We start from the raw sequence: 56823 nt of genomic DNA, 5'->3' as shown, positions 1-56823 counted from the left end.
GGCTGGTCAACCGCTAATATGGACGCGGCGCGCTTTGCGCCGCCTTCCTCCACTCCATCCCGACTTGCTGCCATGCCACGCTTTGCCGCCAATCTTTCGATGATGTACAACGAGCACGCGTTCCTGGACCGTTTTGCCGCGGCCGCGAACGATGGCTTCCGCGCCGTCGAGTATCTGTTTCCTTACGACTTTCCGGCGGCCGAGCTGAAGTCGCGGCTCGATGCCAATGGCCTGCAGCAGGCGCTGTTCAATGCGCCGCCGGGCGACTGGGCCGGCGGCGAACGCGGCATCGCGTCGCTGCCCGGACGGGAAGACGAATTCCGGCGCAGCATCGATACGGCGCTCGACTACGCGCGCGTGCTAGGCAATGACAAGCTGCACGTGATGGCGGGCCTTGCGGCGCCGGGCGTGTCGCGCGAGCAGCAGCGCGCCGTCTATCTGCGCAACCTCGAGTACGCCGCCCGCACCGCGCAGGCCGACGGCATCACCGTGGTGATCGAGCCGATCAACACGCGCGATATCCCGGGTTTCTTCCTGAACCGCCAGGACGATGCGCAAGCGATCTGCCGCGAGATCGGCGCGCCGAACCTGAAGGTGCAGTTCGACTGCTATCACTGCCAGATCGTCGAAGGCGATGTGGCGACCAAGCTCAGGCGCGACATCGCCGGCATCGGACATATCCAGATCGCGGGCGTGCCGGAACGGCACGAGCCGGATATCGGCGAACTGAACTATCCCTACCTGTTCGAGCTGATCGACGCGCTTGGCTACCAGGGCTGGATCGGCTGCGAATATCGCCCCAAGGCGGGTACCACCGAAGGGCTTGGCTGGCTGCGCCCCTGGCTGCAGCGGTAATCATTCCGGGCGGCCGGCACATTCACGGCCGGCTGCCCGCCGATCTCGCGATTCAACAAGGCAACGCATCATGAAAGTACTGATCACCGGCGGCGCCGGATTTCTCGGCCAGCGTCTGGCCAAACAGCTGCTGTCGCGCGGCGAGCTGACCGGTCCCGACGGCAAGCCGGCTCCCATCACGGAACTGGTGCTGGTCGATGTCGTGCAAGGCAACGATCTGGGCGACCAGCGCGTGACCGCGCTGGTCGGCGATATCGCCGATCCGGCGCTGCTCGAACGCGCGATCGACCGCGATACCGCGGTGGTGTTCCATCTGGCCGCCATCGTCAGCGGCCAGGCCGAGGCCGATTTCGACCTGGGCATGCGCATCAACCTCGATGCCTCGCGCGCGCTGCTGGAAGTATGCCGGGCCCGCGGCCATCGCCCGCGCGTGGTGTTCACCAGCTCGGTGGCCGTCTATGGCGGCTTGCTGCCCGAGGTGGTGCGCGACGATACCGCGCTCAATCCGCAATCGTCGTACGGCACGCAGAAGGCGATCGCCGAACTGATGCTGTCCGATTACAGCCGGCGCGGCTTTGTCGACGGCGTCGTGCTGCGGCTGCCGACCATCAGCGTGCGTCCGGGCCGGCCCAATGCCGCCGCATCGTCGTTTGCCAGCGGCATCATCCGCGAACCGCTCAATGGCGAGGAGGCGATCTGCCCGGTGCCGGGCGACACGCGGCTGTGGCTGCTGTCGCCACGCCGGGCCATCGAGGCGCTGATTGCCGGCAGCGAGCTGCCGGGCGAACGGTTGGGCCATCGGCGCATCGTCAATCTGCCGGGCGTTTCCGTGACGGTGGATGAGATGATCGCCGCGCTGCGGGAAGTGGCCGGCGACGAGGCCGCCAACCGCATTCGCCGCGAGCCCGACGCCCGTGTGCAACAGATCGTCGGCAGCTGGCCGGGCCGCTGGGACACCACGCGCGCCGAGCAGCTGGGGTTGCGCGGCGACGCCAGCTTCGCCGATGTGATCCGGGCCTATATCGAGGACGAGCTGCGCCAGGGAACGCGGACGGCGGGCGCCGTTCACCCCCAGGTCAACGGATCGAGCCGCAGGTAGAAGGCCAATCGTTCGCGATCGGCCGTCAGCCCGAGGGTGTCGAACAGCATGGCGAAGGCCTGTTCCGCCTGCTGCGGTGTCTGCCAGCTTTCCTCGGCATTGGCCACCATCAAGGCGAGATCGGCATAGCGGTCCGCCCGGCCGAGCCGACCCAGGTCGATGATGCCCGTGCATCGCAGCGTGCGCGGATCGACCATGAAGTTGGGCAGGCAGGGATCGCCGTGACAGACCACCGTAGAGGTGGCCTCTTGCGCAAGGCGGACGGGCAGCTCGCGTTCGACCCGCGCCAGCAGTTCCGGGGCCGGCGTGCGCTTGTCCTCGTCGGGCAGAAAGTCTGGATTGACTGCATCGCGGTTCACCACGTCCACGGCACGCGCGAACATCGCCGACAGGCTGCGTTCGAACGGGCACTGGCCCGACGACAACGCGTGCAGCGCGCCAAGCTCGCGCACCATCGACGGCCATGCCTCGAGCAGATCCGTGCCGGGCAAATCGGCCGCGGGCACGCCTGGCACGGCTGTCATCACCAGGCACACTTCGTTCCCCGCATCTCGCCAGTCCAGTACCTTCGGGCAGGCAATCCCTTGACCCTCCAGCCAGGCGAGCCGATCGCGCTCGCCGGCGAGCTCTGCCGAGCGGGACTCCGGCACGACCTTGGCGAAGGCCCTGCCGTCATCGCGGCGATAGACAAGATCGCCCGATTCGCCCATGCTGACCGGCATCCAGCGAAGACGGCCGTGATCGGCCAGTGCCGCGGGCAGTGTCATACTTCCCTCCCTTCTTGATGCGAACGGAAACGCCAAATGCATCCGGGTCCGCGCCCCATCCAGCTCGAAACGCCCCGTCTGATCGTGCGCCCATGGCAGGCTTCCGACAGCGATCCCTTTGCCGCGCTCAATGCCGATGTCCGGGTCATGCGCTATTTTCCGGCGCCGTTTGACCGCGCCGCCAGCGACGCGATGATCGACCGCTGCAGCGCGCATATCGCCGCGCACGGGTTCGGGTTCTGGGCGGTGGAGCGCAAGCAGGATGGCGCCTTTATCGGCATGGTGGGCCTGAACATCCCAGGCGCCCCGTTACCCTTCGCGCCGTGCGTGGAGATCGGCTGGCGCCTTGCGGCTGAATACTGGGGACGGGGCTACGCCAGCGAGGCCGCGCGCGCCGCCCTGCGGGCCGGCTTCGAGGTATTCGGCCTGAACGAAATCGTGTCGTTCACCGCCTTGCTGAACCAGCCCTCGCAGGCGGTGATGGAACGGCTGGGCATGCGGCGCTGCGCGCAGACCTTCGACCACCCGAACGTGCCCGATGGCCATCCGCTCAAAGCGCATTGCGTGTACCGGTTGACGCGGGCCGACTGGACCGCGGTCCGGCAGGATACCGGCGGCGGCGCGGCCGACGTCCGGATTCGGTAACGCCTTCGGCGGCGCCGACTATTTCTTGCCGTTCCCGGCAAACGCTGCAGTAATGCCCAGCCCGATCAGCAGCGTGCCGCCGACGTAGCGCTCGAACGTCAGATAGCCGCGGCTTTGGCGCAGCCAGCGGCCCGCCGCACTTGCGGCCAGCGCGTAGCACGCATCGCTGATCAGGCCAAGCAGCGTGAACAACAGGCCCAGAAAGACGATCTGCATCGCCACGTGGCCGCGGCTGACGTCGACGAACTGCGGCAGGAAGGCCAGGAAGAACAGTGCCGTCTTGGGATTGAGCAGGTTGACGATGAAGCCGTCGCGGAACAGTCGGGCGTAGCGCCGCTGCTGCGGCACCGCATCGACGACGACCGGCGCGGGACGGCCGAAGATCTTCTTCAGCCCCAGCCAGATCAGATAGGCGGCACCGGCGTACTTCAGGATGCTGAACGCCACGGCGGACGAGGCCAGCAACGCGGACAACCCCAGCGCGGCGGCCAGCACGTGGACGAGCGTGGCCGTATGGATGCCGAGATCCGACACCATCCCGGCCTTGCGGCCCTGCTCCACGGACTGCGCGATGATGTACAGCACGGCCGGGCCTGGAATCACCAACAACACCAGGGCGGCGCTGACGAACAGAACCAGATTTGCGGTACTGGGGATAACGAATTCCATGGCTCGGTCTCCATATGGCGAGCATCGGGGGGAAGAAGAACCGTTACTCTACCGCAGGACCGTTTCTCGCCCGCTCGTGCGGTGCAGCATGTTGTTCCCTTGCGCCGGCGCCGCCGCTCCGATCGACTCGTGCGCAACGACTTCCACATCGATAAAGCTATTCTTTCGCGGATCGATACTTAATCTTGTTTGCAGGTCGGGGATAATCCGCCAACAATCGCCTGTCGTCCCGCCGGAATTCCGCCATCGACCCACGGTGCCGAGCGCGAATCCCCATTTCTCCGAGGTATTGTCTTGTCGAACGCCGCCCCTGCCGCACTGAGCGAATCCGTCGCCGAACTCTCCGAGCGCGACCAGCGCGGCAATATCCTGCGCCTGACCGTCGCGCAGGCGCTGGCCGGTGCCAATTCCGTCGTGGTCTATGCGACCGGCGCGATCGTCGGCGACATGCTGGCCCCCGACAAGACGCTGGCCACGCTGCCCATCTCGATCTTCGTTGTCGGCATGGCGGCGTGCATCCTGCCGACGGGAGCCATCGCGCGCCGCTACGGCCGACGCGCCTCGTTCCTGGCCGGCACCGCCTGCGGCGTGCTGGTCGGTTTGCTGGCGGCCGCCGCCGTCGTGTGGAGTTCGTTCTGGCTGTTCTGCCTGGCAACGTTCTTCGGCGGCGCCTATGCGGCGGTGGTGCTGTCGTTCCGCTTCGCCGCGGCCGACGGCGTCTCGCCTGCGCTGCGCCCGCGTGCGCTGTCCTTCGTGATGGGAGGCGGCGTCGTCGCCGGCGTCGTCGGACCACAGCTGGTCACGCACACCATGCATCTGTGGCCGCCGCACATGTTCGCGGCGACCTTCGTCATGCAGGCCGTCGTCGCGCTGGTGTCGGCGCTGGTGCTGTGGGGCGTGCGGCTGCCGATGCCGACGGCGGCGGAAGTCGCGAAGGGGCGGCCGCTGTCGACGATCGCGCGCCAGCCGCTGTTCGTCACCGCGGTCATGTGCGGCGCCGTGTCATACATGCTGATGAACTTCCTGATGACGGCGGCGCCGCTGGCGATGCATCTGTGCGGCCATTCGCAGGAAAACGCCAACCTCGGTCTGCAGTGGCACGTGATCGCGATGTATGGGCCGAGCTTCTTCACGGGCCGGCTGATTACCCGCTTCGGCGCGCAGCGCGTCGTCACGGCGGGCCTGCTGCTGACCGGCGTTTCCGCCGCGATCGGCCTGACCGGCATCGATGTGGCCCACTTCTGGCTGACCTTGATCCTCCTGGGGCTCGGCTGGAACTTCGGCTTCGTGGGCGCCTCGGCGCTGGTGCTGGAATGCCACCGGCCCGAGGAAAAGACCAAGGTGCAGTCCTTCAACGATTTCATCGTCTTCGGCACGATGGCGCTCGGCTCGTTTGCCTCCGGGGGACTGTTGGCCGCCTACGACTGGGATACGGTGTTGTGGGTATCGTTCGCGCCATTGGCCCTGGCGGTGATTGCGCTGATGCTGATGGCGGTCCAGCCGAAACGCACCGCCTAGCACGCGATGGCATGAGTGCTCATGCGTCGCCGCCCTCGTGCAGCATCCGCGCGATCGCCTGGCTGACATCGTTGACCCAGGCGCGGACGTCGGCCCCGCGTTCGTGCCAGGCCTTATCGGCGCCATCGCCGCCATCGCCGCCATCACCGCCATCGCCGCCATCGCCGCCATCGCCGCCATCACCGCCATCGCCACGATAGGCATCGCGGGCCGTCGCCAGTAGCGCGCGCTGGCCCTGCGGCAGGCGCGGCAGCAACCAGTCGGCAGCCTCGTCCTTCGGCACGATCTTGCCCGTCGCCAGCGTGACCCACATGCGGGCCAGCGTCAGCATGACGTTGCGTTCGTCGCCGCAGACGTTCGCCACCAGCGCCGGCAGGCTGTCCCCGATGGCGCGCCGGATATCGGTGTAGGGAATCGCTGGAAGAAATTCGGCAAGCGCCGGGCCGATCAATGCGCGGTGGCCTTGCAGGGCCGTAGCCAGAACCAGCGTCAGATCGGGATCGATCGTGGGAGCCCGCACCACGCCCACTTCGAACTCGTCGCGCAGCCATTCGCCATAGACGAGGTCGCTCCGCGCCGGATGCCGCCACGGGGCGATGTCGTCGAGCACCACAATCGTGACTTCGGCATTGCGGGCCGGCCCCCGCTCCGCGCGCGCGCCGGAGACCTTCATCAACGCTTGCACCAACTGCCTGCGGCATTGCGCGGCCATCGTTCGATGCGTCAGCACCAGCAGGTCGACATCGCTGTCCGGCCGCAGCCCGCCCACGATGGCGGAGCCGAACAGATAGGCGCCGGCGATGTTGTCGCCGAGCACGCCGACAACGACATCGAGAATGCGCCGGACTTCGATCGGGACCGGCTCGTTGGCAAGCGGCGGCATGGTGCAGTGGCGTCGTTGGCGATTTTCGATGGAACCGCAATACTAGCGCGCTGCCGCCGCTCTCCCCACAGGTCCACGAGCGCGCGCGTCCATGGCTCACCGTTCCGGCGCGTCATAAGCCCTCGGCATCCCCGCATCCCACTCGATCACCCTGCCGGCTGCGAGCAGCCGCTGTTCGCGGAAGCTTGCGGCCACCAGCTGCACGCCGCTCGGCAGTCCGTTGTCGATACCGGTTGGCAGGTGCAAACCCGGCAGGCTCATCGCGGCGACGCCGATCAACGGGGACTGATCCCGCAGCAGCATCTGCATCCGCTCGAGATCGTGCAGATCCTCGCCCCACGGCATCGGCGGACGGCAGGATGTCGGCATCAGCACCAGCGGATAGCGGTCGAGGAACGCATTCCATTCGCGCCGAAGCGCATCGCGCCGCGCGAAGGCCGCGGCATAGGTGCGCAGGTCCGGCGGTGGCGCACACGCGGCCATGTTCCTCACCGACGCGATGATCGTCGGGTCGCGCGTCGCCTCGACGGCCGCCATCATTCCCATCCGGACTTCCGTCATCACGATGGCCAGCCAGATATCCAGCGCTTCGTCGAGCCGGGGCGGCACGGCCCGTTCGACGCGGTAGCCGGCCGCCTGCAGCGCGCTGGCTGCCTTCCCAAGGGCGCGTACCACTTCCGGAGCGAGCTGGGCGCCGGGAATCTCGTCCACGCAGGCCACGCTGACAGGCGCCGCGTCGTCCGGGACATCGAGCGGCATGCCGACCCACGTAGGATCGCACGATCCACTCGATGCCATGGCACGGAATCCGAGCTCGACGTCGTCGACGCATCGCGCCAGCGGCCCCTGCGCCGAAAACAGTTGCAGGCCGGCGAGGCGCGGATCTGCGGTCGGCTGATAGGCCGGCACGCGTCCAGGGGTGGGCCGCAAGCCGACCACGCCGTTGACATAGGCCGGATAGCGGATCGAGCCGGCGATGTCGGTGCCGTGCGCGATCCCGCCCATGCCCGCGGCGACCGCCACCGCCGCGCCGCCGCTGGACCCGCCCGACGTGATATCGGCGTTCCAGGGATTAAGCGTCCTGCCGTGCAGCGGGTTCTCGGTGAACCAGCGAAACGAGAAGGGCGGCACATTGGTCCGCCCGACCACGATCGCACCGGCGCGCCGCAGGTTCGCAACGACGGGACCATCCTCGCGCGCCACGCGGCGGCGGTAGGCCGGCACGCCGTTGGTCGTCGCCTCGCCTTCGACGTCGGCGTTGAGCTTGATCGTCACCGGTACGCCATGCAGCGGTCCGAGCGGGTCCGGCGAAGCCGAACGCAATGCGTCGGCCCGCCTTGCTGCTTCGAGCGCCCGCTCGCGATCCGAATGGACGATCGCATTGAGACGCGGATTGATGGCGTCGATGCGTTCGTACACGCTGTGGACCGCCTCCACGCTCGACACCGTGCCGGCGCGAATCTGCGCCGCCAAGTCGGCGGCGTCCCATTGCCACAATGCCGCCGGCAGCGATGCCGCCCGGGCTGCGGGGCCGATGTCGTTGGGCTTCCTTCGCATGCTCGTCCGTTCCTCAATCGAGCTTGATGCCGTTCTGGCGGACGACCTGCTCATAGGTCGCGCTGCGCGTCTCGATCGCACGGCGCATCTGCGCGCCGCTCCACGGTGTGGCCTCGAAACTGAAGGTCTTGTAGCGCGCCTGCACGTCCGTGCTGGCGACGGCGGCGAGCAGATCCTTGTTGATCCTGTCGAGAATCGCCGCGGGTGTGCCCTTCGGCGCCATCAGCGCGACGAAACCGCTGGGCACCGCATGGGCCGGACCGCCGGACTCGGCCAGCGTCGGCACATCGGGCATGGCAGGCAGCCGCTGCGGGCTCGTCACCGCGAGATAGCGGACGCGACCGGGCTGATAGACGAACTCGGTCGACGCCCTCGCCCCCAACGCCCAGTCGGTTTCGCCCGTGCTGACGCCGGTATAGAGCTGCCCCATCTCCTTGTACGGCACGTGCAGCATCCTGACGCCGGCCTGCGCCTCCAGCAGCGCGGACTGCAGATGCGCCGTGCTGCCGACGCCCCAGGTCCCAAAGCTGACCTTGCCCGGTCTGGCCTTCGCGGCCGCGAGCAGATCGCCGACGGTCTTCCACGGGGAGGACGACGACACCACCACGAAGAACGGCGTGCTGTAGAGCACGCCGACCGGCTCGAAGGCATCGAACACGCGGAAATTGCGGCTCTTGAACAGATGCGGCAGCGCGCTCAATGCATCGCCATCGTGCAGCAGCAGCGTATGGCCATCCGGCGCCGCCGCGCGCGCCGCGTTGATGGCAATGAAGCCCGCGCCGCCCGGCCGGTTCTCGATGACGACGGGCGTCTTCCATTGGAGCGCCAGTTTTTCGGCGACGGCGCGCATCATCGCATCCGGTCCGCTGCCCGCCGAGAACGTGCTGACGATGGTCACCGGTTTGGTCGGAAAGGCGCCGTTGCCGGCCCCGAATGCCAACCTCGGCAAAGCCGGCGTCAGCAAGGCGACTGCCAGCAGCGTCGCGACGATGCCTTCGGGGACAAGGACGGTCCACGCGCGCCGCATGGATGCCTTGGTGTTGGTCGAGCACACTGCGGGGCCTCTGGTGGGCGGAACTCTGGTGCTGGGAATCATCGCTGTCTCCTCCCCGGTTCGATGCAACCCATTCTTGTGCCGGTCGGCCTCGCCAGCAACAGCGCCGCGGGATACCATCTATCCAATTTTTCGATATCCCTGTGCGGAGACATCCGATGGCGTCGCTGGACCTGGAGTGGATTGCGGTATTCGACGAGGTCTACAAGGCCGGCAGCGTGTCGCGCGCGGCGGACAAGCTCGGCATGACGCAAGGCGCGGCGAGCACGGCGCTGAACCGCTTGCGTGCCTACTATGGCGATCCGCTGTTCACGCGCACCGCGCGCGGGGTATTGCCGACGCCCCGGGCCGACGCCCTGCACAAGGTGCTGCGCGAGGTCCGCGCGATGCTCGAACAGGCCCGCACCGCGTCGGCCTTCGATCCCGCCAAGGCGAAGCGTTCTTTCCGGATCTGCATGACGGATCTGGGAGAAATCGCCTTGCTGCCGCGGCTGCTCAATTACCTGCAGCGCCATGCGCCGGGCATCGACATCGATGCGGAACGCATCACCGCCGACAGCGCGCGGCGGCTCGAGGAAGGCGCGGTCGATGTCGCGGTGGGCTACATGCCGCAGCTGGAGGCGGGCTTTTATCAGCGCGCCCTGTTCGAGCAGGACTTTGTCTGCATCGCCAGCCGCTCGCATCCTCGCATCGGCAAGACACTGTCAAAGGCGGTCTATCGGCGCGAGCGGCATGCAACGGTGGCCGCCACGGGCACTGGCCACACCGTCATTCTGGAGAAGGCCCTCGCCGGTCATGGCGCGTCACCGCGCATCGCCCTGCACGTGCCCAGCTTCCTGGCCCTGGCCCAGATCGTCGGCGAGACCGAACTGCTCGCCACGGTGCCTCGGCACTACGCTGCCGTGATGCAGTCGCGCGAGCCCATCCGGCTGCTCGCCCTGCCGTACGAGGTCCCGCGCTACGAGGTCAAGCAGCATTGGCACGTGCGCTACCACCGCGATCCGGCCAATGCCTGGCTGCGGCAGGTCATCGCCGACCTGATGCCGTCGGCGGTGATGAGCCCACCGGCGACGCCGCGACGGTCGCTCGGAAAAATTGGAAAGGCCGCGTAGCTCGCTTTTTATGTGCTTTTTAGGTCATAAATTTAACCGTGCAGGGAATACGACCCATCATCTCCGCATGAATTACGGGGAATACGTCTGGCAATCTCCGCACTGGCCGCGGTGGCAGTACGACTTGGCCGCCCTGGCGACCCCCATGGCGGAGACCACCCGCGCTCAGGGCCTTCTGCTTGGCCGACTGGCCGATCTCGGCATGGGCTTCAGAAACGAAGCGTGCCTCGCGGTCCTGACCGAAGACGTCGTGAAGACATCGCGCGCGCGATTGGCGACCTGCTGCTTGCGCGCGCCGACGGCACGCCGCAGCGCTTCTATAGCCTCTCCGCGCAAATCCAGCGAGAGCGCAAGGCCTACTACGAAATCCTTGAGCGGACCCAGAAAGGCACTCTCGATATCACGCAGTGGCTTGCCTGGTTTCTCGCGACGTTGCACGCGGCCGTGTTGCAGGCCAACAAGACACTGGATCGGGTGCTGCTCAAGGCGCGCTTCTGGCAGCGGGCCGCGACGGTGCCGATGAACGAGCGGAAAATCAAGGTGCTGAACCGCTTGCTGGACGGCTTCGAGGGCAAGCTGACGAGCGCGAAATGGGCGGCCATCGGCAAATGTTCGAACGATACGGCGCTGCGCGACATCAATGAGTTGGTGCAACACGGCGTGCTGCAGAAGTCAGCGGCTGGTGGCCGCAGCACGAGCTACGAGCTAGCCGCGCCGGCAGAGACCTGACGCGACGGTTTTCGATCGCGGCAGCGACAAGCGGCTCAAGCCACCGCCGCCGCATACAGCGCAGTCAACGCCGCGCACCGCTCCTTCAGCAGCGCCTGCAATTGCCGCACGGCCGGCGAGAACTGCTTGCGGTGCGGGCAGACCAGTTGCAGCGGCGTGCTTTCGCCCGGCTCGTGCGGCAGCAGCACGGTCAGGCGGCCGGCCTGCACGTCGCCGCAGACGTCGAGCCATGACTTGTAGGCGATGCCCTCGCCCTGCACCGCCCAGCGGCGGACCACGTCGGCGTCGTCGGTGTACAGGCTGCCCTTGACCTCGACCAGGCGTCGGCCCCGCGCGGTTTCGAACGGCCATTTGTCGTAGACGCGGCCGCTCAGGTGGTACAGCAGGCAGCGATGCGCGGCCAGTTCATCAAGCGATTGCGGGCGGCCATGCCGGGCCAGATAGGCCGGCGAGGCGATCAGCACGCGGCGGTTTTCCGGCGCCAGCGGCAAGGCGACATAGCTGGCCTCCTCGATGCGCCCGTAGCGGATCGCGACATCGATCGGATCGCGGAAGACGTCGGTCACATGGTCGGACAGATAGAGCCGCAGCGTCAGGTCGGGATGGGCGCGGCGGAATTCGGTGATCCAGGGCAGCAGCACATTGCGGCCGAGGTCGGACGGCGCCGTGACGCGCAGCAGCCCGCTGAGTGCGGCGCCATCGCCGCGCAGCCGGTCGCGGCCCTCGTTCAGCGTGGCCAGCACTTCCTGCGCGTAGGGCAGATAGCGCTCGCCCTCGGCGGTCAGGCGCAGGCTGCGCGTGGAACGGGCGAACAGCCGGATATCGAGATCGCGCTCCAGCCGCTTGACCGCGGCGCTGACCTGCCCCGGCAGCAGATCGGCCTCGCGCGCGGCGCTGGAAAAGCTGCCGAGGGCGGCGCTGCGCACGAACAGGGTCAGGTCTTCGAGGCGGATCATCTTCACTCCACGAGAGAAAGTGCTGGCGGATTTTACCGCTTATCGGATAGGCGGCGACGGCGCAAGATAGCGGCACCGACCAGGCAAACCCTCTCCTCAAGTCACGGAGCCCACATGAAAGCCATCGCCTACCTCCAGCACGGCCTGCCGATCGACGACCCGGCCGCGCTGATCGACATCGATCTGCCGACGCCCGAACCCGGTCCGCGCGACCTGCTGGTCCAGGTGCGCGCCATCGCAGTCAACCCGGTCGATACCAAGGTCCGGGCATCGTCCGCGGTCGCGGCCATGCGCGTGCTGGGCTGGGACGCGGTCGGCAAGGTCGTCCGCGTCGGCAGCGCGGTCACGCTGTTCGCGCCGGGCGACGACGTCTACTTCGCCGGCTCGATCACGCGTGCCGGCAGCAATGCGGAGTACTGCCTCGTCGACGAACGCATCGCCGCGCGCAAGCCGGCCTCGCTGTCGGACGCCGAAGCCGCGGCATTGCCGCTGACGACGATCACCGCGTGGGAACTGCTGTTCGACCGGCTGCGCGTTCCCGAGCATGGCGGCGCGGGCCAGCACCTGCTGATCGTCGGCGCCGGCGGCGGCGTCGGCTCGATCCTGACCCAGCTCGCGCGCCAGCTGACCGGCCTGACCGTGATCGGCACGGCGTCGCGTCCGGAGACACGCGACTGGGTGACGTCGCTCGGCGCCCATCACGTGATCGACCACACCAGGCCCTTGCGTGAAGAACTGGAGCGCATCGGCGTGCCGCAGGTCGAGCATGTGGCCAGCCTGACCCATACCGAACAACACTACCCGCAATTGATCGACGTGCTGGCGCCGCAGGGTCAGCTCGCGGTGATCGACGATCCCGCCACGCTCGACGTGATGCCGATGAAGCGCAAGTCGCTGTCGCTGCATTGGGAATTCATGTTTGCGCGGCCGATGTTCGAGACGCCGGACATGATCCGCCAGCACGAACTGCTGACCCGCGTCGCGCAGCTGATCGACGCCGGCACGATCCGCACCACGCTCGGCGAACACTTCGGCACGATCAACGCCGCCAACCTGCGCCGCGCCCATGCGCTGATCGAAAGCGGCCGCGCGCGCGGCAAGGTCGTGCTCGAAGGGTTCTGAGCACCGGCGCCTCCTCATCCCGACAACAGACACACACGACATACCAATATCAAGAGCATGCCCATGTCCCTCTCCGATCTCGCCCGCACCCGCTATACCACCAAGGCATTCGATCCTGCCGGCAAGGTATCCGACAGCGATCTGCAGGAGCTGATCACGCTGCTGCGCTACAGCCCCTCGTCCGTCAACTCGCAGCCGTGGCACTTCGTGGTCGCGGGCAGCGCCGCGGCGAAGGCGCGCATCGCCAAGGCCGGCGCGCAAGGGCCTTACGCCTACAACGCGCCGAAGATCGAGAACGCGTCGCACGTGATCGTGCTGTGCGCGCGCACTGGCCTGCCGGACGCGCAGCTGGACGTCATCCTCGACCAGGAGGAGCGCGACGGCCGCTTCCAGACGCCCGAGGCGCGCGGGAACCAGCGCAAGACCCGGCAAGGCTTCGTCGATCTGCATCGCTATACGCAAAAGGACCTGCAGCACTGGATGGAGAAGCAGGTCTATCTGGCGCTCGGCACGCTGCTGCTGGGCGCCGCCACGCTGGGCATCGACGCGACGCCGATGGAAGGATTCGACGCAGGCGCGCTCGACGACGAACTGAACCTGCGCGATGCCGGGTACACCAGCGTGGTGCTGGTCGGCCTTGGCTATCGCGCGGACAGCGACTTCAATGCGGCGCTGCCGAAGTCCCGTTTGCCGGCGGAGACCGTGGTTCGGTACCTGTAACGCCATGGGGTCATGCCGCCGACATGCCGCCAAAATGCCGTACGCGGCGACATGACGCCCCATTGCCGAGACGAGTGATCTTCGCGACGTCGGACATCGCCTGCTACCGGGTCGCGGCTGCGCTGCGTATGCTGCTGGATTCTCCAGCATCAAGAGGATCCGCCATGACCCCAGCCATGCCACGCCGCACCGCCTTGCGCGTCAAGGCCCCCCTGCTCGCGACCCTCGCGGCCGCCCTGCTCGCCGGATGCGCCGGCGCCGACATGCAGGGCCTGACGCAGGCGGGCGGCAGCCTGTTCACCGCCGCGACGCTGTCCGACGCCAATATCAAGACGCTGTCGGACCAGTCGTGCGCCGAGATGGACAAGAAGAACAAGATCGCCGCGCCGACGAGCACCTATGGGCAGCGCCTGACCAAGATCATGGCGGGCCTGCAGAACACCGGCCTGCCGCTCGACGCCAAGGTCTACGAGACCAAGGAAGTGAATGCCTGGGCGATGGCCAACGGCTGCGTGCGGATCTACAGCGGGCTGATGGACATGATGACCGATGACGAAGTGCGCGGCGTGGTCGGGCACGAGATCGGCCACGTGGCGCTCGGCCATACCAAGGCGGCGATGCAGGTGGCCTACGCGACCGCTGCCGCGCGCGGCGTGCTGGGCGCCGCGGGCAGCGCGACGCTCAATGCGCTGTCGTCGTCGCAGTTGGGCGAGCTGGCCGAGACGCTGGTCAACTCGCAGTTCTCGCAGCGGCAGGAAACCGCGGCGGACGACTATTCCTTCGATCTGCTGACGAAGAACAAGTCCAATCGGGAGGCGCTGGTGACCGCCTTCCGCAAGATGGCTGCGCTCGACGGCGGGCAATCGAGCATGCTGAGCACGCACCCCGGTTCGCTGCAGCGCGCCCAGCATATCGAGGAGCGGCTGCGCAGCGGGAAATGACGTTGGCGCGAGAACAGAGACGGCATGCGCCGTCTCTGTTTGCCGATGCCAGCACGCCATCGGCACGCCATCAGCGCGCCATCAACGCGCCTCGACGAAGGCCAGCACGGCCTCGAGCATCCGCCGCAGCGTCGGCTGCAGCTTGCCCGCCAGCGCTTCGTCGTAGTCGAACGGATATTGCTCACTCATATAGGTGCATTGCGACAGCTCGAGCTGGATCGCATGCACGCCCTGCGCGGGCTGCCCGTACTGGCGGGTGATATAGCCGCCCTTGAAGCGTCCGTTCAGCACCGACGTATAGCCCTGCGCTTCGCCGGCGATCTTCGCGACCTGGTCGGCCAGCGCCGCATCGCAGCTGGCGCCGTTGGCGGTGCCCAGATTGAAGTCGGGCAGCTTGCCGTCGAAGAAGCGCGGCAGCACCGAGCGGATCGAATGCGCGTCCCACAGCGCGATCGTGCCGTGCTCCGCGCGCAGCCGCGCCAGTTCGCCGGCCAGCGCATCGTGATAGGGACGCCAGACCGCGTCACGGCGCGCGAAAATCTCGGTTTCGTCGGGACCCACGCCGTTCGCATACAGCGGCGTCTTGTCGAAGGTATCGACCGGACAGAGCCCGGTGGTGTCCTGGCCCGGATACAGGTTGGCGTTGTCGGGCGGGCGGTTCAGGTCGACCACATAGCGCGAGTGCGTCGCCATCAGGACCGACGCGCCAAGCTCGCGCGCGAAGCCATAGAGCCGGTCCATGTGCCAGTCGGTATCCGGCACAGTGCGCGCCTCATCGGTCAGCCGGTCGGCGACCGACGGCGGCAGATAGGTGCCCACATGGGGCATCGAGATCAGCAGCGGACGCGTGCCGCGCTGCAGCGTGAAGGCCGGGGTATCGGTGGAGAAGGAAGTCATATTGCTGCTACGAGTGGCATCGCCGCCGGCCGCGAGCCGGTGCGGCGTTGCCGGTGGCGAGATCAGAGTTCGTCTGGAATGCGGTCCGCGGCCGCGGCATAGTCGCCATCGACGGTCACCGTCATGGCGCCAGCAGGCTGGCACGCGCGCTGGCGAAGGCCGCGCCCGCTTCGGCCTGCAAGGCATGGACGCCGCGCTGCACGCGGCGGCGTCCCGCGCTGCGAACTTCCGCTAGTGTCTCATGTCCGTGATTGGCGAACACGTGGACGGCCAGCGCCTGCTCGCCGCGCAGGCCGGCCAGCGTCGGATGATTGCCGTCCAGCACGACGAAGTCCGCCTGCTGTCCGGCCGCCAGCCCGCCCACCGCACGTCCCGCCGCCCGCGCACCGCCGGCCGCCGCATCGAGATAGAGCCGATCGGCCACCTGCGGATGGCGGCTCGAGGCAAGCACGTTGCGCTTCTGCAGCGCGAGCCGCTGCCCGTATTCGAACAGCCGCAGCTCCTCGCTGACGCTGACGCTCGCATGGCTGTCCGAGCCGATGCCCCATGCGCCGCCCTGCTCCAGATAGGGCGCGGCATCGAACACGCCATCGCCGAGATTGGCTTCGGTGGTCGGACAGATGCCGGCCACCGCGCCGCTGTTCGCCAGGCGCCGGCGCTCGTCCCAGTCCAGATGGGTCGCATGCACCAGGCACCAGCGCGCGTCGACCGGTGCATGGTCCAGCAGCCAGTCCACCGGCCGCGTGCCGCACCACGCCAGGCATTCGTCGACCTCGCGTTGCTGCTCGGCGATATGGATGTGCACCGGCGCGGTCGGGTCCATCGCATGCAGCCCGGCCACCGCGGCACGCAGGCTGTCGGGCGGCACCGCGCGCAGCGAGTGTGGCGCGAGACCAAGCCGCGCCGCTCCCGTGCAAGCCGGTGCCAGCCGCTGCAACAGCGCCAGCATCGCGTCGGTCTCGTGCAGGAAGCGGCGTTGTTCGGCCAGCGGCGGCTTGGGGCCGAAGCCCGCGCTCTGGTACAGCACCGGCAGCAGCGTGATGCCGATGCCCGCGCGCTCCGCGGCGCGCAGCAGGCGCAGCGACATCTCGGCCGGATCGGCGTACGGCGTGCCGTCGGCCTGGTGATGGACATAGTGGAATTCGCAGACGCTGGTATAGCCGGCGCGCAGCATCTCGATATAGAGCTGCGTGGCGATCGCCTCCAGCGTCTCGGGCGCCAGCCGCAGCGCAAAGCGGTACATCAGCTCGCGCCAGCTCCAGAACGAATCGTCGGCGGCCGAGCGGAACTCGGTCAGGCCGGCAAAGCCGCGCTGGAAGGCGTGCGAATGCAGATTGGTCATGCCGGGCAGCACCGGCCCTGCGGCGCGCGGCGTGTCGGCGGCCGGCGCGGCGTTGGGCGTCACGGCGGTCAGCTTGCCGTCGGCGTCCCAGCTCAGCAGCACGTTGCTGGCCCAGCCATCGGGCAGCAGCGCCTCGGCGGCGAACAGCGTTCGATCGGGGACTGGGCTCATCTCGACACTCCTGCGGGTCCGGCGAACACGCGCCCCTGGCGCACCACGGCGGCCAGCGGATTGCGGCCGAACCAGTAGGCCAGCTCGGCCGGCGAATCGACGCGCCACAGCGCAAAATCCGCGCCGCGTCCCGGTGCCAGCAGGCCATGCCGATCGCTGGCGCCGAGCGCGCGCGCGGCGTGCGTGGTGACGCCGGCGAGCACCTCGGGCACCGTCATGCGGAACAGCGTGCAGGCCATATTGAGCATCAGCAGCAGCGAGGTCACCGGCGACGTGCCGGGGTTATGGTCGGTCGACAGCGCGATCGGCACGCCGTACTGGCGCAGCAGCGCGATCGGCGGCAGATGCGTGTCGCGCAGGAAATAGTAGGCGCCGGGCAGCAGCACGGCGACGGTCCCCGCCTCGGCCATCGCCGCGACGCCAGCCTCGTCCAGATGTTCCAGATGGTCGGCCGACAAGGCGCCATAGCGGGCCGCCAGCGCGGCGCCGCCGAGATTGCTCAGCTGTTCGGCATGCAGCTTGACCGGCAGCCCATGCCGGTGCGCGGCCTCGAACACGCGCTCGGTCTGCGCCGGCGAGAAGCCGATGCCCTCGCAGAAGGCGTCGACCGCATCGACCAGTCCTTCCTGCGCCAGCGCCGGCAGCATCGTGTCGCAGACCAGCGCGATGTAGTCGTCGGCGCGATTGGCGTATTCGGGCGGCAGGGCATGCGCGCCGAGGAAGGTCGTATGCACCGCCACGCCGAACGCCTGGCCGAGCCGCCGCGCGACGCGCAACTGCTTGCGCTCGGTGGCGAGGTCCAGTCCATAGCCCGACTTGATCTCGATCGCGGTGACGCCCTCGGCCAGCAGCGGCGCCAGCCGCGTCGCGGCCTGCGCGAACAGCGCATCTTCGCCGGCGGCGCGCGTGGCACGCACGGTGGAGACGATGCCGCCGCCGGCCCGGGCGATGTCCTCGTAGCTGGCGCCGGCGAGCCGCATCGCGAATTCGTCGGCGCGCTGGCCGCCATAGACCAGATGCGTGTGGCAATCGATCAGGCCCGGCGTGATCCACGCGCCGTTGGCATCGTGGTGCGGCAGGCTGCGGTAGGCCTCGGGCAACTCGGCCTGCTTGCCGAGCCAAGCAATACGACCCTGCTCGACGACCAGCGCGGCATCGCGGATGGCGTTGGCCGGGTCGGCATCCGGCAGCAGATGGCAGCGATGCCAGACGCCGTCGGCCGACGGCGCACGCGATACGCCGGCATCGACAGCGAATTCTTCAGCGGACTGCGTCATGACTGGATTTCCCTATCGGAGGATGGCTGCGTCGATTGCAGCCTGACGACGAGGCAGCGGGCGCCCTGATCTTCGGGCAGCCAGCGGAAGGCGCTGCCGGGTGGCAGCAACAAGCCGCTGCCCACCGCCAGCACATCGGCGCCGGCGCTTCGCGCGTGATCGCTTCGCCAGCGGCCGGCCAGCACATAGAGCACGACGGTCGTATCCGCCTGGACCTCGGCGCTGTCGATGGCCGCGCCGGTGCACTGCACACGCGCGCGGCAGCGGCCGCGCCGCGTCATCACATTGAAGTCGCGCGTCGGTCCGCCCAGCAGCGTGGCATCGACGGCCGCTTCGCCGGCAAAGGCGAACGGCTCGCCGACCGCCACCAGACGATGATCGAAGCTGCCATCGCGCGCTTGCAGGCGCACGCCGGCGCCATCGAGCAGCACGATCTGGCGGTCGATGCCGGGGAACGCCGAGAACGGGCCATCGGCCGCGATATCGGCGATGCTCAGGCGCCAGTCGAACGCGTCGAGCCCGGCGGCGGGCGGCCACGCGGCGATCTCGCGCGTGGTACCGCCGCCGTTCTTCCACGGCATCGGCGTCAGTTCGGCCAGCGCAAAGCGCCGTGGCCGCCCCGGTTGCGGTGGTTGCGACGGCGTCGCGCTCATCCGCGGTTGACCATCGGCAGGTTCAGGCCCTTCTCGCGCGCGCAGTCGATCGCGATGTCGTAGCCCGCGTCGGCGTGGCGCATCACGCCGGTGGCGGGGTCGTTCCACAGCACGCGCTCGATGCGGCGGGCGGCGGCATCGGTGCCGTCGCAGACGATCACCACGCCGCTATGCTGCGAGAAGCCCATGCCGACGCCGCCGCCGTGGTGCAGGCTGACCCAGGTCGCACCGCCCGCGGTATTGAGCAGCGCGTTGAGCAGCGGCCAGTCGGAGACGGCATCCGAGCCGTCCTTCATCGCCTCGGTCTCGCGGTTGGGCGAGGCCACCGAGCCGCAGTCCAGATGGTCGCGGCCGATCACCACCGGCGCCTTCAGCTCGCCGGACTTGACCATCTCGTTGAAGGCCAGGCCCGCGCGATGGCGCTCGTCCAGGCCGACCCAGCAGATGCGCGCCGGCAGGCCCTGGAAGGCGATGCGCTCGCGCGCCATGTCGAGCCAGCGGTGCAGGTGCTTGTCCTCGGGGAACAGCTCCTTCATCTTGGCGTCGGTCTTGTAAATGTCCTCCGGATCGCCGGACAGCGCGACCCAGCGGAACGGGCCCTTGCCGCGGCAGAACAGCGGACGGATATAGGCCGGCACGAAGCCCGGGAAGTCGAAGGCGTTCTTGACGCCCTCGTCGAAGGCGACCTGGCGGATGTTGTTGCCGTAGTCCAGCGTCGGCACGCCCATCTGCTGGAAGGCGAGCATCGCCTTGACGTGCTCGACGATCGACGGGCGCGCCGCGGCTTCCACCGCCTTCGGATCGGCCTTGCGCGCGGCTTCCCATTGCTCGACGGTCCAGCCGGCCGGCAGATAGCCGTTGACGAGGTCGTGCGCCGAGGTCTGGTCTGTGACGATGTCCGGACGCATGCCGCCTGCCTGCGCGCGCTTGACCAGCTCGGGCACGATCTCGGCGGCATTGCCGAGCAGGCCGACCGAGATCGCCTGCTTGCTGGCGGTGGCCTCGGCGATCATCGCCAGCGCCTCGTCCAGCGTGGTGGCCTTCTTGTCCAGATAGCGCGTACGGATGCGGAAATCGATGCGCGACTCCTGGCATTCGATCGCCAGCACGCAGGCGCCTGCCAGCACGCCGGCCAGCGGCTGCGCGCCGCCCATGCCGCCCAGGCCCGCGGTCAGGATCCACTTGCCGGACAGGTCGCCGCCGTAGTGCTGGCGGCCCGCCTCGACAAAGGTCTCATAGGTGCCCTGCACGATGCCTTGCGTGCCGATGTAGATCCACGAGCCGGCGGTCATCTGGCCGTACATCATCAGGCCGGCGCGATCGAGCTCGTTGAACTTGTCCCAGTTGGCCCAGTGGGGCACCAGGTTCGAGTTGGCGATCAGCACGCGCGGCGCATCGGCATGCGTGCGGAACACGCCGACCGGCTTGCCGGACTGCACCAGCAGCGATTCGTCCTCGCCGAGGCGGCGCAGGCTGTCGAGGATCGCGTCGAAGCATTCCCAGTTGCGCGCGGCCTTGCCGATGCCGCCGTAGACCACCAGGTCCTGCGGACGTTCGGCGACGTCCGGGTCCAGGTTGTTCTGGATCATGCGATAGGCGGCTTCGATCAGCCAGTTCTTGCAGTGCAGCTCGGTGCCGCGCGGCGCGCGGATTTCGCGCTGGCCGCGGGCGAGGAATTGCTGTTCGTTGGCGTTCATGTTCGGTTCTCCTGCTTTGCTGGTGTCTCGTTCGGTGGTGTTTCGTTCGGTGGTGTCGGGCGGCCTCGGTTTGCGGGCGCCTGCGTCAGCCCGCTTCGCCCTGCGCCGGCAGCACGGCACGCACCGCCTGCGGCCAGCCCGCGCCCGCGTCGCCCTGCAGCACCCATTGCTTCATCGCCTCGATATCGGGCGCCAGATAGCGGTCGACCTCGACGAAATCGACGCGCTCGCGGATGCGGGCCAGTTCGGTCTCGATCAGCGGCGAGGACTTCAGCGGCCGGTGGAATTCGATGCCTTGCGCGGCTGCCATCGCCTCGATGCCGACCACGACGGCGGTGTTCTCCGCCATGTCGCCGAGCCGGCGCGCGCCGTAGGTCGCCATCGACACGTGGTCCTCCTGGTTGGCGGAGGTCGGCAGGCTGTCGACGCTGGACGGATGGGCCAGCGACTTGTTCTCGGAGGCCAGCGCGGCGGCGGTGACCTGCGCGATCATGAAGCCCGAATGCAGGCCGCCGTCGCGCACCAGGAACGGCGGCAGGCCCGACAGGCCGGTGTCGAGCAGCAGCGCCAGGCGCCGCTCGGAAATCGCGCCGATCTCGGCCAGCGCCAGCGCGATGATGTCGGCGGCGAACGCCACCGGCTCGGCGTGGAAGTTGCCGCCGGACACCACGTCGCCCTGCTCGGAAAACACCAGCGGGTTGTCCGACGCGGCATTGGCCTCGATCTGCAGCACGCGCGCCGCGTGGCGCAGGTTGTCCAGGCAGGCGCCCATCACCTGCGGCTGGCAGCGGATCGAATACGGGTCCTGCACGCGGCCGCACTCGCGGTGCGAGTCGACGATCTCGCTGCCCGCCAGCAGCTCGCGCACCGCGCCGGCGACCGCGATCTGGCCGGCCTGGCCGCGCGCGGCGTGGATGCGGGCGTCGAACGGCTTGACCGAGCCCTTGATCGCCTCGAGCGACAGCGCGCCCGCCACCAGGCCCGCAGCGAACGCGTCTTCGGCGGCGAACAGGCCCGCCAGTGCCAGCGCCGTCGATACCTGGGTGCCGTTCAGCAGCGCCAGTCCTTCCTTCGGCCCGAGCTCGAACGGCTTCAGGCCGGCATGCGCCAGCGCCTCGACCGCCGGCAGGCGGCGGCCATCGACGATGGCCTCGCCGACGCCGATCAGCGTGCACGACAGATGCGCCAGCGGCGCGAGGTCGCCCGAGGCGCCCACCGAGCCCTTGGCCGGAATGCACGGCGTGACGCCGTGGTTGGCCAGCGCCAGCAGCGCCTCGATCAGTTCCGGACGCACGCCCGAATGGCCGCGCGCCAGGCTGACCGCCTTGGTCGCGAGGATCAGGCGCACCGTATCGGCGGGCAGATCGCGGCCGGTACCGACGCTGTGCGACAGCACCAGGTTGCGCTGCAGCTCGGCCAGCTTGTCGTGCGGGATGCGCGTGTTGGCCAGTTTGCCGAAGCCGGTGTTGATGCCGTAGACGACCGCGTCGGTGTCGACGATCTGCTGCACGGTGGCCTGGGCGGCGCGCACGTCGGCCCAGGCGGAATCCGCCATCGCGAGCCGAACCTCGCCGCGGTAGATGCGGCGCAGTTCGGCGAGGGAGACCTCGCCGGGATGCAGGGTCAGCGTGGATTGCGCCCGGGTCGATTGGGAAGCGGAGTGTGGCGTTGTCATTGTATGGTCCTGTCTATACAGCTTGGTATGGCTTAAATCAGATTAGGTCGAATCGAGATCGAAGTCAGGTTCGGCAGCGTACGGTGGAAAGCGTCACCCGGCCGCAAGGCCCGGCGCTAGCCGAACGCCGGATTGCCATCGGCACGGAAACGGCTGCCGAGCCGATAGCGATTGCCCGGATGCAGGCAGCGCACGAAGGTCACCGGCGTGCCGGCGGTCCAGGTGCGCCGCGTCAGCAGCAGGCAGGGTTGGGTCACCGGCATCTCCAGCTGGCTGGCCTGCTCGGGTGTCGCCGCGACCGCGTCGACCACGTGCTCGACCTGGTCGTACGGCACATGCCGCAGCAGATATTCGCCCGGCTTGACGCCGCTGAAGTCCTGGTTGATGAAATCGGGCGCCACGCGCGGATTGACGTAGCGGTCCTCCAGCTGCACCGGCACGCCGTCCTCGCGATGCACGCACACCGAATGGAAGACCGACTCGCCGGTGCGCAGGTCCAGCGCCGCCGCGACCTCGATCGAGGCCGAGGCGCGCTCGACCAGGATCACGTCGCAGGCGTAGTCGTGCCCGCGCATGCGGATCTCGTCCTGCAGATTGACGACCGACAGCAGCGTCGACTGCGGCTTGTGTTCGGCGACGAAGGTGCCGACCCCCGCCACGCGCACCACCCTGCCCTGCTCGGCCAGCTCGCGCAGCGCGCGGTTGACCGTCATCCGCGACACGGCGAAGCGGTTGACCAGCTCCTGCTCGGACGGCACGCGATCGCCCGGCTGCCAGGCACCGCTCTGGATCTGGCGCGCGATGTACTCCTTGACCTGCTGGTACAGCGCGGTCGGCGTGGCATCAGGCGACGGGCGGTGGCCGTTGGCGTCGGGGCGGGTGGCGGGGCGGCGGGTGCCGGCTTCTACGGTCATGGTCAGTGGTTGCGTGGGTCGACGCGCGCGTCGGCGGGCGTGTCGGTGGGCGTGTCGGTGCGCGGGCGGGTGGACATCATGGGCCGGCTCAATGCTCGGCCGAGGCCATCGCCTCGGCACGGATCTCTTCGGTCAGCCGCGCCTTCAACGCCGAGAACTCCGGCGACGTCTTGATCGTGTAGTGCCGCGGATGGGCGAAGTCGACGGCGATTTCGGTCTTGATCCGTCCGGGCCGCGCAGAGAATACCGCAACCCGGTTGGCCATGAAGATCGCCTCGTCGATATCGTGCGTGACAAACAACACCGTCTTGCGCGCGCTTTCCCAGATGCCGAGCAGCAGCTCCTGCATCAGCACGCGGGTCTGGTTGTCCAGCGCGCCGAACGGTTCGTCGAGCAGCAGGATCTTCGGATCGTTGGCCAGCGCCCGCGCAATCGCGGTGCGCTGCTGCATGCCGCCCGACAGCTGCTTCGGATAGTGATGCTCGAAGCCGCGCAGGCCCACGCGGGCGATGAAGAAATCGCTGCGCTCGCGCTGCTCCGCCACGCTCATGCCGCGCTCGCGCAGGCCGAAGCGGACGTTCTGCTCGATCGTCAGCCACGGGAACAGCGTATAGGACTGGAACACCATGCCGCGGTCGGCGCCGGGTCCGGTGACCGGCTCGCCGTCGAGCAGCACGCGGCCAGAGGTCGGCGAGTCGAGGCCGGCGACGATGCGCAGCAACGTCGATTTGCCGCAACCCGAAGGCCCGAGGATGGTGACGAAGTCGTTCTCGCGGACCTCGAAGTCCACCGGCAGCAAGGCCTGGGTCTGGCCGCCGCGCGGATTGACGAAGGTGCGCGACACCTGCTGGATCGACAGCGCGCTCATTGAATGGTGCTCCACGGAAACAGCCGCTGGTTGGCGAGCTTGAACAGCAGGTCCGAGACGAGGCCGATGCAGCCGATCACGATGATGCCGAAGATGATCTGCCCGGTATTGAGCAGCGCCTGGCTGTCGGTGATCATGTGGCCGATGCCGGACGACGAGCCGATCAGCTCGGCGACGATCACATAGGTCCAGGCCCAGCCGAGCACCAGCCGCAGGATTTCGGCGATGCCGGGCGCGGCGCCGGGAATCAGCACGCGCTTGACGATGCCGGCGCTGTTGGCGCCGAGCGTATAGGCCGCCTCGACCAGGTCGCGGCGCGCGCCGCCCACGGTGACGGCCACCATCAGCACGATCTGGAAGAACGAGCCGATGAAGATCACCAGCAGCTTCTGCGTCTCGCCAATGCCAGCCCACAGGATCAGCAGCGGAATGAAGGCCGAGGCCGGCAGGTAGCGGCAGAACGAGACGAAGGGCTCGAAGAAGGCTTCGGCCGCCTTGTAGGCGCCCATCAGGATGCCCAGCGGCACCGCCAGCACGGCGGCCAGCACGAAGCCGCCCAGCACGCGCCAGACGGTCATGCCGATGTCGCCGAGAAAGCCATACTCGGTAAACAGCAGCCACGCCTCGCGCGCCATCGTCATCGGATCGGCGAGGAAGGTCGGCGGCACGAGGCCGCCCAGCGTCACCGCGCCCCAGACGGCGAAGAACAGCACGAAGAAGCCCAGGCCCAGCACCCAGCGGGTGCGCGGCGAGACCGGGGTCAGCGGCGTCAGCCACGGATGGGTCCGGCGCGCACGCGGCGCGGCCGGCATCGTCCTGGCGGGCGCCGGGCTGTCGGGCGCGACGGCCCGCAGCGAATCGGCGTGCAACGGTTGTGTCATCGCGACTCCCGGCGCTTAGCGGATGAACCGCGGGTCATACAGGGCGGTCACGTCCGGCACCTTGCGGATCACGCCGACGTCGAGCAGCACCGCGGCGGCTTCCTTGCTGAACTCGGCCAGCTCGCCGGCGAAGAACTTGCGATTGGCCTCGCGGTCCTGCCAGCGCAGATACGAGGCCGACTTGGCGAACTGCTCGCCGGTCTGCTTGACCGCGGCGCCCATGATCTCGTTGGACTTGGCCGGCTCCTTGCGGATCATCTCGAGCGCCTCGAAGTAGCCGTCGACCAGCGCCTGCGCCGCCTTCGGATTCTCCTTCAACCATTTCGGCGTGCAGCCCAGCGTGTCCATCACCATCGGATAGTCCAGCGTGGTCGCCAGGATCTTGCCCTTGTCGGGGTTCTGCCGGACCGTCGACAGATACGGTTCGTAGGTCATCGCCGCATCGTTCTGGCCCGAGACGAAGGCCTGCGCGGCCGCCTGCGGCGACAGCGTGGTGGTCTTGACGTCCTTGATGGTCATGCCGTTCTTCTTCAGCATCCACGCCAGCCCGAAATACGGCGCGGTGCCCGGCGCATCGACGCCGATGGTCTTGCCCTTCAGGTCGGCGAAGGACTTGACGTCGCTGCGCACCGCCAATCCGTCGGCGCCGTAGGACTTGTCGAGCTGCACGATCTGCGTGATCGGCACGCCGTTGGCGTTCCAGGCCACATGCGTTTCCACCGTGGTCGCCGCGCACTGGATCGCGCCCGAGGCCAGCGCCAGATGGCGGTCCTTCTGCGGAATCATCTTGATGTCGACCTCGACGCCTTGCTTCTCGAAGATGCCGGCCTTGGCGGCCAGCGTCAGCGGCGCGAAGCCGGTCCAGCCGCTCATGCCCAGCGCCACCTTGGTGGTCTGGGCCTGCGCCCCGCCGGCCCCGGCGGCGAGCGCCAGCGTGGCCAGCCAACCGAGCGCACGGCCGGCGCCCCCTTGATTCCCCAACTTCCGCTTCTGCATCTGCACTGTCTGGCTCCTTTGGTGTCGCGAACGGCGCCGCCGGCTGGCGGGCCCGCCCGGGTCGTGCCGGCGTCCTCGGTCGGGGCGCCGGTCGGTTTCCGGGCAATGTAGCAATCCTGTATATACAAGTCAAGGAGACGAAAGATCCCGGCTTCGCCCTTCCGGAAAGACGCCGCCAATGACCGTGCCGAATTCCGGACGCTCCTCGCAAACCCTGATAGGGAAAGCGATAACGGGCAGGCGGATGGAACGGCGGCATCGGCGGAGGCCTTGGCAACGGTTGTTTCGCACCATCGTGGTGACGTTCCGGCACGGCCTGCGGGCATCGTGCCCCAATATGTTGTATAGACAGGTTAGCGAAGCGGAATGACGCAATCGCCATGCCATCGCGGCGGCGCGATGGCTTCAAAGGGCTCCAAGCGCCCGGAGCGGATCAGGTTTCGAAGAAGTGGTGAACCGTCGGATAGCGCAGCCGCAGCCGCAGCTCGCGCTTGAGCCGCGCGTTGTCGAGCCGGCGCGATTCGCTCATGAAGCTCAGCAGCGCCGGCTCCACGGCCTCGCGGATCTGCTGGCGCGACAGCCGGGGCGGCCGCGGCAGCCCGCGGCGGTCGGCCACCAGATCGAAATAGTCGGCCATCCGCAGTTCGCTGTCGTCGCTGGCATGCACGACGCGCTGCGGCCTGCCGCGCAGCAGCGCGGCGATCATCGCGCGCGCCAGGTCGTCGGCGTGGATGTGGTTGGTGTAGACGTCGTCCTCGGGCACCAGCGCCGGCGTGCCCTTGAGCAGGCGCGCCACTGGCAGGCGGTCCGCGGCGTAGATGCCGGGAATCCGCACGATGCCGGCGCGCCAGCCACTGGCACGGCCGAAGGCCCGCACCGCCCGCTCGGCAGCGACGCGGCGGCGTGCCCGCGCGGTCTGCGGCCGTACCGGCTGTGCCTCGCCGATGCGCGCGCCGCCGCGGTCGCCGTAGACGCCGCTGGTGCTGGCATAGACCAGCGCCGGTGCGCGGCCGGTGCCGGCCGCGCCGGTCCGGCGCCCTGGCCGCTCGGGTAGAATGCGGGGTTCCCGCGCGGGGCGGCGCCATGCGCTGCGCCGCAGCGCCCGCAACAGCGCGACGGTACGCGGATCGTCATCGCCGCGCGCCGGCGGCGGCGCCAGGTGCAACACGCGATCGGCCAGGCCATGCAGGCGTTTGAGCGTGGCAGGCTCGTCGAGGTTCGCCACCAGCGGCACGGCGCCCGCCGCCCGCAAGGCCGCGACGCGGCCGGGCTGCGAGGTCACGGCGAACACGCGCCAGCGCGGGGCAAGCATTTGCAGGCAACGCATGCCTACGTCCCCGCAACCCACGATCAGCAATCGAGGGCGGGCCAGACGGGGTGGCGACAGATCTTTGCTCATCGAGAGATTATGGCTTATCAAGTAACCGTGCTGCCGAGCGGCCGCCAGTTCGAGGCGGAAGCGAACGAAACCATCCTGTCGGCGGCGCTGCGTCAAGGCATCGGCCTGCCCTACGGGTGCAAGAACGGCGCCTGCGGTTCGTGCAAGGGCCGCGTCACCGCCGGCGACATCGTCCAGGGCGACCATGCCGCCTCCGCGCTGACCGCGCAGGAAAAGACCGAGGGCCGCGCGCTGTTCTGCTGCGCCAACGCGGCGTCGGACATCACCATCGAATGCCGCGAGGTCCATGGCGCCGGCGATATTCCGATCAAGAAGGTGCCGTGCCGCGTGCAATCGCTGGAGCGCGTGGCCGAAGACGTCATCGTCGCGAAGCTGCAGCTGCCGGCCACCGAGCGCCTGCAATACCTGGCCGGCCAGTACGTCGAATTCCTGCTGCGCGACGGCAAGCGCCGCAGCTATTCGATCGCCACGCCGCCGCACGAGGAAGGCCCGATCGAACTGCATTTCCGCCATATGCCGGGCGGCGCCTTCACCGACTACGTGTTCGGCGCGCGCGAAGGACAGCCGGCGATGAAGGAGCGCGACATCCTGCGCTTCGAAGGTCCGCTGGGCAGCTTCTTCCTGCGCGAGGACTCGGACAAGCCGATCATCCTGCTGGCCTCGGGCACCGGCTTCGCGCCGATCAAGGCGATCGTCGAGCACGCGGCCTACACCGGCATCACGCGGCCGATGACGCTGTACTGGGGCGGCCGCCGCCCGCGCGACCTGTACATGCATGCGCTGTGCGAGCAGTGGGCGCGCGACCTGCCGAACTTCCGCTATGTGCCGGTGGTCTCGGACGCGCTGCCCGAGGACGACTGGGACGGCCGCACCGGCTTCGTCCACCAGGCCGTGATGGCCGACTACCCCGATCTGTCGGACCACGAGGTCTATGCGTGCGGCGCACCGGTGATGGTCGATTCGGCGCGGCGCGACTTCACCGCCCAGTGCGCGCTGCACGAGGATGCGTTCTTCGCCGACTCGTTCACCTCCGAGGCTGACCTGCATCCGGCCGGCGCGGCCTGAACCACGGCTTGCGGCGCGGCCCGCCTGGCCAGGATCGCGCCCGGCCCGGACCGCCCCAGCACCGCGCCACCGTTTCGCGAGAACAACAATGACGCCCCGGACCGCCACCCTCGTCTTTGACACTGGGGCGACTGCGTCTTATAGTTGGCCGCATGAACCACGCCAACATCCGACGCAGCTTCCGTACGTCGCATCCCGCCAGGGTGCCACGCGGCTGACCGTCGACAGCGTCTGTTCAGGTCATCGAGCCACGGGTCACCCCCGTGGCTTTTTTGTTTTGCCGCCCTTCCCTTTTCCTTGTTTGCCGATCTCTGGAGTCCGCCATGGCATTTGCTGAGTATCCCGTCCAATCGCTGATGTACATCACCAACCGGCCCGAGCTCGTCTTCACCGAGGGCAAGGGCTCGTGGCTGACGGACCATCAGGGCAAGCGCTATCTGGACTTCGTGCAGGGCTGGGCCGTCAACTGCCTGGGCCACTCCAACGAGGGCATGATCGCGGCGCTGAACGAGCAGTCCCGCAAGCTGATCAACCCGAGCCCGGCCTTCTACAACGAACCGATGCTGCGGCTGGCCAAGACGCTGACCGACCACAGCTGCTTCGACAAGGTGTTCTTCGCCAACAGCGGCGCGGAGGCCAACGAGGGCGCGATCAAGCTGGCGCGCAAATGGGGGCGCAAGCACAAGAACGGCGCCTACGAGATCATCACGATGGACCACAGCTTCCATGGCCGCACGCTGGCGACCATGAGCGCGTCCGGCAAGGCCGGCTGGGACACGATCTTCGCGCCGCAGGTGCCGGGCTTCCCGAAGGCCCAGCTCAATGACCTGGCTTCGGTCGAGGCGCTGATCAACGACAAGACGGTCGGCATCATGCTCGAACCGGTGCAGGGCGAGAGCGGCGTGGTGCCGGCCACGCGCGAGTTCATGCAAGGGCTGCGCGCGCTGGCCGACAAGCACAAGCTGCTGTTCATCGTCGACGAGGTGCAGGCGGGCTGCGGCCGCTGCGGCACGCTGTTCGCGTACGAACTGTCGAACGTCGAGCCGGACATCATGACGCTGGGCAAGGGCATCGGTGGCGGCGTGCCGCTGTCGGCCCTGCTGTGCAAGGCCGAGGTGGCGAGCTTCGAGGCCGGCGATCAGGGCGGTACCTACAACGGCAACCCGCTGATGTGCGCGGTCGGCAGCGCGGTGTTCGAGCAGTTGCTGGCGCCGGGCTTCCTGCAGCAAGTGCAGGAGAAGGGCGCGTATCTGCGCGAGCAGCTGCTGGCGCTGTCCAGCGAATTCGGCCTGGCCGGCGAACGGGGCGAAGGCCTGCTGCGCGCGCTGATGCTGGGCAAGGACATCGGCCCGCAACTGGTCGAGCAGGCGCGCGAGATGCAGCCCGACGGCCTGCTGCTCAATTCGCCGCGCCCGAACCTGCTGCGCTTCATGCCGGCGCTGAACGTGACCCGCGAGGAAATCGACCAGATGATCGGCATGCTGCGGACGCTGCTGAAGGCGCTGGCCTGATCTTGCTGCACCGGCCGTCGACTGCGGCCGGCAACAGCGATAGATCGGAACACGGCCGCCCTGCTGCGATGGCAGGGCGGCTTTTTCATTGGCTCGCCTGTGTTCGACCGCCACCCGCCGCGCGTGGGGACGACGGTAATATTCGCTTGCCTATACTGATGCCATCCAGGTCCAGGAGAACAACAATGGGCGGTCGCCTCCATTCGCACAGGCGCGGGCTGGCTACTACGTTTGCCGTGGCGGCCCTGGCGCTGCTCGGCACCCTGGCCGCCGAACCGGCCATGGCCGACGAGGCCGCGGACCACGCCGCCATCCTGAAGGCCGAGCAGGACTGGCTGGCCGCCACCGAGTCGGGCGACCGCGCCGCGCTGGAGCGGCTGCTCCATCCCACCTTCGTCAACATCTCTCCGCTGGGCGGCATGCGCAACCGCGCCGAATCGCTATCGGCGGGCCCCCCGCCGCCCGGCTCCAGCCAGACGCTGACCGAACTGAAGGTACGCACGTTCCGCGACAGCGCGGTCGTCACCGGCGTCAACCGTTATCGGCCCAACGCGAAGGCCAGGCCGACCGACGTCGTCTTCACCGATGTGTTCGTCCGCACGCCGCAGGGTTGGCAGGTGGTGTCGTCGCACAATTCGATCCGGCCCGCGCCGGCGGAGCGGTAATTACCTACTGCGGTAGCGCCGCATCAAGCGTGTTCGACGAGACGATCATGCGGCGCGAACCTCCTGCGGCACAGATCGGACACCTCATCATTACAACTCCTTGCAAGACGCGAAAAGGAAACGCTGGACCGAGTAAAAAAGCCCCGCGCATGCAGGCATGGCGGGGCTTGGTACGGCGCGGCGGCATGTGGCCGCCGTTCCTATCGCGACGGACTCATTCGCCCAGGTAGGCGGCGCGCACCTTCGGATCGTCGAGCATGTCGGCGGCGTTGCCGTTCATCGTGATCAGGCCGGACTCCATCACATAGCCGCGGTCGGCGGCCTGCAGGGCCAGGCGAGCGTTCTGCTCGACCAGCAGCACCGTGACGCCCTGGCTCGAGATATCGCGCACGACCTCGAAGATCTTCTCGACCATGATCGGCGACAGGCCCATCGACGGTTCGTCCAGCAGCAACAGGCGCGGCTGGCTCATCAGCGCGCGAGCCATGGCCAGCATCTGCTGCTCGCCACCCGACATGGTGCCGGCCAGCTGATTCGCGCGTTCCTTCAGGCGCGGAAAGATGCCGAACATGCGGTCAATATCGTCCTTGATGCCGGCCTCGTCCTTGCGCGTGAAGGCGCCCATCAGCAGGTTCTCGGTGATGGTCATGCGCGCGAACACGCCGCGTCCTTCCGGCACCATCGCCAGGCCCTGCTTCAGCAAGTCGTAGCTGGGCACGCCCTTGATCGAACGGCCCAGGTATTCGACGTCGCCGCCGGCCCACGGCTGCAGGCCGGTGATGGCCTTCATCGTGGTGGTCTTGCCGGCGCCGTTGGCGCCGATCAGCGTGACCAGCTCGCCGTCGCGGATTTCCAGGTCGATGCCCTTGACGGCCTGGATGCCGCCGTACGCGACCTTCAGTCCGGCGATCTTCAGTAGTGTTTCTTTCATTTGCTGCTCCCCCGTCAGTGGGCCGAAGTGCCGAGGTAGGCCTCGATCACCGCCGGGTTGTTCTGGACATCGTGCGGCAGGCCCTGTGCGATGACCTTGCCGTAGTCCAGCACGGTCATGCGGTCGCACAGTCCCATCACCAGCTTCACGTCGTGCTCGATCAGCAGGATCGTGCGGCCGTCGCTGCGGATCTTGTCGAGCAGGCCGCGCAGTTCGATCTTCTCGGTCGCGTTCATGCCGGCAGCGGGCTCGTCGAGCGCCAGCAGCTTGGGCTCGGTCGCCAGTGCGCGGGCAATCTCGAGGCGGCGCTGGTGGCCGTACGACAGATTGCGCGAGGTGAAGTTGGCGTACTTGCCGATGCCGACGTAATCGAGCAGGTCGTGGGCCATGTCCTCGACGCCCTCCTCTTCCTGGCGCACCGCCGGCGGGCGGAAGATCGCGCCAATCACGCCGGCCTTGGTCCGCACGTGGCGGCCGACCATCACGTTCTCGAGCGCGGTCATGTCGCCGAACAGGCGGATGTTCTGGAACGTCCGGGCGATGCCGGCCTTTGCCACTTCATGCACCGCGGTCGGCTGGTAGGGCTTGCCGTCCAGCACGAATTCGCCGGAATCGGGCGTGTAGAGCCCGGTGATCACGTTGAAGAAGGTGGTCTTGCCGGCGCCGTTCGGGCCGATCAGGCCGTAGATCTCGCCGGCCCGGATTTCCAGGCCCACATCGGACAGCGCCTGCAGCCCGCCGAAGCGCTTGTTCACTCCCTTGACGGACAGGAGGATGTTTTCGTTGCTCATCAGGTCCTCCCGCTTCACAGACGTCCAACGCTACCCGGGCGGCGAACCACCGGCCGGTCTTCCTTGCGCGGCGACGGCCACAGGCCCGCCGGGCGATACAGCATCACGCCGACCAGCGCCAGGCCGAACAGCAACTGGCGCAGCACCTCGGCGTCGACGATCACCTCGCCGAACATCATCCGCTGGACCGGCTCGGCGACCACGCGCAGCAGTTCCTGGAAGCCGATCAGCAGGATGCCGCCCAGGATCACGCCCGGGATATGGCCCATGCCGCCAAGCACCACGATCGCCAGCACGTAGATCGATTCCCACAGCGTGAACGATTCCGGCGAGACGAAGCCCTGGAAGGCGCCGAACACCGCGCCCGACACGCCGCCGAACGACGCGCCCATGGCAAACGCCAGCAGCTTGATGTTGCGGGTGTTGATGCCCATCGCCTTGGCCGCGATCTCGTCCTCGCGGATCGCCACCCAGGCGCGGCCGATGCGCGAGTTCTGCAGCCGCAGCGACACGAACACGATCGCCACCACCAGCAGGATCAGCAGGTAGTAATACATGAACACCGGCGTGAACTTCAGGCCGAAGAACTCGTGCGTCTTCGAGAAGTTGAAGCCGAAGATCGTGATTGGATCGACCGCGGTGATGCCCTTGGGACCGTTGGTGATATTGACCGGCCGGTCCAGGTTGTTCATGAAGATGCGGATGATCTCGCCGAAGCCGAGCGTGACGATCGCCAGATAGTCGCCGCGCAGCTTCAGCGTCGGCGCGCCAAGCAGCACGCCGAAGATGCCCGCGACCAGCGCCGCCAATGGCAGCACCCACCAGACGCTGACATGGAAGCCGTTCGGGAACAGCTGGGCGATGGTCTCGAACTGGTTGGCCAGGTGCGGCGAGCCCAGCAGCGCCATCAGGTAGGCGCCCACCGCATAGAAGGCGATGTAGCCCAGGTCCAGCAGGCCGGCGAAGCCGACCACGATGTTCAGCCCCAGCGCCAGCATGATGTACAGCAGCGCGAAGTCGAGCACCCGTACCCAGTAGTTGCCGCCCAGGAACTGCACGGCGAACGGCGCGCACAGGCCGATCACCAGGAAGGCCGCCAGCGCGAACATGGTCTTGGCCGGCGTCTTGGTCAGTGGCGCGGCCTGCGACGCCGCGGTGGAAATCGGAGTGTTCATGATTGCGATCCCCTTACGCCCGGTCGGCCACACGTTCGCCCATGATGCCGGACGGACGGAACACCAGCACGGTGATCAGCACGATGAAGGCAAACACGTCCTGATAGTTCGAACCGAACACGCCGTTGGTCAGGTCGCCGATATAGCCGGCGCCCAGCGCCTCGATCAGGCCCAGCAGCATGCCGCCGACCATCGCGCCGGCGAGGTTGCCGATGCCGCCGAGCACGGCCGCGGTGAACGCCTTCAGGCCGGGGATGAAGCCCATGTAGAAGTGGGCGTTGCCATAGTTGGTCGCCATCATCACGCCGGCCAGCGCCGCCAGCGTCGCGCCGATCATGAAGGTAGCCGAGATCACGAAGTTCGGGTTCACGCCCATCAGGCCCGCCACGCGCTGGTTCTCCGCGGTGGCGCGCATCGCGCGGCCGAGCTTGGTGCGGTTGACCAGCGCCAGCAGCCCGGCCATCACCATCACGGCCATGCCGATGATCACCATCTCCTTGCCGGTGATGGTCGCGCCGGTGGTGCCGATATCGATCGGCTCGGAGGGCAGCAGTTGCGGGAACGTCAGCGGATTGCGCGACCAGATCATCATCGCGATGGTCTGCAGCATGATCGACACGCCGATCGCGGTGATCAGCGGCGCCAGCCGGGGCGCGTTGCGCAGCGGCCGGTAGGCAATCCGTTCGATCGAATAGGACAGCATCGCGCAGACCGGCATCGCGATCAGCGTGGCGATCACGAGGGTCAGCCATTCCGGCAGGCCGGGGGCGAATTGCTGAAGTGCGAGAATCGCCGACAGTGCGGTCAGCGCGCCGATCATCAGCACATCGCCATGGGCGAAGTTGATGATCCCGAGAATGCCGTAGACCATGGTGTAGCCGAGTGCAATCAGCGCATAGATGCTGCCGAGCACCAGACCATTCACGATCTGCTGGATAAGGATATCCATGAATACTCCTGGCTTGCCGCCCGCACTTCCGGCATGGATGGATGCCGACCGGGCAGCTTGGTGTGAGTGGTTTGGTAAGGGTTATGTGCTGGTAAGCGGGTAAAGCAACGGCCTGCCGCGTTCCACCCATGGTAAGGGCGCTGTCACAAAAGGCGAGGCTAAAAAGAACGGCACCGCAAAGTACTCACGGTGCCGTTCGGTAGACCGGGTAGGTCCGAATTACATCTTCACGACGTCAAGCACGGACTTCTTCTTGTCCTTGTAGTCGTACAGCGTGATGGTGCCTTCCTTCATGTCGCCCTTCTCGTCGAAGGCGATGTTGCCGATCACGCCCTGGTAGTTGGTCTTGGGCATCTCCGCCAGGATGGACGCGGGCTCGGTCGAGCCGGCGCGCTTCATCGCATCGACGATCACCATCACGGCGTCGTAGGTGAACGGCGCGTAAATCTGCACCGGTGCGTTGAAACGTTCCTGGTAGCGCTTCTGGAACTCGGCGCCCTTCTCCATCTTGGACAACGCGAGGCCGGCTTCGGAGCAGATGATGTTGCTGACCGCGTCGCCCGCCAGTTCCGCCACCTTGTCGGTACAGACGCCGTCGCCGCCGACGATCTTGGCCGGGATGCCGAGCTCCTTGGCTTGCTTGGCGAAGGGGCCGCCGGTGGCGTCCATGCCGCCGTACATGATGACGTCCGGCTTCTTGCCCTTGATCTTGGTCAGGATGGCCTTGAAGTCGGTGGCCTTGTCGTTGGTGGCCTCGCGCGCCACGATGTTGACGCCGGCCGCCTTGGCGGTCTTCTCGAACTCGTCGGCCAGGCCCTTGCCGTAGGCGGTGGCGTCGTCGACGATCGCCACGCTCTTGGCGTTTAGGCTCTTGGCGGCGTAGTTGGCCAGGGCCGGGCCCTGCTGGGCGTCGGTGGCGACCACGCGGAAGGTCGTCTTGAAGCCCTGCTTGGTGTAGTCGGGGTTGGTCGAGGACGGCGAGATCTGCACGATGCCGGCATCGCTATAGATCTTGGAGGCGGGAATCGACACGCCCGAGTTCAGGTGGCCGACCACGGCGACAACCTTCTCGTCGACCAGCTTCTGGGCCACCGAGGTGCCGGTCTTTGGATCGGCGGCGTCGTCTTCGCCGACCAGTTCCAGGCGAACCTTCTTGCCGCCCAGTTCCAGACCGGCCTTGTTGACCTCTTCGACGGCCAGGCGCGCGCCGTTCTCGTTGTCCTTGCCAAGGTGGGCGATCCCACCGGTCAGCGGCGCCGCGTGGCCGATCTTTACCACCACCTCGCCGCCGGCCGGTGCTGCCGCGGCGGGTGCAGAGGCCGTCGCACCGGGCGCCGCCTCTTCCTTCTTGCCGCAGGCAGTAACCAGTGCCACTGCCGCTGCGATCGGCAGAATCTTGGCAAACGTGATTTGCATGAGTGATCTCCTAGGATTCACAAGATCAGGGTTACGCAACGCCTCCCGTCCGTTTCCCTGCACCGCCTTGGTTTAGTTTCAATTTGAAACGCGCGCATTGTATCCCCTTTTTTTGCGGATGCAATACGCGACGCAACAACCTGAGCCTTTTACCCTTCTATTGAGCTAGGTAATTTCCCCAATGCCTGCATTGGGGCAATTCCCATTCACAAGAGGGGCTCTTTGCGATACCTAACAAGATCCGTGCCCACCACGTCACCGGAGCGCGCCGCTGGCCGTTGCGGCGTGGCTGGCGCGGCACCTCTCTTTATAGAAATTAATTAGGCATTTCATAAAAGAAATATGCACCAACTTTGAATGTCTGCAATCCGCGCTCGCACCAATCGAGGGAAAACCCGCATTTAGGGGAATTACCCTAAAGACCGTCGCAAAAGGTAAGCACGCACCGAATCAATATATCGCTGTGACGATTAAGTTTCTTTCAGGCAGTGAACCGGATTGGCAAGGTGAGACGCGCAAAAACGACAACGCCCCGCTCGAGGCGGGGCGTTGTGGGAGTACGAAGAAGAACCGGCGGCTTAGGCGGCGCTAGCCTGCAAGCCCTTGGGTAGCGGGAAGGACATGTTCTCCTCGATGCCCTCCAGCGGCCGCACCTGCCTTGCACCAAGCGCGCGCAGCCGGTCGACGATCGACTGGGCCAGCGCCTCCGGTGCGGACGCGCCCGCGGTCAGGCCGATGCGGCGCTTGCCGGCGATCCACTCGGGGCGAACCTGTTCCGGCGCATCGACCATATAGGAAGGGACGCCGAGCCGCTCGGCCAGTTCGCGCAGGCGGTTCGAGTTCGAGCTGTTCGGGCTGCCGACCACGATCACCACGTCGACCTGCGGCGCCATGAACTTGACAGCGTCCTGGCGGTTCTGCGTCGCGTAGCAGATGTCCTGCTTCTTCGGCTCGCGGATCGCCGGGAATCGCGCCTTCAGCGCGGCGACGATCTCCTCGGTCTCGTCGACCGACAGCGTGGTCTGCGTGACATAGGCGAGCCGCGTGGGATCGGCCACCTGCAGTGTCTGCACGTCGGCGGGCGACTCGACCAGCAGCATGCCGCCGTCGGCCTGGCCCATCGTGCCCTCGACCTCAGGGTGGCCGCGATGGCCGATCATCACGATCTCGCAGCCTTCGGCGCGCATCTTGCCCACCTCGACATGGACCTTGGTCACCAGCGGACAGGTCGCGTCGAAGACGTTCAGGCCGCGCGCCTGCGCCTCGGCGCGGACGCTGCGCGAGACGCCGTGCGCGCTGAAGATCACGGTCGCGCCGGCCGGCACCTCGTCGAGGTCCTGCACGAAGATGGCGCCCTTGCGGCGCAGGTCGGCCACGACATAGGCGTTGTGCACGATTTCATGGCGCACATAGATCGGCGCGCCAAAGCGCTGGAGCGCGCGCTCCACGATCTCGATCGCGCGATCGACCCCGGCGCAGAAGCCGCGCGGCTGGGCCAGCAGGATCTCGGCGTCGGGGGCGGGAGTCAGTTCGGACATGCGGGGAGGTAGCTGCGCTCCGGCGCGCGAGGCGGCCGGAGCAGGTCGTCAGAGAATGCCGATCAGCTGGACGTCGAACAGGATGGTCTGTCCGGCCAGCGGATGATTGAAGTCGAACAGCGCCGAAGTCTCGCCGATTTCCTTCAGCACGCCGGCATACTTGCCGCCGCCCGGCGCATTGAACTCGACCAGGTCGCCCGGGCTGTAGTCCTCTTCGAACGAGCTGTTCTCGCGCAGCGTGGCCAGCGACACGCGCTGCAGCAGCTCGGGATTGCGCGGGCCGAAGGCGTGCTCCGGCGGCAGGCGGTAGCTGGTGCGCTCGCCCTCGGCCATGCCGAGCAGCGCCTGTTCCAGCGTGGGCGCGAACTGGCCCTGCCCCAGCAGCAGTGTGGCGGGCTTGTCGTCGAAGGTGCTGACGACCTCGGTACCGTTCTCCAGCGAGATGCGGTAATGCAAGGTCAGGAAGGAATCGGCCTGCACGGTCTTGCGCGCGGTGGCGCCGCCGGAGTCCGACGCAAAAGTTTGCGAATTCATGAATGCTCAACCAGTCGAGAACCCGTATTGTAAGCGACTGAACCCGGCGCCGCCGATCGCCGCCACCGCCGCCACCGCCGCTTCCCGACCGAGACCGCCATGCCCATCCCAGATTGGCCCGCCAGCGAACGTCCTCGCGAAAAGCTGCTGCAGGCCGGTGCCGCTGCGTTGTCCGACGCCGAGCTGCTGGCGGTATTCCTGCGCGTCGGCGTGCCGGGCAAGAGCGCGGTCGACGTGGCGCGCGAACTGATCGCGGCATTCGGCTCGCTGACCGGACTGCTGGCGGCCAGCCAGGCCGAACTGAGCCGCGTGCGCGGGGTTGGTACCGCCAAATATGCGCAGCTGCAGGCGGTGGTCGAGCTGACGCGCCGGGCACTGGCCGAGCAGTTGACGCTGGCGCCGGGCCTCGAATCGCCGCAAGCGGTACGCGACTACCTGCGGCTGTCGTTGGCGCAGCGGCCTTACGAAGTGTTCTTGTGCCTGTTTCTTGACGCGCGCAACCGGCTGCTGGCCGCCGAGGAACTGTTCCGCGGCACGCTGACCCAGACCAGCGTCCACCCGCGCGAGGTCGCCCGGCAGGCATTGGCGCATAATGCGGCCTCGGTGATCGTCGCCCACAACCATCCGTCGGGCAATCCGGCGCCGAGCGCGGCCGACCTGGCGATGACCAAGACGCTGGCGCATTCGCTGGCGCTGATCGACGTCCATGTGCTCGACCACTTCATCGTCGCCGGCAATATGACGTATTCGCTGGCGGAGCACCGGCAACTGTGACGCCCAAGGCACCGGCGCGTCGCCGTGGCGTCAACGCACAGAAGGCATTGATCGGCCGAGGGATTTCGGTCTATAATGCCCGTTTTGCTGAAGTCTTAACCGCTGCAGTCCGGGCCCGCGCGCCTTTTGTTGATCTGTTGCGAACATTGTCCACGAATAGAAGATTTAGGAGTGCTTCATGGCACGCGTCTGTCAAGTGACCGGGAAAGCGCCGATGGTCGGCAACAACGTTTCCCACGCAAACAACAAGACCAAGCGCCGTTTTCTGCCCAACCTGCAGAACCGTCGTTTCTTTGTTGAATCGGAAAACCGCTGGGTGAGCCTGCGCGTCTCGAACGCCGGTCTGCGCCTGATCGACAAGAAAGGCATCGACTCCGTGCTCGCCGACCTGCGCGCACGCGGCGAAGTCTAATTAGGAGTTCATCATGGCCAGCAAAGGCGGACGCGACAAGATCAAACTGGAATCCACCGCGGGTACCGGTCACTTCTACACCACCGACAAGAACAAGCGCACCATGCCGGAAAAGATGTCGATCAAGAAATTTGATCCGGTCGCGCGCAAGCACGTCGAGTACAAGGAAACCAAGATCAAGTAATTGATCCTGCGTTCCAGCGAAGAACCCCGCCATGGCGGGGTTTTTTGTTGCCCGCTCGGGCCCGCTCGCCGCCCCTTTCCGGCATGGCGCACCAGCGTCGGGCGCACGCCGCGCCATCGTCAGGGGCAAGGCGCCGCTGCGCCATCCGCGGTGTACACTTTCGAGCTTTCCCGCACCACCGGCGCCCTCGCCGCGCCATCACGCATCATGAACTTCGACGTCGCCATCGTCGGCAGCGGCCTGGCCGGCCTCACGGTCGCGTTGCAACTGGCCGACAGCCACCGGGTTGTCATCGTGAGCAAGCGCGCCATGACGCAGGGCGCGAGCGACTGGGCCCAGGGCGGCATCGCGGCGGTGCTGGACTCCGGCGACAGTCACGACGAACACACGCACGACACGCTGATCGCGGGCGCCGGGCTGTGCGATGAGGGCGCGACCCGCTTTATCGTCGAGCACGGACGCGAAGCGATCCAGTGGCTGATCGACCGCGGCGTGCCGTTCACGCGCGACGAACAGGCCGAGCTTGGCTATCACCTGACGCGCGAAGGCGGCCACAGCCATCGCCGCATCATCCATGCGGCCGACGCCACCGGCCATGCCGTGGTGACGACGCTGACCGAGCAGGTGCGCCGCCATCCCAACATCACGATCCTCGAAGACCATTTCGCGATCGACCTGATCACCTCGCGCAAGATGGGACTGGGCGGCAACCGCTGCCTAGGACTGTACGTGCTCGACGACAGCAACGGCCGGGTGCATACGCTGACCGCCAGCCATACCGTGCTGGCCACCGGCGGCGCCGGCAAGGTCTATCTCTATACGACCAATCCGGACACCGCCACCGGCGACGGCATCGCGATGGCCTGGCGCGCGGGCTGCCGGGTGGCGAACATGGAATTCATCCAGTTCCATCCGACCTGCCTGTACCACCCTTACGCCAAGTCCTTCCTGATCTCCGAGGCGGTGCGCGGCGAAGGCGGCCGGCTGGTGTTGCCAGACGGCACCCGCTTCATGCCCGAGCACGACGCGCGCGCCGAGCTGGCGCCACGCGACGTGGTGGCCCGCGCGATCGACTTCGAGATGAAAAAGCGCGGCCTGGACTGCGTGTATCTCGATATCACGCATCAGCCGGCGCCCTTCCTGCGCGAACACTTCCCCACGATCCATGCGCGCTGCCTGGAGCTGGGCATCGACATCACGCGCCAGCCGATCCCGGTGGTGCCGGCCGCGCACTATACCTGCGGCGGCGTGGTCACCGACACGGCGGGACGCACCGATCTGGACAATCTGTACGCGGTCGGCGAGACGGCCTACACCGGCCTGCACGGCGCCAACCGCCTGGCATCGAACTCGCTGCTCGAATGCATGGTGATCGGCCGTGCCGCGGCCAACGACATCGCGTCGCAGGCCAAGGCCGGCGGACCGGACTTGACGCTGCCGCCGTGGGACGAGAGCCGCGTGTCGGACGCCGACGAGGAGGTCGTGGTCTCGCACAACTGGGACGAGCTGCGCCGGATGATGTGGAACTACGTCGGCATCGTGCGCACCAGCAAGCGGCTGGAACGTGCGCAGCATCGCATCGCGCTGCTGCGCGAGGAAATCACCGAGTACTACGCGAACTTCCGCGTCACGCGCGATCTGCTGGAACTGCGCAATCTGGTGGAGGTCGCGGCGATGATCGTCGACAGCGCCTATGCCCGCCACGAAAGCCGCGGCCTGCATTTCAGCCGCGACTATCCGGGCACGCTGCCGAAGGCGTTGCCGACCGTGCTGCAGCCGCCCAACGGGCGCCGCCGCGGCAATTGAGCCAATCGAGCCGGCGGCCAGCTCCGGTCGATGGAGCCAGGCCGCTCAGCCGATGATGCGCAACGAATAGTCGGTCGCGCGCACGTCCTTGGTCAGCGCGCCGACCGAGATCCGGTCGACGCCGGTCTCGGCGAAACGGCGGATCGTATTCGCATTGACACCGCCCGACACCTCGAGCACCGCGCGGCCGCCATTGACCCGCACCGCTTCCCGCATCATCGGCTCGGTGAAGTTGTCCAGCAAGATCGAGACGGCACCGGCGGCCAGCGCCTCCTCCAGCTCGACCAGCGACTCGACCTCGACCTGAACCGGCACGCCGGCGTTCAGCGCGGCCGCGGCGCGCAACGCAGCGGTGACGCCGCCGGCCGCGGCGATATGGTTTTCCTTGATCAGGATGCCGTCATAGAGCGCCAGCCGCTGATTGTCGCCGCCGCCGACCTTGACCGCGTACTTCTGCGCAAGGCGCAGCCCCGGCAAGGTCTTGCGCGTGTCGAGCACGCGGGCGCGCGTACCGGCGACCAGATCGGCGTAGCGCCGGGTCGCCGTGGCCACGCCCGACAGCAGCTGCAGGAAATTCAGCGACGGACGCTCGGCGGTCAACAGCGAACGGGCCGGGCCGTCGATCTCGCAGACCACCGAATCGGCCGCCATGCGCGCGCCTTCCTGTTGCAGCCAGCGAACCTGCAAACGCGGATCGACGGCCCGCATGCAGGCATCGAACCACGGCTGCCCGCACAGCACCGCATCCTCGCGCACGATCACACGGGCGCGGGCCTGCTTGTCGGCCGGTACCAGCTGGCCGGTCCAGTCGCCGGAGCCGACGTCCTCGGCGATCGCCGCGCGGACGTTGTCGCGCAGCGCCTCGGCCAGCGCCGGTCCGTATTGGTCGAAGATCGGATTGACCGCGTCGTTCATCGAGGACTCGCTCATGCCGGACCGATCCCCTGGAACAGCGCCTGTTCCTTGGCCAGGTCGGCAGCCGGCCGTACGTTGGCCTTCTGCCGGGCGGCGAAATCGAGCATGCGATCGATACAGGTATAGGCGCGGCGGCCGGTCTCCGGATCGACATGGATCTCGTTGCGGCCGGTCTCCAGCACCTCGGCCAGATTGGTCAGCGCATTCATCGCCATCCACGGGCAATGTGCGCAGCTCTTGCAGGTCGCGCTGTTGCCGGCGGTCGGCGCCTCGATGAAATGCTTGCCCGGCGCTGCCATCCGCATCTTGTGCAGGATGCCGTTGTCGGTGGCGACGATGAATTCGTTGGCGTCGAGCTGCTGGGCGGCGGCGATCAGCTGCGAGGTCGAGCCGACCACGTCCGCCTGCGCGACCACGTTGGCCGGCGATTCCGGATGCACGAGGATCTTGGCCTTCGGATGTTCCTTGCGCAGCAGATCGAGCTCGATGCCCTTGAACTCGTCGTGCACCAGGCACGAGCCCTGCCACAGCAGCATGTCGGCACCGGTCTGGCGCTGGATATAGCTGCCCAGGTGCTTGTCCGGCGCCCACAGGATCCTCTCGCCGCGCGCGTGCAGATGCTCGACGATCTTCAGCCCGATGCTGGAGGTCACCATCCAGTCGGCACGCGCCTTGACCGCGGCGCTGGTGTTCGCATAGACCACCACGGTGCGGTCCGGATGCGCGTCGCAGAAGGCCGCGAACTCGTCGGCCGGGCAACCCAGGTCCAGCGAGCAGGTCGCGTCCAGGTCCGGCATCAGGATGGTCTTTTCAGGGCTCAGGATCTTGGCGGTCTCGCCCATGAAGCGCACGCCCGCGACCACCAGCGTCTGCGCGGAATGGTCGCGCCCGAAGCGGGCCATCTCCAGCGAATCGGACACGCAGCCGCCGGTTTCCTCGGCAAGGTCCTGCAGGTCGGCATCGACATAGTAGTGCGCGACGAGCACCGCATTGCGCGCCTTCAGCAGGGCGCGGATGCGATCCTTCAACGCGGCGCGCTCGTCCGGCGTCAGCGCGGGCGGCACCTTGGCCCACGCGTGGGCGACACAGCTGGCGCCACCTTCGGCCTGCATCTGCGTCGGTTTCTCGAACTCGACGGTCTTGATCGTTTGGGGGGTCATCTCCTGTACTCCTCGGGGCACCCTGCGCTCGCCGCCGCTTCGCATCGCGTCTTCATTGCGGCCGGGACCGGCCTGAAGATGGGGCGGCGTCGCCAAAAGAAAAGCCCCGCCAGCGACAGCATGGCGGGGCTTCGGGCGCGCCTGGCATTGTAGCAGGCGCTGTCCGTCTTATCAGGCGTTACGCGTAGCGGCGCAGGCGCAGCGAGAACTCCTGCAGCGCCTGGATGCCGCTGGCTTCGGCGCGGTGGCACCAGGCCTGCAGCTGCTGCAGCAGCTGTTCGCGCGTCAGGTTCGAACGGCCCCAGATCGCGGCCAGTTCGCGGCGCATTTCGACGAAGGTCTGCAGCGCCTTGTTGTGCTCGACGATGCTGGCCAGTTGCTGGCGCTGCGGCTCGGCCAGCTTGGTCTCGTCGCGGTGGAACCACTTGCGCGCCAGCTTGAAGCGGCGATAGTCGGCAACGCGCTTGGCCTTCAGTTGGGCCAGTTCCTCGCGGTACGCGTTCTTGACGGCCTTGGCATAGCGGGCCATCACGTCATAGCGGTTGGCGATGATGGCTTCCAGCGTGTTGTGATCGACCGGGCGGGCCTCGACCAGACGTGCCTTGGGCGGCGTCTTCTTGACCTTGGCCAGGCCGACGGCCTGCATCGCGCGGATGTAGCACCAGCCGATATCGAACTCGTACCACTTGATCGAGAACTTGGCCGACGTCGGGTAGGTATGGTGGTTGTTGTGCAGTTCCTCGCCGCCGATGATGATGCCCCACGGCGACACATTGGTCGACGCGTCCTCGCAATCGTAGTTGCGATAGCCCCACCAGTGGCCCAGGCCGTTGATGATGCCGGCGGCATGGATCGGGATCCACAGCATCTGCACGCCCCAGACCGACAGGCCGACCACGCCGAACAGCGCCAGGTCGATGATCAGCATCAGGCCGACGCCCTGCCAGGTGAAGCGCGAGTACAGGTTGCGCTCGATCCAGTCATTGGGCGTGCCGTGGCCGAACTTGGCCAGCGTTTCCTTGTTCTTGGCTTCGGCCCGGTACAGCTCGGCGCCTTCGAGCAGCACCTTGCGGATGCCGCGCGTCTGCGGGCTGTGCGGATCGTCTTCCGTTTCGCACTTGGCGTGGTGCTTGCGGTGGATCGCGGTCCACTCCTTGGTGACCATGCCCGTGGTCAGCCACAGCCAGAAGCGGAAGAAGTGCGCGGCGATCGGGTGCAGATCGAGCGAGCGGTGGGCCATGCACCGGTGCAGGAAAATCGTGACGCCGGCGATGGTGATGTGGGTCATGACCAGGGTGAAGATCACGATCTTCCACCAGGACCAGTCGAGAAGGCCGTTGGCGGCCCACTGAAGAATTGTGTCGAACAAACTGTTCTCCGTGCTAGATAGAGGCTGGCCGCGACCGGTCAGGGTGTCGCAGCAACGCGCAGAAAAATGACTGCAAATCCAGTGATTGCGTCTTGTGGCGTCAGCCAAGGCGCCTTGCGCCTTCGCGGGACCCCGGCACGCGCCGCTGCAATCTGGCGGCTGGCCCTCGGGCACGGATCGGTAGTCCGGCCGGGGGAATCCCCGGGACGACCCGCGATTTTACCGGAACGCCAGCGTCCCGGCATCCGCTTTTACCCGTGCGTTTGCTTTTCGTTTGCGGTGTTGGACGCCGAAAACGATACTTCGTTCCTTCAATGGCAAAGGCGTCACATACACGCCCGATCGCGCGGTATTTATGTCGATTCCGCCGCATTGGCTGCCACCCGCGACACCGGCGTCGACGCCAGCGCCCCGTCTGCGGGCAGCACACGCAACTCGCGCTGCGGGTAGGGAATCGAAATGCCGCTGGCCCGGAACGCCTTCCAGATCGCGCGGTTCATTTCCGATTGCACCCCGAGCTTGCCGTTCTGCGGATCGGCGATAAAGCCGGCCACCTCGTATTCGACACCGCTGTCCGCGAACGCCACCAGGAAGGCCGACGGCGCCGGCTCGGCGAGCAGACGCGGCACGCCGCGCACCGCCTCGGCCAGCAGCGTCAGCACCATCTCGGGGTCGGCGTCGTAGTCCGCCTGCACCCGCGTCGCCACCCGCACATTGGTGTTCGAAAAGGAATGGTTCTGCACCGATTGCGCGACCAGCTGCTCGTTCGGCACCAGGGTCTCGCCGTCGCCGTTGCGCACCACGGTGTAGCGGGTGCGGATCTGCGCGACGATGCCGGTGTACTTGTCGACGGTGATCTGGTCGCCGAGCTTGACCGAGCGGTCCAGAAGAATGATGAAGCCGGACACGTAGTTGCTCGCGATCTTCTGCAGCCCCAGACCCAGGCCGACGCCCAGCGCGCCGCCGAACACCGACAGCACGGTCAGGTCGATGCCGACCAGCGACAGGCTGAACAGCAGCGACACCAGCAGCAGCAGCGCCTTGGACAGCCGCGTCAGCACCACGCGCAGGCTGGTGTCGATCGTCGCCGAGCGCATCAGCCGCTCCTCCAGCCACGACCCGAACCACAGCGCGGCCAGCACCGTCAGCAGGATCCACACGCAGGCCATCAGCAGATCGGCCACGCTGATGCGCTGCTGCCCCAGCGCGAACTGGATCGAGTCGAGCCACTGCACCGCCTCGGACAGCATGCCCAGCACGTATAGCGCCATGCCGGCCCAGACCAGCGTGGTCAGCACCTTCTCCACCAGCGTCAGCATGCCGTGCAGCTGGCCGTTGCCGGACAGCACCCGGCGCAGCACGTAGAACGCGAAATAGAGGAAGGTGATGCCGAACAGCGGCACCAGCGCCAGCCGCAGCATGCTGATCGGAATCAGCGGCGCCAGCGCGAAGCGAGACGCCAGCACCAGCAGCCAGCCGAACAGCGGGAACATCGCCCGCTCCAGGCTCGCGGCGGCAAAGCGCAGCGCGAAGCTCGAACCCGCGTAGCGGGCCTCGAGCCGCGCCGCGACATGGCGCGCCAGCGGCCAGGCCAGCAGCACACAGCCCGCGAGCACGGCCAGTTGCCAAAGGAAGCCCGGGTCGCCGGCGTCTTGCATCAGGTCGCCGAGCATCTTGCCGAACACGGCGTGGGATTGCGACAGATCGGTCAGGGAATTGGAGGCCATCGATCGACGAGTTGAACCAGTGGAGACAGTAGAAGCGGCGAAGAACAAAAAAATACCGGGCCATTGGTGCCCGGTATCCGTGAAACGACAGGGGCCGAAGCCCCCATGCTCATGGACGAGTCCGCTCCAGCACCGCCGCGAAGAAGCCATCGGTCTGGTGCAGATGGGGATAGAGCGCCAGCGTCTGCGCGTCCTCCGGCAGGTCGGCGATCGCGATCTTCTGCTCGGCCAGCACCTGCGCGACCGGCACCAGCTGGAAGTCCGCATGGCGGCTCAGGAAATCGCGCACGATCGCCTCGTTCTCGGCCTCCAGCACACTGCAGGTGGCATAAACCACGCGACCGCCCGGCTTGACCAGCCGCGCCGCCGATTCGAGGATCGCGGTCTGCTTGGCGGTCAGTTCCAGCACCGTCTGCGGGGTCTGGCGCCATTTGAGGTCCGGATTGCGCCGCAGCGTACCGAGGCCGCTGCACGGCGCGTCGACCAGCACGCGATCGATCTTGCCGGCCAGGCGCTTGACCTTGGCGTCCTGCTCGGAGTCAATCAGCACCGGATGGACGTTCGACAGGCCGCTGCGCGCCAGCCGCGGCTTCAGGTTGGCCAGGCGCTTGTCGGACACGTCGAAGGCATAGAGCCGTCCGGTCGAGCGCATCAGCGCGCCGAGCGCCAGCGTCTTGCCGCCGGCGCCGGCGCAGAAATCGACCACCATCTCGCCGCGCCGCGGCGCCACCAGATGGCACAGCAGCTGGCTGCCCTCGTCCTGCACCTCGACCAGTCCGTTGACGAAGATCGGCAGCTGATTCAGCGCCGGCTTGCCGGCCAGCCGGATGCCGGTGGGCGCGATCGGCGTCGGCTCGGCCGCCAGTTCGGCCTCCTCCAGCTGCGCCAGCACGGCCTCGCGCGAGGTCTTGATCAGATTGGCGCGCAGATCCAGGGGCGCCGGCCGCAGCCAGGCATCGCCGAGCGCCGCGGTGAAGGCTTCGCCGTGCCGGGCGACCAGCTGCTCGTACAGCCATTCGGGCAGGTTGGCGCGCACGCGCGGTGCCAGGCTGGCGCGCTCGATCGTCATCAGCCGGTCCAGCCACTGCGCCTCGTCGGGATACAGGAACGGCGTCAGCGCGTCGCGGCCCAGCGTCGCCGCCAGGCCCAGCAGCGCCAGCCGGCGCGGGGCGGCGCCCGAGCCGGACTCGGCGAACTGGGCAAATTCCACGCGCCGGCGCAGCACGGCAAACACCGCCTCGGCGATGATGCCGCGCTCGCGATGACCCAGCTTCGGGTTCTCGCGGAAGTAGTAGCTGACGACCGCGTCGGCGGGCCGGGCGAACAGCATCACCTTGCCGAGCAGCCGGTCGATATGCTGGATATGCGTGGCATGCAGGGCGCCGTGCGGACGAACCTGGCCGTCGTTGGCGGGCTCGCGCGGCGCGCCTGCCTTGCGCAGCGGGGTGGGCTTGCGCTTGGTGCGCGTGGACGGACGCGCGCCGCCGCGCGGTGCCTGGGCGGGACGGGTCATTGATGGGCTCCGGTGGTATCGACAGGGGTGGCGGAGTCCGAGGGGGAGTCCGTGGCGGCATCCGAGGCTGCCAGCGCGATCAGCAATTGCGGCTCGGGCGGATCGACATGGACCACGCCGTCCTTGACGCGCAGCCGTCCTTCGACGAACCAGCGCACCGCGCGCGGATAGATCTGGTGCTCGCAGGGCAGCAGCCGTGCCGCCAGCGTTTCGGGGGTGTCCTCGGGCCCGATCTCGATGGCCGCCTGCAGAACGATGGGACCGTGGTCCAGCGCCGCGGTGACGAAATGCACGCTGGCGCCGTGCACCTTGACGCCGGCCTCCAGCGCCTGCTGGTGGGTATGCAGGCCGGGGAAGCTGGGCAACAGCGACGGATGGATGTTCATCATCCGGCCGGCATAGTGCTCGACGAACTCGGGCGTCAGGATCCGCATGAAGCCGGCCAGCACCACCAGGTCGGGCACGTGGGCGTCGATCGCGTTGGCCAGCGCCTTGTCGAAGCTGGCCCGGTCGGGATAGTGGCGATGATCGACCACGCCGACCGGAATGCCTTGCGCCGCGGCGAACTTGAGGCCGGGCGCGTCGGGACGGCTGGACAGCACGGCGGCGATCCGTGCCGGCCAGGCCTGCTCGCTGCAGGCCCGGACGATCGCTTCCATGTTGGAACCGCGTCCCGAGATAAGGATGACGATATTTTTCATCGCGCAATTCTACCAAGGCGGCGCCCCGCCACAGCGCGCTGGAGACCCCGGCGGCGCAAACTCGCCGGCCGTTGCTTCCCCCGATTGCGGATTGTGACGCCCCGCTCGCTCTGCTAGAGTCGCCCTATCGCCAATCCGCCCGCTCGACGGGACGGGACCATACAACAAGGGCGAAGCTGTTTTAGACGGGAAATCGCATGTCGAATGTTGCACCGACCTTGCTGGTGGTCGACGACCACCCCATGGCGCTGTCCGGCACTACCCTGTTTCTGGCGCAGGTAATGCCCGATGTTGCAGTCCATGCCGCCGGGAGCGCCTCCGAGGCGCTGAACACCCTCCAACGCGGGCTGCGGCCCGATATCGTGCTGCTCGACATCTGGCTGAACGACGGCACCGGCTTCGACGCCATGCAGACGCTCAAGTCGATCGTGCCGGCCGCGCGCTTCATCTTCATGTCGGCCGAGGCCACGCCCGAGATCGTCGAGCGCGCCCGCGCGCTGTCAGCCTTCGGCTTCGTCGGCAAGCATCTCGATGCGCCCGCCTTCGCCGCGGTGGTGCGCCGCGTGCTGGCCGGCGACACCGCCTTTCCGTCCGACGAGGCCTTGAACGGCCAGCCGCGCGCGTTCGGCCCGACGCACAGCATTCCGGTCACGCCGGCCGAGCTCGGCCTGACGCCGCGCCAGGGCTCGGTGCTGGCGCTGGTGCTCGAGGGCCTGCCGAACAAGGTGATCGCGCGCGAGCTCGGGCTGACGGAGAACACCGTCAAGGAGCATGTGTCGGCGATCCTGCAGCGGCTGGGCGTGCGCACGCGGATGCAGGTAATGTCCCGGATGGAGCGGTTCCGGCTGCGGCAGTAGGGACCGCAGTACGGGCCGCAGTAGGGGCCGCAGTAGGGGTCCGGGCGCTTGTGGCGCGCGGCCGCTGGCCGCGCAGGTTCAGACCGTCCGCAGCCAGCGCCGCAGCAGCATCCGGAGCGCGCCCGGGTCGACCGGCTTGGGCAGCACGAAATAGCCCGCCTCCTCGGCCTCGGCCAGCGCGGCCGACTTCAGGTCGCCGGTCAGCAGCGCGCTGCGCGCCTGCGGCTGGGTCTGCTGCCACCGTTCCAGCAATGCGAGGCCGTTCTCCTTTCCGGGCAGGCGAAGGTCGCAGAAGATGATGTCGGGCCGCAGGCCGTCGGCAAACATCCGCTCGGCCTCGGCGCCATCGGCGGCGCACGACACCCGCACGCCCCAGGCCTCCATCAGCGCGATCCAGGCGTTGCGCACGTGGCTGTCGTCGTCGACCACCAGCACCTCGCCGTGCAGCCGATCCGGCATCGCGTGCTGCGCCACCGCGTCGCTGCGCATCGCGCGGATCGTCGCCACCGACTCGGCCGGGGCCGGATTCAGCGTGAACCAGAACATCGAGCCCTTGCCCGGCACCGAGCGCACGCCGTAGGTCCCGCGCATCAGCCTCACACATTCCTTGAAGATCGCCAGGCCCAGGCCAAGGCCGTGGGAGCGGTCGCGCTGCGGGTTGTGGACCTGGAAGTACGGGCCAAAGATCTCCGGCAGGTGCTCGGCCGGAATGCCGGCCCCGGTGTCCCAGACCTCGATGCGAACCTGCGCGCCGCGCATGCGCGCGGCGACCAGCACCCTGCCCTGGCGCGTGTAGCGCAGCGCGTTTTGCACCAGGTTGAACAGCGCGCGGCGCAGCAGCACCGGCTCGGCCATCGCGTGCAGCTCGCCGGCCACGCGCGGCGACAGCCGCAGTCCGGCCGCCTGCGCGTCGCCGGCGAACTGGTCGCAGACCTCGCGCACCAGCTGGCCGGCGTCGCAGGGCTCCAGTGTCGGCAGCACCTTGCGCCCCTCGAGCTTGGACAGGTCCAGCAGCGAGCGGAACAGCAGATCGATCGTCTGCGTGCCGGCCGCGACCTGCTCGACCAGCGGCCGCAGCGCCGGCGAATCGTTGCGCGCGCGCAGCGCCTCGACCAGCATCACCAGCGCATGCACCGGCTGGCGCAGATCGTGGCTGGCGGCGGCCAGGAAGCGGGATTTCTCCTCGCTGGCATGCAGCGCGCGCTCCTTCTCCTGCTGGAACTGCCGCGCCAGCCGCCGGCTTTCGCCCTCCAGCCGGATCGCCCGCACCAGCGAGCCGTGCAGGTTCAGCGCATGGCGCGCCAGCATCAGCGCGTAGATCAGCAGCAGCAGCCGGATATAGCCGCCATGGCCGGGAAACGCGTAGCCGGCCAGCAACAGATTGGGCACCAGGATCGGAATGCCGACATAGAGCAGGTTGACCGGCGCCGGCGCCTGCGAGCTCGCGCCGCCGGCCAGCGCGCCGAGCGTCAGCACCAGCAGCACGCCGGAAAACACGGCGGACGACGACACCAGGTGCAGCAGCGCGGCGCTGCCCCAGCTCAGGCCGGCCAGCACCGCCACGGCGCGCATCGGGTCGCGCCACTTGCGGGTATGGGCCGAGCGGCTCAGGCGCGGGATATCGCGCAGGTATCCGAGGTAGAACCAGGCGCAGCCGGCCGCCTGCAGCAGCATCGCCGCGCACCAGGCCAGCAGCGCGCCGCGGCTGGCCTCGTGCCAGAACGCGGCGGTGGTCAGCCCGGGCAGCAGCAGCGCCGCCACGATGCCGCTGGGGACCACCCGATGCACCGCGGCCAGCAGCTTGGCCTCGGTATCGGCGTCCAGCGGCGGCGCGGGCGGCGGAAGGATGCGCTTGAGCAGCGCGATCAGGTTGGCTGGCGGCACCGGAGGTCGGCGTGCGTGACGGCGAGAATGTGGACGCGGCATATCATGCCGACTTTCGCCGCGGCGCGCCACCGGGCGGCGCGGGCCGTCGGGCGGGGCCACGCCGCGCCCGTCCCGCGCGCGCCGCACGGTCTTGTGCCGCAACACGGGGCAACGCGCTCGTTCCCTTTATAATCCAGCCTTTATTCCTAACCGTTTGTCGCCGTCCTCGTGAAAGTCTTCCGCGGCCTGCCCAATGCCGAGAGCCGGGCACCCTGCGCACTCACCATCGGCAATTTCGACGGGGTGCACCGGGGCCATCAGTCCCTGCTCGCGCGCGCGCGCGCGGCCGCCGACGCGCGCGGGCTGCCGCTGTGCGTGATGACCTTCGAGCCGCACCCGCGCGAATTCTTCACGCCGGACCGCGCCCCGACCCGCATCGCGCTGCTGCGCGACAAGCTCGAAAGCCTGCGCCGCAACGGCGTCGACCGCGTGGTGGTCGAGCACTTCAACGCCCATTTCGCCGCCCAGTCCCCCGAGGCCTTCGTCGAGAACGTGCTGTGGCACGGGCTGCATGCGCGCTGGGTGCTGGTCGGCGACGACTTCCGCTTCGGCGCCAGGCGCGCCGGCGACTTTGCCTATCTGCAGCAGGCCGGCAAGCGCTACGGCTTCGATGTCGAGCAGATGGGCTCGGTCTCGGAAGGCGGGGTACGGATTTCGAGCTCGGCGGTCCGCGAGGCGCTGGCCGCCGGCGACCTCGAGCATGCCCGCCGGCTGCTTGGCCACGGCTATGCGATCAGCGGGCATGTGGTCCACGGCCGCAAGCTGGGCCGCGATCTCGGCTTTCCGACGCTGAACCTGCGCATTCCGCACAAGCGCCCGGCCGTCAACGGGATCTTCGTGGTACAGGTGCACGGCCTCGCCGACGGCCCGCTGCCGGGCGTCGCCAGCATCGGCGTGCGCCCGACTGTCGAGGACGCCGGACGGGTACTGCTGGAAGTGCATCTGTTCGATTTCGACCGTAGCGTCTACGGCAAGCTGGTGCGGGTCGAATTCATCAAGAAGCTGCGCGACGAAGCGCGTTTCGACTCGCTGGAAGCGCTGACCGCGGCGATCGCCAAGGATTGCGCCGACGCCCGCGCCTTCTTCAGCCTGACCGAGCCCGACGCGCAAGGCGCGGCGGGCGCCGCGGGTACTGCCGGCACGCCCGCGGTGCGCACCACCTCGGCCACGGACCGAATTAGCTAGCGGCCGGCTTTCGCCGCGCATGCGCGCGCAGCCGGGTCACCGCCGACCCTGCCTCATTTATTGCGCCAGCCCGCACCGTCCGGCCTGCGCGCTCACCGAATCGCCCTGAGAATCGTCATGTCCGACACCAAGCAAGCCAAGGCCGGCGCCAAGCCGGAGAACAAGAACGCCGAGAAGAACAAATACCCGGTCAACCTGCTCGACACCCCGTTCCCGATGCGGGGCGACCTGCCCAAGCGCGAGCCGCTGTGGGTCAAGCAGTGGCAGGAAAAGAAGATCTACCAGGCGATCCGCGCGGCGCGCCGCGGCGCGAAGAAATTCGTGCTGCACGACGGCCCCCCGTACGCCAACGGCGACATCCACATCGGCCACGCCGTCAACAAGGTCCTGAAGGACATGATCATCAAGGCCCGCGGCCTGAGCGGGCTCGACGCCGTCTACGTGCCGGGCTGGGACTGCCACGGCATGCCGATCGAGATCCAGATCGAGAAGCAGTACGGCAAGGGCCTGCCGGTGCAGGAGGTCCAGGCCAAGGCGCGCGCCTACGCGACCGAGCAGATCGCCCGCCAGCGCAAGGACTTCGAACGGCTGGGCGTGCTGGGCGACTGGGACGACCCCTACCTGACGATGAACTTCAGCAACGAGGCCGACGAGATCCGGGCGCTGGGCAAGATCCTGGAGAAGGGCTACGTCTTCCGCGGCCTGAAGCCGGTCAACTGGTGCTTCGACTGCGGTTCGGCGCTGGCCGAGGCCGAGGTCGAGTACAAGGACAAGACCGACCTGTCGATCGATGTCGGCTTCCCGTTCGCGGAGACCGACAAGGTCGCGCGCGCCTTCCACGTGCCGCTGGAAACGCTGTCGTCCAAGCCCGGCTGGATCGTCATCTGGACCACCACGCCGTGGACGATCCCGTCGAACCAGGCGCTGAACCTGCATCCGGAGGTCGAATACGCGCTGGTCGACACACCGCGCGGCTTCCTGATCCTGGCCACCGAGCGCGTCGAGGAACAGCTCAAGACCTATGAGCTCGAAGGCAAGGTCGTCGCGACCTGCTCCGGCGCAGCGCTGACCGAGGTGCGCTTCCACCATCCGCTGGCCAAGATGGACCCGGGCTACGAGCGCACCTCGCCGGTCTACCTCGGCGACTATGTGACCACCGATACCGGCACCGGCATCGTCCATTCGGCGCCTGCCTACGGCATCGAGGACTTCCAGTCCTGCAAGGCGCACGGCATGCGCGACGAGGACATCCTGAGCCCGGTGATGGGCGACGGCGTCTATGCCAGCTGGCTGCCGCTGTTCGGCGGCCTGTCGATCTGGGACGCGAATCCGCGCATCGTCGAGACGCTGAAGGCCTCGGGCAACCTGTTCAACTCGCACCGCTACGAGCACAGCTACATGCACTGCTGGCGGCACAAGACGCCGATCATCTACCGCGCGACCTCGCAATGGTTCGCCGGCATGGATGTGGTGCCGGCCGACAACGGTCCGACGCTGCGCGAGACCGCGCTGGCCGGCATCGAGGCGACCGCCTTCTACCCGTCCTGGGGCAAGCAGCGGCTGCACAACATGATCGCCAACCGGCCGGACTGGACGCTGTCGCGCCAGCGCCAGTGGGGCGTGCCGATGGCCTTCTTCGTCCACAAGGAAACCGGCGCGCTCCATCCGCGCACGCCGCAGCTGCTCGAGGCCGTGGCCCGGAAGGTCGAGCAGCACGGCATCGAGGCCTGGCAGACGCTGGACGCCACCGCGTTCCTGACCGAGCTGGGCGAAGCCGACGCCGCGATGTACGAAAAGAACCGCGACACGCTGGACGTCTGGTTCGACTCGGGCACCACGCACTGGACGGTGATCCGCGGCTCGCACCGCGAGGACCTGTACGATGCGGCCGCCGATACGCCGGACGGGCGCCTGGCCGACCTCTATCTGGAAGGCTCGGACCAGCACCGCGGCTGGTTCCACTCGTCGCTGCTGACCGCTTCGATGCTGTACGGCAAGCCGCCCTACAAGGCGCTGCTGACGCACGGCTTCACCGTCGACGGCGAAGGCCGCAAGATGTCGAAGTCGGTCGGCAACACGGTATCGCCGCAGGACGTCGCCAACAAGATGGGCGCCGAGATCATCCGGCTGTGGGTGGCGTCGACCGATTATTCCGGCGAGCTGTCGATCTCCGACGAGATCCTGAAGCGCGTGGTCGAGGGCTACCGCCGCATCCGCAATACGCTGCGCTTCCTGCTGGCCAACCTGACCGACTACGACCACGCGCGCGACGCGCTGCCGCCGTCGGAATGGCTGGAGATCGATCGCTACGCCGTCGCGCTGACCGCGCAGCTGCAGAAGGAAGTGCTGTCGCACTACGACGTCTACGAGTTCCACCCGGTGGTGGCCAAGCTGCAGACCTTCTGCTCGGAGGACCTGGGCGGCTTCTACCTGGACGTGCTGAAGGACCGGCTCTATACCACCGCGCCGGACTCGAAGGCGCGCCGAGCCGCGCAGAACGCGCTGTTCCACATCACGCAGGCGATGCTGCACTGGATGGCGCCGTTCCTGTCGTTCACCGCCGAGGAAGCGTGGCAAGTGTTCGCCCACGGTACCGAACACGCCGACACGATCTTCACCAGCACCTACTACACGGTGCCGGAGATCGACCAGGCCGACGACCTGCTGCAGAAATGGCACACGGTGCGCGCGGTGCGGGCCGAGGTCACCCGACAGCTGGAGGCGGTGCGGACCGAGGGAAGCATCGGCTCGTCGCTGCAGGCGGAGGTCTCGATCCAGGCCGGCGGTCCGGCGCTGGAGGCGCTGGCCAGCCTCGGCGACGACCTGCGCTTCGTGCTGCTGACCTCGGCCGCGACGGTGTCGCCGGCGCCCGAGGCCGGCGACCTGCTGGTGACCGTGCATCCGTCCGGCCACGCCAAGTGCGAGCGCTGCTGGCACTATCGCGAGGACGTCGGCCACGACGCCGCGCATCCGACCCTGTGCGGCCGCTGCACCAGCAATCTGTTCGGTGCCGGCGAACCGAGGAGCCACGCCTGATGGCCGCGACCACCCGTACCGCCCGCGGCCGCGCCGCCAGCAACAAGAGCCGCAGCGGCACGCCGCTGCTGTGGCTGGCCTTCGCCGCGCTGGTCGTGGTGCTGGACCAGTTCTTCAAGATCGTGATCGTGCGCAGCTTCGACTATGGAGAATCGCGCCCGGTCACCGGCTTCTTCAACCTGGTGCTGGTCTACAACAAGGGCGCCGCGTTCAGCTTCCTGGCCGACGCCGGCGGCTGGCAGCGCTGGTTCTTCACCGGATTGGGGCTCGCGGTCGGCGCCTTCATCGTCTGGCTGCTGTTCCGCCATGCCGGCCAGCGGTTGTTCAGCCTGGCGGTGTCGCTGGTGCTCGGCGGCGCGATCGGCAACGTGATCGACCGCATCGTCTACGGCCATGTGGTCGACTTCCTCGACTTCCATCTGCGCGGCTACCACTGGCCGGCGTTCAATGTCGCCGACTGCGCGATCACGGTCGGCGCGGTGCTGCTGATCGTCGACGAATTCCGGCGGGTGCGCCGGCACTGAGCCGGATCCGAAGGACGCGCCGACAGGCAAGCCGGCGCGTCCGCCGGCACGCCGGTATCATCGACTCCCCTCCCCTCGCATCGAAGGCCCTTCCATGGATCTGCGCGGCAAACATCTCGTACTCGGGCTGACCGGCGGCATCGCCTGCTACAAGTCGGCCGAGCTGGTCCGGCTGCTGACCAAGGCCGGCGCCACCGTCCAGGTGGTGATGACGGACGCGGCAACGCAGTTCATCACGCCGGTCACGATGCAGGCGCTGTCGGGGCGGCCGGTGTTCACCTCGCAGTGGGACGGCCGGATCGCCAACAACATGGCGCATATCGACCTGTCGCGTGAGGCCGATGCGATCGTGATCGCGCCGGCGTCGACCGATTTTCTCGCGCGGCTGGCCAATGGCCTGTGCGACGACCTGCTGTCGACGCTGTGCATCGCGCGCGATTGCCCGCTGCTGGTGGCGCCGGCGATGAACCGGCAGATGTGGATGGCGCCCGCGACCCAGCGCAATATCGCGCAGCTGCGCGCCGACGGCGTCGCGGTGCTCGGCCCGGGCAGCGGCGACCAGGCCTGCGGCGAGGTCGGCGACGGCCGCATGCTCGAGCCCGAGGAACTGCTCGACGATATCGTCGCCCACTTCCAGCCCAAGGTGCTGGCCGGCCGCCGGATGCTGATCACCGCCGGGCCGACCTTCGAGGCGATCGACCCGGTGCGCGGCATCACCAACCGCTCGTCCGGCAAGATGGGCTTCGCCCTGGCTCGCGCGGC

General features: G+C 67.7%; 52 protein-coding genes and 1 pseudogene (2 of these 53 cut by a window edge). 22 read left to right on the top strand and 31 right to left on the bottom strand.

From position 1 onward, the window contains the following. From M1D55_RS12765 to denD, 3 genes are all read left to right on the top strand, one after another. A protein-coding gene (locus M1D55_RS12765; protein WP_456282317.1) for an MFS transporter crosses the window boundary here: on the top strand, positions 1 to 17 show its 3' end. It extends 1306 nt beyond the left edge of the window; the window shows 17 of its 1323 coding nt (coding positions 1307-1323); its start codon lies off the left edge, out of view; it ends in the stop codon at positions 15 to 17. 55 nt (positions 18 to 72) lie between these two features. Next, positions 73 to 855, top strand: a complete 783-nt coding sequence (gene otnI, locus M1D55_RS12760; RefSeq protein WP_456282316.1) for a 2-oxo-tetronate isomerase — start codon at positions 73 to 75, stop codon at positions 853 to 855. Between the two features lie 70 nt (positions 856 to 925). Then, entirely contained in the window at positions 926 to 1954 is a 1029-nt protein-coding gene (gene denD / locus M1D55_RS12755) for a D-erythronate dehydrogenase (protein WP_456282315.1), read from the top strand. Here the strand turns inward: denD and M1D55_RS12750 are convergent. Then, positions 1921 to 2721: an APH(3'') family aminoglycoside O-phosphotransferase gene (locus M1D55_RS12750; RefSeq protein ID WP_456282699.1), complete on the bottom strand. Its 801-nt coding sequence runs from the start codon at positions 2719 to 2721 to the stop codon at positions 1921 to 1923. The two genes, denD and M1D55_RS12750, sit on opposite strands and share 34 nt — an antisense overlap. Before the next feature lie 36 nt (positions 2722 to 2757). On the opposite strand from M1D55_RS12750, the gene M1D55_RS12745 reads away from it, so the two are divergent. After that, complete coding sequence (locus tag M1D55_RS12745; RefSeq protein ID WP_456282314.1) at positions 2758 to 3366, top strand: GNAT family N-acetyltransferase; 609 nt, start codon at positions 2758 to 2760, stop codon at positions 3364 to 3366. A gap of 18 nt (positions 3367 to 3384) precedes the next feature. On the opposite strand, the gene M1D55_RS12740 is transcribed toward M1D55_RS12745, so the two are convergent. Continuing rightward, positions 3385 to 4035, bottom strand: a complete 651-nt coding sequence (locus M1D55_RS12740; protein WP_006576437.1) for a LysE family translocator — start codon at positions 4033 to 4035, stop codon at positions 3385 to 3387. A 294-nt stretch (positions 4036 to 4329) separates the two neighbouring features. On the opposite strand from M1D55_RS12740, the gene M1D55_RS12735 reads away from it, so the two are divergent. Continuing rightward, positions 4330 to 5553: an MFS transporter gene (locus tag M1D55_RS12735; protein WP_456282313.1), complete on the top strand. Its 1224-nt coding sequence runs from the start codon at positions 4330 to 4332 to the stop codon at positions 5551 to 5553. 19 nt (positions 5554 to 5572) lie between these two features. Here M1D55_RS12735 and M1D55_RS12730 read toward each other — a convergent pair whose 3' ends face one another. The 3 genes from M1D55_RS12730 to M1D55_RS12720 form a co-directional block, all read right to left on the bottom strand. Beyond that, positions 5573 to 6436, bottom strand: a complete 864-nt coding sequence (locus M1D55_RS12730; protein ID WP_456282312.1) for an aminoglycoside adenylyltransferase family protein — start codon at positions 6434 to 6436, stop codon at positions 5573 to 5575. Between the two features lie 96 nt (positions 6437 to 6532). Beyond that, positions 6533 to 8074, bottom strand: coding sequence for an amidase (locus M1D55_RS12725; RefSeq protein ID WP_456282311.1), 1542 nt, complete (start codon positions 8072 to 8074; stop codon positions 6533 to 6535). Then, on the bottom strand, positions 8007 to 9020 hold the full coding sequence (locus tag M1D55_RS12720) for a Bug family tripartite tricarboxylate transporter substrate binding protein (RefSeq protein ID WP_064576486.1): 1014 nt from the start codon (positions 9018 to 9020) through the stop codon (positions 8007 to 8009). The genes M1D55_RS12725 and M1D55_RS12720 overlap by 68 nt, the downstream gene beginning before the upstream one ends. A gap of 185 nt (positions 9021 to 9205) precedes the next feature. On the opposite strand from M1D55_RS12720, the gene M1D55_RS12715 reads away from it, so the two are divergent. Together M1D55_RS12715 and M1D55_RS12710 are read left to right on the top strand one after the other, a co-directional pair. Beyond that, positions 9206 to 10159 (top strand): LysR family transcriptional regulator, encoded by a 954-nt coding sequence (locus M1D55_RS12715; protein ID WP_064576487.1) that lies wholly within the window; start codon positions 9206 to 9208, stop codon positions 10157 to 10159. A 67-nt stretch (positions 10160 to 10226) separates the two neighbouring features. After that, a pseudogene (locus M1D55_RS12710) lies at positions 10227 to 10888 on the top strand (DUF4172 domain-containing protein). 35 nt (positions 10889 to 10923) lie between these two features. Here M1D55_RS12710 and M1D55_RS12705 read toward each other — a convergent pair. Continuing rightward, positions 10924 to 11844: a LysR family transcriptional regulator gene (locus tag M1D55_RS12705; RefSeq protein ID WP_043437170.1), complete on the bottom strand. Its 921-nt coding sequence runs from the start codon at positions 11842 to 11844 to the stop codon at positions 10924 to 10926. Between the two features lie 114 nt (positions 11845 to 11958). Between M1D55_RS12705 and M1D55_RS12700 the strand changes: the two genes are divergently transcribed. The 3 genes from M1D55_RS12700 to loiP all read left to right on the top strand — a co-directional run bounded on the left by M1D55_RS12700 (position 11959) and on the right by loiP (position 14627). Then, positions 11959 to 12966, top strand: coding sequence for a zinc-binding alcohol dehydrogenase family protein (locus tag M1D55_RS12700; RefSeq protein WP_064576488.1), 1008 nt, complete (start codon positions 11959 to 11961; stop codon positions 12964 to 12966). Positions 12967 to 13029: 63 nt separating this feature from the next. Next, positions 13030 to 13686: an oxygen-insensitive NAD(P)H nitroreductase gene (gene nfsB / locus M1D55_RS12695; protein WP_064576489.1), complete on the top strand. Its 657-nt coding sequence runs from the start codon at positions 13030 to 13032 to the stop codon at positions 13684 to 13686. 176 nt (positions 13687 to 13862) lie between these two features. Then, the gene (gene loiP / locus M1D55_RS12690; protein ID WP_064576490.1) at positions 13863 to 14627 is read left to right on the top strand and encodes a metalloprotease LoiP; all 765 of its coding nucleotides are present in this window, start codon (positions 13863 to 13865) and stop codon (positions 14625 to 14627) included. An 81-nt stretch (positions 14628 to 14708) separates the two neighbouring features. Here the strand turns inward: loiP and hutG are convergent, their stop codons facing one another. The 11 genes from hutG to M1D55_RS12635 all read right to left on the bottom strand — a co-directional run bounded on the left by hutG (position 14709) and on the right by M1D55_RS12635 (position 27397). Continuing rightward, on the bottom strand, positions 14709 to 15524 hold the full coding sequence (gene hutG, locus M1D55_RS12685) for an N-formylglutamate deformylase (RefSeq protein WP_064576491.1): 816 nt from the start codon (positions 15522 to 15524) through the stop codon (positions 14709 to 14711). A gap of 121 nt (positions 15525 to 15645) precedes the next feature. Next, complete coding sequence (locus tag M1D55_RS12680; protein WP_456282310.1) at positions 15646 to 17037, bottom strand: formimidoylglutamate deiminase; 1392 nt, start codon at positions 17035 to 17037, stop codon at positions 15646 to 15648. Continuing rightward, positions 17034 to 18314: an imidazolonepropionase gene (gene hutI, locus M1D55_RS12675; protein WP_456282309.1), complete on the bottom strand. Its 1281-nt coding sequence runs from the start codon at positions 18312 to 18314 to the stop codon at positions 17034 to 17036. The genes M1D55_RS12680 and hutI overlap by 4 nt, the downstream gene beginning before the upstream one ends. Continuing rightward, positions 18311 to 18967 carry a HutD/Ves family protein gene (locus M1D55_RS12670; protein ID WP_456282308.1) on the bottom strand — a complete coding sequence of 219 codons (657 nt, stop codon included), beginning with the start codon at positions 18965 to 18967 and terminating at the stop codon, positions 18311 to 18313. The genes hutI and M1D55_RS12670 overlap by 4 nt, the downstream gene beginning before the upstream one ends. After that, on the bottom strand, positions 18964 to 20664 hold the full coding sequence (gene hutU / locus M1D55_RS12665) for a urocanate hydratase (protein ID WP_006579074.1): 1701 nt from the start codon (positions 20662 to 20664) through the stop codon (positions 18964 to 18966). Before hutU ends, M1D55_RS12670 begins: the two co-directional genes overlap by 4 nt. Positions 20665 to 20749: 85 nt before the next feature. Then, on the bottom strand, positions 20750 to 22339 hold the full coding sequence (gene hutH / locus M1D55_RS12660; protein ID WP_456282307.1) for a histidine ammonia-lyase: 1590 nt from the start codon (positions 22337 to 22339) through the stop codon (positions 20750 to 20752). A 116-nt stretch (positions 22340 to 22455) separates the two neighbouring features. Next, positions 22456 to 23253, bottom strand: a complete 798-nt coding sequence (gene hutC, locus M1D55_RS12655) for a histidine utilization repressor (RefSeq protein WP_006579256.1) — start codon at positions 23251 to 23253, stop codon at positions 22456 to 22458. 88 nt (positions 23254 to 23341) lie between these two features. Continuing rightward, entirely contained in the window at positions 23342 to 24121 is a 780-nt protein-coding gene (locus M1D55_RS12650; protein WP_006579257.1) for an ABC transporter ATP-binding protein, read from the bottom strand. Continuing rightward, entirely contained in the window at positions 24118 to 25002 is an 885-nt protein-coding gene (locus M1D55_RS12645) for an ABC transporter permease (protein WP_052511253.1), read from the bottom strand. Before M1D55_RS12645 ends, M1D55_RS12650 begins: the two co-directional genes overlap by 4 nt. A gap of 15 nt (positions 25003 to 25017) precedes the next feature. After that, positions 25018 to 25998, bottom strand: a complete 981-nt coding sequence (locus tag M1D55_RS12640; RefSeq protein WP_456282306.1) for an ABC transporter substrate-binding protein — start codon at positions 25996 to 25998, stop codon at positions 25018 to 25020. Between the two features lie 433 nt (positions 25999 to 26431). Continuing rightward, positions 26432 to 27397 (bottom strand): NAD-dependent epimerase/dehydratase family protein, encoded by a 966-nt coding sequence (locus M1D55_RS12635; RefSeq protein WP_174782114.1) that lies wholly within the window; start codon positions 27395 to 27397, stop codon positions 26432 to 26434. A 9-nt stretch (positions 27398 to 27406) separates the two neighbouring features. Between M1D55_RS12635 and M1D55_RS12630 the strand changes: the two genes are divergently transcribed. The 3 genes from M1D55_RS12630 to M1D55_RS12620 all read left to right on the top strand — a co-directional run bounded on the left by M1D55_RS12630 (position 27407) and on the right by M1D55_RS12620 (position 30638). After that, positions 27407 to 28462: a CDP-6-deoxy-delta-3,4-glucoseen reductase gene (locus M1D55_RS12630; RefSeq protein ID WP_006575651.1), complete on the top strand. Its 1056-nt coding sequence runs from the start codon at positions 27407 to 27409 to the stop codon at positions 28460 to 28462. Positions 28463 to 28785: 323 nt separating this feature from the next. Next, positions 28786 to 29973, top strand: coding sequence for an acetylornithine transaminase (locus M1D55_RS12625; RefSeq protein WP_064576500.1), 1188 nt, complete (start codon positions 28786 to 28788; stop codon positions 29971 to 29973). A gap of 185 nt (positions 29974 to 30158) precedes the next feature. Continuing rightward, positions 30159 to 30638: a nuclear transport factor 2 family protein gene (locus tag M1D55_RS12620; protein ID WP_006575653.1), complete on the top strand. Its 480-nt coding sequence runs from the start codon at positions 30159 to 30161 to the stop codon at positions 30636 to 30638. Positions 30639 to 30852: 214 nt separating this feature from the next. Here M1D55_RS12620 and M1D55_RS12615 read toward each other — a convergent pair whose 3' ends face one another. From M1D55_RS12615 to M1D55_RS12585, 7 genes are all read right to left on the bottom strand, one after another. Beyond that, the gene (locus M1D55_RS12615) at positions 30853 to 31569 is read right to left on the bottom strand and encodes an ABC transporter ATP-binding protein (RefSeq protein ID WP_006575654.1); all 717 of its coding nucleotides are present in this window, start codon (positions 31567 to 31569) and stop codon (positions 30853 to 30855) included. Between the two features lie 14 nt (positions 31570 to 31583). Continuing rightward, a complete protein-coding gene (locus tag M1D55_RS12610) occupies positions 31584 to 32360 on the bottom strand; it encodes an ABC transporter ATP-binding protein (RefSeq protein ID WP_006575655.1) in 777 nt (258 codons plus the stop codon). A 14-nt stretch (positions 32361 to 32374) separates the two neighbouring features. Beyond that, positions 32375 to 33535, bottom strand: a complete 1161-nt coding sequence (locus tag M1D55_RS12605) for an ABC transporter permease subunit (RefSeq protein ID WP_064576501.1) — start codon at positions 33533 to 33535, stop codon at positions 32375 to 32377. Positions 33536 to 33548: 13 nt separating this feature from the next. Then, positions 33549 to 34484, bottom strand: a complete 936-nt coding sequence (locus M1D55_RS12600; RefSeq protein WP_006575657.1) for a branched-chain amino acid ABC transporter permease — start codon at positions 34482 to 34484, stop codon at positions 33549 to 33551. A 219-nt stretch (positions 34485 to 34703) separates the two neighbouring features. Then, positions 34704 to 35900, bottom strand: coding sequence for a branched-chain amino acid ABC transporter substrate-binding protein (locus M1D55_RS12595; RefSeq protein ID WP_023264829.1), 1197 nt, complete (start codon positions 35898 to 35900; stop codon positions 34704 to 34706). A 578-nt stretch (positions 35901 to 36478) separates the two neighbouring features. After that, positions 36479 to 37438, bottom strand: a complete 960-nt coding sequence (gene ispH / locus M1D55_RS12590) for a 4-hydroxy-3-methylbut-2-enyl diphosphate reductase (RefSeq protein ID WP_006575658.1) — start codon at positions 37436 to 37438, stop codon at positions 36479 to 36481. 48 nt (positions 37439 to 37486) lie between these two features. Next, positions 37487 to 37972, bottom strand: coding sequence for an FKBP-type peptidyl-prolyl cis-trans isomerase (locus tag M1D55_RS12585; protein ID WP_456282305.1), 486 nt, complete (start codon positions 37970 to 37972; stop codon positions 37487 to 37489). A gap of 99 nt (positions 37973 to 38071) precedes the next feature. Here M1D55_RS12585 and radC point away from each other — a divergent pair, with 99 nt between their 5' ends. The 4 genes from radC (at position 38072) to nadB (ending at position 41148) form a co-directional block, all read left to right on the top strand. Continuing rightward, positions 38072 to 38746 carry a RadC family protein gene (gene radC / locus M1D55_RS12580; RefSeq protein ID WP_456282304.1) on the top strand — a complete coding sequence of 225 codons (675 nt, stop codon included), beginning with the start codon at positions 38072 to 38074 and terminating at the stop codon, positions 38744 to 38746. A 178-nt stretch (positions 38747 to 38924) separates the two neighbouring features. Further along, positions 38925 to 39158, top strand: coding sequence for a 50S ribosomal protein L28 (gene rpmB, locus M1D55_RS12575; protein ID WP_006575661.1), 234 nt, complete (start codon positions 38925 to 38927; stop codon positions 39156 to 39158). 13 nt (positions 39159 to 39171) lie between these two features. Then, positions 39172 to 39342 carry a 50S ribosomal protein L33 gene (rpmG, locus tag M1D55_RS12570; RefSeq protein WP_006575662.1) on the top strand — a complete coding sequence of 57 codons (171 nt, stop codon included), beginning with the start codon at positions 39172 to 39174 and terminating at the stop codon, positions 39340 to 39342. Between the two features lie 207 nt (positions 39343 to 39549). Beyond that, the gene (nadB, locus tag M1D55_RS12565; protein ID WP_456282303.1) at positions 39550 to 41148 is read left to right on the top strand and encodes an L-aspartate oxidase; all 1599 of its coding nucleotides are present in this window, start codon (positions 39550 to 39552) and stop codon (positions 41146 to 41148) included. A gap of 45 nt (positions 41149 to 41193) precedes the next feature. On the opposite strand, the gene nadC is transcribed toward nadB, so the two are convergent. From nadC to purN, 6 genes are all read right to left on the bottom strand, one after another. Continuing rightward, positions 41194 to 42078 (bottom strand): carboxylating nicotinate-nucleotide diphosphorylase, encoded by an 885-nt coding sequence (gene nadC, locus M1D55_RS12560; protein ID WP_023264831.1) that lies wholly within the window; start codon positions 42076 to 42078, stop codon positions 41194 to 41196. Continuing rightward, positions 42075 to 43223, bottom strand: a complete 1149-nt coding sequence (nadA, locus tag M1D55_RS12555) for a quinolinate synthase NadA (protein WP_456282302.1) — start codon at positions 43221 to 43223, stop codon at positions 42075 to 42077. The genes nadC and nadA overlap by 4 nt, the downstream gene beginning before the upstream one ends. Before the next feature lie 178 nt (positions 43224 to 43401). Next, positions 43402 to 44592 carry a DesA family fatty acid desaturase gene (locus M1D55_RS12550; protein ID WP_006575665.1) on the bottom strand — a complete coding sequence of 397 codons (1191 nt, stop codon included), beginning with the start codon at positions 44590 to 44592 and terminating at the stop codon, positions 43402 to 43404. A gap of 353 nt (positions 44593 to 44945) precedes the next feature. After that, positions 44946 to 46319, bottom strand: coding sequence for a mechanosensitive ion channel family protein (locus tag M1D55_RS12545; protein ID WP_456282301.1), 1374 nt, complete (start codon positions 46317 to 46319; stop codon positions 44946 to 44948). A 109-nt stretch (positions 46320 to 46428) separates the two neighbouring features. Then, positions 46429 to 47832: an RsmB/NOP family class I SAM-dependent RNA methyltransferase gene (locus M1D55_RS12540; RefSeq protein WP_456282300.1), complete on the bottom strand. Its 1404-nt coding sequence runs from the start codon at positions 47830 to 47832 to the stop codon at positions 46429 to 46431. After that, on the bottom strand, positions 47829 to 48533 hold the full coding sequence (gene purN / locus M1D55_RS12535; protein WP_456282299.1) for a phosphoribosylglycinamide formyltransferase: 705 nt from the start codon (positions 48531 to 48533) through the stop codon (positions 47829 to 47831). Before purN ends, M1D55_RS12540 begins: the two co-directional genes overlap by 4 nt. A gap of 197 nt (positions 48534 to 48730) precedes the next feature. On the opposite strand from purN, the gene M1D55_RS12530 reads away from it, so the two are divergent. Beyond that, positions 48731 to 49390: a response regulator gene (locus tag M1D55_RS12530; RefSeq protein WP_006575669.1), complete on the top strand. Its 660-nt coding sequence runs from the start codon at positions 48731 to 48733 to the stop codon at positions 49388 to 49390. A 78-nt stretch (positions 49391 to 49468) separates the two neighbouring features. On the opposite strand, the gene M1D55_RS12525 is transcribed toward M1D55_RS12530, so the two are convergent. Next, positions 49469 to 51316 (bottom strand): hybrid sensor histidine kinase/response regulator, encoded by a 1848-nt coding sequence (locus tag M1D55_RS12525; RefSeq protein ID WP_456282298.1) that lies wholly within the window; start codon positions 51314 to 51316, stop codon positions 49469 to 49471. A 168-nt stretch (positions 51317 to 51484) separates the two neighbouring features. Between M1D55_RS12525 and M1D55_RS12520 the strand changes: the two genes are divergently transcribed. The 4 genes from M1D55_RS12520 to coaBC all read left to right on the top strand — a co-directional run. After that, positions 51485 to 52501 (top strand): bifunctional riboflavin kinase/FAD synthetase, encoded by a 1017-nt coding sequence (locus M1D55_RS12520; RefSeq protein ID WP_456282297.1) that lies wholly within the window; start codon positions 51485 to 51487, stop codon positions 52499 to 52501. A 117-nt stretch (positions 52502 to 52618) separates the two neighbouring features. Beyond that, on the top strand, positions 52619 to 55537 hold the full coding sequence (gene ileS / locus M1D55_RS12515; RefSeq protein WP_456282296.1) for an isoleucine--tRNA ligase: 2919 nt from the start codon (positions 52619 to 52621) through the stop codon (positions 55535 to 55537). After that, the gene (gene lspA / locus M1D55_RS12510; RefSeq protein WP_006578057.1) at positions 55537 to 56061 is read left to right on the top strand and encodes a signal peptidase II; all 525 of its coding nucleotides are present in this window, start codon (positions 55537 to 55539) and stop codon (positions 56059 to 56061) included. The genes ileS and lspA overlap by 1 nt, the downstream gene beginning before the upstream one ends. Positions 56062 to 56155: 94 nt before the next feature. Next, positions 56156 to 56823, top strand: the 5' portion of a protein-coding gene (gene coaBC, locus M1D55_RS12505; RefSeq protein ID WP_064576506.1) for a bifunctional phosphopantothenoylcysteine decarboxylase/phosphopantothenate--cysteine ligase CoaBC. Its footprint extends 532 nt past the window's final position; only the first 668 of its 1200 coding nucleotides appear in the window; it begins with the start codon at positions 56156 to 56158; the stop codon falls past the right edge of the window.

It is taken from the genome of Cupriavidus sp. JZ107 (assembly GCF_053903255.1).
The sequence above is the reverse complement of the archived record's forward strand: the minus strand, read 5'-3'. Positions and strand labels throughout refer to the sequence as shown.

Coding starts and splice junctions, on each gene's coding strand:
- otnI (WP_456282316.1), top strand. CDS start 73: ATGCCACGCTTTGCCGCCAATCTTTCGATGATGTACAACGAGCACGCG.
- denD (WP_456282315.1), top strand. CDS start 926: ATGAAAGTACTGATCACCGGCGGCGCCGGATTTCTCGGCCAGCGTCTG.
- M1D55_RS12750 (WP_456282699.1), bottom strand. CDS start 2,721: ATGACACTGCCCGCGGCACTGGCCGATCACGGCCGTCTTCGCTGGATG.
- M1D55_RS12745 (WP_456282314.1), top strand. CDS start 2,758: ATGCATCCGGGTCCGCGCCCCATCCAGCTCGAAACGCCCCGTCTGATC.
- M1D55_RS12740 (WP_006576437.1), bottom strand. CDS start 4,035: ATGGAATTCGTTATCCCCAGTACCGCAAATCTGGTTCTGTTCGTCAGC.
- M1D55_RS12730 (WP_456282312.1), bottom strand. CDS start 6,436: ATGCCGCCGCTTGCCAACGAGCCGGTCCCGATCGAAGTCCGGCGCATT.
- M1D55_RS12720 (WP_064576486.1), bottom strand. CDS start 9,020: ATGCGGCGCGCGTGGACCGTCCTTGTCCCCGAAGGCATCGTCGCGACG.
- M1D55_RS12715 (WP_064576487.1), top strand. CDS start 9,206: ATGGCGTCGCTGGACCTGGAGTGGATTGCGGTATTCGACGAGGTCTAC.
- M1D55_RS12705 (WP_043437170.1), bottom strand. CDS start 11,844: ATGATCCGCCTCGAAGACCTGACCCTGTTCGTGCGCAGCGCCGCCCTC.
- M1D55_RS12700 (WP_064576488.1), top strand. CDS start 11,959: ATGAAAGCCATCGCCTACCTCCAGCACGGCCTGCCGATCGACGACCCG.
- nfsB (WP_064576489.1), top strand. CDS start 13,030: ATGTCCCTCTCCGATCTCGCCCGCACCCGCTATACCACCAAGGCATTC.
- loiP (WP_064576490.1), top strand. CDS start 13,863: ATGCCACGCCGCACCGCCTTGCGCGTCAAGGCCCCCCTGCTCGCGACC.
- hutG (WP_064576491.1), bottom strand. CDS start 15,524: ATGACTTCCTTCTCCACCGATACCCCGGCCTTCACGCTGCAGCGCGGC.
- M1D55_RS12680 (WP_456282310.1), bottom strand. CDS start 17,037: ATGAGCCCAGTCCCCGATCGAACGCTGTTCGCCGCCGAGGCGCTGCTG.
- hutI (WP_456282309.1), bottom strand. CDS start 18,314: ATGACGCAGTCCGCTGAAGAATTCGCTGTCGATGCCGGCGTATCGCGT.
- M1D55_RS12670 (WP_456282308.1), bottom strand. CDS start 18,967: ATGAGCGCGACGCCGTCGCAACCACCGCAACCGGGGCGGCCACGGCGC.
- hutU (WP_006579074.1), bottom strand. CDS start 20,664: ATGAACGCCAACGAACAGCAATTCCTCGCCCGCGGCCAGCGCGAAATC.
- hutH (WP_456282307.1), bottom strand. CDS start 22,339: ATGACAACGCCACACTCCGCTTCCCAATCGACCCGGGCGCAATCCACG.
- hutC (WP_006579256.1), bottom strand. CDS start 23,253: ATGACCGTAGAAGCCGGCACCCGCCGCCCCGCCACCCGCCCCGACGCC.
- M1D55_RS12650 (WP_006579257.1), bottom strand. CDS start 24,121: ATGAGCGCGCTGTCGATCCAGCAGGTGTCGCGCACCTTCGTCAATCCG.
- M1D55_RS12645 (WP_052511253.1), bottom strand. CDS start 25,002: ATGACACAACCGTTGCACGCCGATTCGCTGCGGGCCGTCGCGCCCGAC.
- M1D55_RS12640 (WP_456282306.1), bottom strand. CDS start 25,998: ATGCAGAAGCGGAAGTTGGGGAATCAAGGGGGCGCCGGCCGTGCGCTC.
- M1D55_RS12635 (WP_174782114.1), bottom strand. CDS start 27,397: ATGAGCAAAGATCTGTCGCCACCCCGTCTGGCCCGCCCTCGATTGCTG.
- M1D55_RS12630 (WP_006575651.1), top strand. CDS start 27,407: ATGGCTTATCAAGTAACCGTGCTGCCGAGCGGCCGCCAGTTCGAGGCG.
- M1D55_RS12625 (WP_064576500.1), top strand. CDS start 28,786: ATGGCATTTGCTGAGTATCCCGTCCAATCGCTGATGTACATCACCAAC.
- M1D55_RS12620 (WP_006575653.1), top strand. CDS start 30,159: ATGGGCGGTCGCCTCCATTCGCACAGGCGCGGGCTGGCTACTACGTTT.
- M1D55_RS12615 (WP_006575654.1), bottom strand. CDS start 31,569: ATGAAAGAAACACTACTGAAGATCGCCGGACTGAAGGTCGCGTACGGC.
- M1D55_RS12610 (WP_006575655.1), bottom strand. CDS start 32,360: ATGAGCAACGAAAACATCCTCCTGTCCGTCAAGGGAGTGAACAAGCGC.
- M1D55_RS12605 (WP_064576501.1), bottom strand. CDS start 33,535: ATGAACACTCCGATTTCCACCGCGGCGTCGCAGGCCGCGCCACTGACC.
- M1D55_RS12600 (WP_006575657.1), bottom strand. CDS start 34,484: ATGGATATCCTTATCCAGCAGATCGTGAATGGTCTGGTGCTCGGCAGC.
- M1D55_RS12595 (WP_023264829.1), bottom strand. CDS start 35,900: ATGCAAATCACGTTTGCCAAGATTCTGCCGATCGCAGCGGCAGTGGCA.
- ispH (WP_006575658.1), bottom strand. CDS start 37,438: ATGTCCGAACTGACTCCCGCCCCCGACGCCGAGATCCTGCTGGCCCAG.
- M1D55_RS12585 (WP_456282305.1), bottom strand. CDS start 37,972: ATGAATTCGCAAACTTTTGCGTCGGACTCCGGCGGCGCCACCGCGCGC.
- radC (WP_456282304.1), top strand. CDS start 38,072: ATGCCCATCCCAGATTGGCCCGCCAGCGAACGTCCTCGCGAAAAGCTG.
- rpmB (WP_006575661.1), top strand. CDS start 38,925: ATGGCACGCGTCTGTCAAGTGACCGGGAAAGCGCCGATGGTCGGCAAC.
- rpmG (WP_006575662.1), top strand. CDS start 39,172: ATGGCCAGCAAAGGCGGACGCGACAAGATCAAACTGGAATCCACCGCG.
- nadB (WP_456282303.1), top strand. CDS start 39,550: ATGAACTTCGACGTCGCCATCGTCGGCAGCGGCCTGGCCGGCCTCACG.
- nadC (WP_023264831.1), bottom strand. CDS start 42,078: ATGAGCGAGTCCTCGATGAACGACGCGGTCAATCCGATCTTCGACCAA.
- nadA (WP_456282302.1), bottom strand. CDS start 43,223: ATGACCCCCCAAACGATCAAGACCGTCGAGTTCGAGAAACCGACGCAG.
- M1D55_RS12545 (WP_456282301.1), bottom strand. CDS start 46,319: ATGGCCTCCAATTCCCTGACCGATCTGTCGCAATCCCACGCCGTGTTC.
- M1D55_RS12540 (WP_456282300.1), bottom strand. CDS start 47,832: ATGACCCGTCCCGCCCAGGCACCGCGCGGCGGCGCGCGTCCGTCCACG.
- purN (WP_456282299.1), bottom strand. CDS start 48,533: ATGAAAAATATCGTCATCCTTATCTCGGGACGCGGTTCCAACATGGAA.
- M1D55_RS12530 (WP_006575669.1), top strand. CDS start 48,731: ATGTCGAATGTTGCACCGACCTTGCTGGTGGTCGACGACCACCCCATG.
- M1D55_RS12525 (WP_456282298.1), bottom strand. CDS start 51,316: ATGCCGCGTCCACATTCTCGCCGTCACGCACGCCGACCTCCGGTGCCG.
- ileS (WP_456282296.1), top strand. CDS start 52,619: ATGTCCGACACCAAGCAAGCCAAGGCCGGCGCCAAGCCGGAGAACAAG.
- lspA (WP_006578057.1), top strand. CDS start 55,537: ATGGCCGCGACCACCCGTACCGCCCGCGGCCGCGCCGCCAGCAACAAG.